Here is a 56,923-nt window from a genome sequence, read left to right as displayed (position 1 = left end):
CAGGTCGTGGCGGTGCCGCACACCCACGCTGAAGATTGGCCCTTCCGGCCACCTCGGGAGCGGCGGACGCCCTAGCCCTGCCCCTGGTCCGTGAGGCGCCATCCGGACGCCGTCTTCGTGAAGCAGAAGCTCCACGTGCGCGTCCCGTTCATCGGCTCCGATTCCTCCGACGCTCGACTCGTCACCGTCGTGTCCACGCAGGACTCCGTCTTGTGGCCAGGGTTGAACGGCACCGATTCCGCCTTGTCCGCGACGGTGTACTTCCGCAGCGTCGGGTTCCGGCACCACGCCCACGTGCTGTCGAGCGTCAACGCCTTCGTCACGTCACACCGCTGCGCCTTCGCCGCAGCCAGGTACACCTTCGTCACCTCGACAGAGGTTGCGGACGACGGCGGCAGGCGGGGCGAACTGCACCCGGTCACCAGCGCGAGCCCCGACGCCAACACAGCGGTCACGAGGAGCGAGCGCTGCACGAGCAGGAGCCGTCCGTGCGGTCTGCTCAAGCGCATCAAGTCCACCCCTCACGGCGCCGCGGACGGTCCGCTGGTCTCGCCCAGCAAAGCGCACCACCGCGATCAGAGCCATGAGCACCCCCACAGCCAGGTCCGCCACTGACGGACTGGAGGCGCGGGGCGGGGCCGCACCGGGCCTCCAGTCCGTCAGGTGGTCACGCGACGATCTGCACCTGCGTGGGCACGTCGGTGACGGCGAACGCGGTGGACGTGCCGCGCACGTCGACGCGGTAGTCGCCACGGAAGCCGCGGACCTGCACCCGACCTCGGTCGTCGGTGCGGAGCACCGTCGGGCCGAGCCACCACTCCTCCTTGACCAAGCGGCGGAGCGCGTCGTAGGACGGCTTCGGGCTGCCGTCGGCGCGGACGAGTCCGATCGGGGCGCCGAGCCAGGCGCCGGCGTCGGTGATGCCCCAGTAGGTGATCGCCTCGACGGAAGGGTGGCCGACCAGGCTCCGGTAGTGCCGTTCGATGTCGTCGGCCTGGCGCGCCTCGCCCTCGGGCGTCGACGGCCACGAAGCGACCTGGTGGTCGTTGAGGTCGACGATGTGCGCGGGCATGAGGTCACCGGAGACGAGCGAGGTCTCGGTCAGGTGCAGCGGCAGGCCGTAGCGGGCGAACCGGTCGACCATCGCGAGCATCGTGTCCTCGCCCCAGTAGCCCTGGTGCATGTGGGTCTGCAGTCCGATGGCGTCGATCTGCACGCCGGCCTCGAGCACGCCCTCGATCAGGCACTCGTACGCACTCGACAGGTCGAAGTCGTTGAGCAGCAGGGTGGCGTGTGGATTGGCGGCGCGGGCCTCCTCGAAGGCCATCCGGATCATCGGGATGCGGCCCTTGGCCCGGGCGAGCGGGGTGATCGCGTTGTCGCCGTTGTCGAACACCGGCATGATGACGACCTCGTTGATGGCGTCCCAGGTGTCGATCGTGCCGGCGAAGGCGGAGACCTCGCGGCGGATGCGCTCGCGCTGGAGCTGTTCGACCTCGTCCAGTGGGAGCCCCAGCAGCCAGTCGGGCTGCACGGTGTGCCAGATGAGCGGGTGCCCCTTGAGGGCGATGCCGCGGTCGCGGAACCACTGCGCCGTCGTCAGGAGTCTGGCGGTGTCCGGGGCTCCGCGCTCGGGCTCGAAGCGGCCCCAGTAGAACGGGAGCGTCGCGGTGTTGAAGACGTCGGTGTAGAGGTCGGCGAGGTGCTCGGTGCCTGCTTCGTCCTGCGCTTCGGCGTTGGCTTCGCCGGTCGCTTCGCCGGTCGCCTCGCCGTTGGCCAGTTCGATGAAGTCGAAGCCGATGTTGCCGAAGGCGAAGGCATGGCCGGTCTGCTCGACGGTGATGTCGGCATCGGGGATGGGATTGCCTTCGGCATCGACGACCGTCAGGGTCGTCTCGCCGAAGCGGTGCTCTGGTGCGTGCGTCATCGCGCGTCCTCCGACGTCGTCGTCCGGGATTTGTTGTGCGCGCAAACATAGCAGCGGGGATCGTCGCCGTCACCCGGAAGACGGCCGGGGGTGAGAGGATGCGTTCGCATCCGCACTGCTGCGGGGCGCACGGCATCAGTGTCGGGCCGGAAATCGATGTCAACCAAGACCGAGTCGGCCTTGCTGTGAGGTGGCCCCCGTGGTCTTGTTGGAAGCAGAACGTGCAGGCGCCCTGCGTCGCGAGCTGGAAGCCGCGCGTGCGGACGGCCACACGCGCACACGGCTGGAACCGTTCCCGAGCCGCGCGGGCGCACGATGGCTGCTCCGGCTCGCGTTCGCCGTCCCGTTCCTCGTTCTCGCAGCCGTCAGCGCCGACCCCACCGTGGCCGACGTCACCGTCAACCGCTCCGTCGTGGACCACGTCGCGACACTGAGCTGGGACCGGGCGGACGTCTCGTGGCTCAGCGAGCTGTACCCGCCGCTGGGCACGATCCTCGTGCGGCTCATCCCCGGTGGCGCCGCCGGACTCGCGGTCGCCGGGGCACTGGTCGCCGGGATCCTGCTGCAGCAGCTGCTCGAGGCCATGGTCCAACGACGCTTCCCGTGGTGGAAGAGCACGGTCTTCCTCGTCGCGATCGGCGCGAACCCGCTCTTCGCGTACACCGCCACGGGCAACTTCGAGGCGCTCCTCGGCATCGCGCTGTTCGGGATCGGCGCGATCAACATGGTCCGCTTCGTCTCCAGCCGGAACACCAAGGCCGGCTTCGAGTCGGGGATCCTCTTCATGCTCGCGGCGTTGGCGGACGCTTCGGGGCTCGTCCTCGTGGTCGCGGCGGCGATCACGGCCCCGCTGCTCTCCGTCGCACGGCGGAGCGAGTCGGGCGCGAGATGGTCGAACGTGCTCATCGTGCTGTTCCCGACCATCGCGGTCTTCGGTGCGGTGATGTTCCTCGAGGCACTGTTCGGACGGAACCCGTTGCTGGTGTTCCAGAACGCCGTCCACTACGACCCTGCGCTCTGGGGGCTGGTCCCGGAGCTCGTCACGACGCTCAACGGGCTGCTCATCCTCGCCCCGGTCGCGAGCGGTTGCGCCCTGGCATTGCTGAGTCGTCGGCCCGGTTCGGTCCTGATCTCGGTGTTCGTCTTCGGGGCGCTGATCATCGGCTACGTGGGTGGTCTCATCCCGGTGAACTCCGCGGGCAACGTGTTCCTCATCATGACGATGATGGGCATCGCCGTGGTCCCCGCCGCCCGGACCACCCGGGTGAGCGGCCTGATCGCCGCCGTGGGCGCCGCGCAGATCGTGATCGCGTGGGCGGCTGCGTTCAACCGGCCGATCACGCTGGAGTGGATGGCCGCCATCGGTGACTCCCTCGGGTGGTGGTGACGAGTGACGACCCCACGCCTCTCCGGGCTCGGCCGGCACACAGCCATGTCCCGACCCGATGAACTCACCGAGCTCGAGGCCTCCGGGATCGACCCGGCGTTGCAGCGCCCCGGATCCGGGCAGCGGTACCTCGCCGAGGACTGGATGCCGGTCCGCGTGCTGCAGGACGGCAGCATCCTCGTCCTCACCTCCAGCCGGGCCGACGACGCCGCACTCGGGGATGCGTTGTCCGAGGAGCTCGGGGCTCCGGTCACGTTCGTCTCCGTCGACAGCTGGACCCTCCGCCGTGCCGTGCTGAGCCAGTTCCACGGGGCCGTGGCCGATGCCGCTGCGAACGAACTCCATGACCGGAACCCGACGCTCTCCGCCCGCGTCGTCTTCTCGCGGTCACAGAAGGCCTCGGGCATCGTCCTCGCCGTGATCGCCTTGGCGTGCGGGATCATCTGGCCGGTCCAGACCGCGATCGCAGCGCTGATCGCAGCCAGCCTCGTGTTCCTCGCCGGGACGGGCTTCAAGTTCGTCGTCGCCACGCAGGGAGCCCGCTACGACGTCGTCGAACGGATCACCGACACCGAGGTCTCTGCCCTGGACGACGCCGACCTCCCCGGCTACACCGTCCTCGTGCCCGTGTTCCGCGAAGCGAACATCGTCGCCCAGCTGATCGACAACCTCGGCGGCCTGGACTACCCCGTGCACAAGCTCGAGGTCATCATCCTGACCGAGGAAGAGGACCAGGAGACACGGGACGCGATCGCCGCGGCGAACCCGCCACCGCACTTCCGCGTCATCACCGTGCCGAAGGGACACCCGCAGACAAAGCCACGTGCGTGCAACGTCGGACTCTACGTCGCGACCGGCGAGTACCTCGTGATCTACGACGCCGAGGACACACCAGACCCCGACCAGCTGAAGAAGGCACTGATCGCGTTCGAGCGCGGTGGCGAGGCCACGGTGTGCGTGCAGGCGGCACTGAACTACTTCAACGCTCGCGAGAACGTCCTCACCCGCATGTTCACGCTGGAGTACTCCTACTGGTTCGACTACATGCTGGCCGGTCTGGACCACGCGTCCCTGCCGATCCCCCTGGGCGGCACGTCGAACCACTTCCGCACGGCATCGCTCATCGAGCTCGGCGGCTGGGACCCCTACAACGTGACCGAGGACGCCGACCTCGGCATCCGGGCGAGCGCCGTCGGGTACCGCGTGGGCGTCATCAACTCCACCACCATGGAGGAGGCCAACACCTCGGTGCCGAACTTCATCCGGCAGCGGTCCCGCTGGATCAAGGGCTACATGCAGACCAGCTTGGTCCACGCCCGTCGGCCGCTCGCACTCGTCCGTGAGATCGGAATCATCCGGTTCGCGGCGTTCGTCCTGCTCATCGCGGGCACCCCGGCGACGTTCCTCTGCGTGTTGCCGTTCTACGCGCTCACCGCCGTCACGTTCTTCCTGCCACGGGAGACCGTCGACGCACTGTTCCCGGTGTGGGTGCTGTGGCTGTGCCTGTTCAACTTCCTGGTCGGCAACGCGATCATGATCTACCTGTCGATGATGGGCCCGTTCAAGCGCGGGACCTTCCACCTGATCCTCTGGTCGCTCCTGAACCCCGTGTACTGGACGCTGCACTCCATCGCCGCCTACAAGGCGCTCTGGCAGCTCCTGACCCGGCCGCACTACTGGGAGAAGACGGAGCACGGGCTGACGACTCAGGGGTCTGCGACGGTGACGTCGCCCGACTCGCCGCGCTGAGCGGGAGGCCCGCCAGGGAAGCGGCTCCGGTTCGCCGGAGGCCCACGAACGGGAGGATGCAGCAGGCCGCCGCCGTAGGGGACACTTGCCACGACATGCGCACTCCGTTCCTCCACGCCCGCCGAGGCCTTCGACGCAACACGGTGATCATCGGCGTCGCCGTCGTGGCCCTCGTGTCACTCACGGCCTGTTCTGATCACCCGACGCCGGAGGAGAACGACAAGGCCCACTCCGACTGGATGCAGCGCGTGCAGGCCCGGTGGGCCGGACAACCTGGCGGACTCGGCAGCGGTGCCGGCACCAACGATTCATCCAGCCGACTCTCCCTCGGCACCGACGGAGCCGGAGACCGTGCGCGGATCCGCGTCTCGATCACCTGCCAGGGTAACGAAACCGTGCAGATGGCCGTGAGGGCCGGACGCATCGGTGCGAACGGGTCGGAGACGGGCAAGCGACTCACGTCACGCTCCGTCCACTGCGGACACGACGAGGACCTGTACGTGGTCACGTCGAGGGCGGCGATCACGATCGGCCCGACCGCGGGAGACGGCAGCGTCGGCTGGTACGCGGCGGCCTACGGCGATCTCGCTGCGCACACGCGCTGAGCAAGCACCGCAACAGCGGAAGCGCTTCCCGCCAAGGGCGCAGGCCGATCCTGCGACCGGGCCGGTTTCCGTCGACACCACACGGCGGCCTGGAGGCGCGTGGCGGCGCCGCCACGCGCCTCCAGGCCGTCTTCCGGTCACGTCGGGAGCGCGCCGGCGCGTCCCTTGAGGATCGCACCTGCAAGGTTGCGCTTCGTATTGATATGCAGCATTCTGAGCGAGTCCACCGTGATCATGGTGACGAATTGGGGAGGAAACACATGAAGAAGACCCTTTCGGTCGCATCCGCAGTCACGACCGTCGCAGTTGCGGCGGGACTCTTGATCGCTGCACCCGCCCATGCTCAGACCACGACGCCGGTCGAGCTGCCGACGAACGTCGTCGTGGACGAGAGCTTCGATCCCACCGGGGAGGTCGTCATCGCCGACGACGGGCGGTCCACCCGTTCGGGGAACTGCAAGGACCGAGCGTTCGCCGTCGTCGCCAAGATGACCCAGTCACTCAACGGCTGCAGCGTCATCGGCTCGAAGGCTTCGACCCAGGTGCAGTACAAGTGGTACAAGCACCAGGGCAACTCGAATCCCTGCATCTGGGGGAAGTCGTTCAACTCGCGGCACGCTCCGACCTGGACGACCCTGAACTGCGGGACCGGGCGCTCGAAGTTCGTCCCCTGGGGCAACGTGGCCGCCACCAAGAAGATGAAGGGCCTCACGGGCACCGGTTGGGCCGGCGTGCAGTGGCAGTGATGCCCCAACGAACGCGGCGACGCAGCATCGAGGCCGTTGCCTCGATCTGCGTCGCCGCGGCCGCTCTGTCCGCGTGCTCGTCAGGCCCCGACGATCGGACGCGACGGGCTGAGTCACCGACGCAGACACCCGCACCCGCACCCGCACTCGGCGTGGCTTCGATGCAGATGATCGCCGATGAGCTCCGCGCAACAGTGCCGTGCGTGCGGGCAGATGCACTACATGACGACCTCGCATTCTGGGACAGAATGCGTGGCTTCGACTGTCTCGACGGGGACTCACCAACCTTCATCCGTGTTTACGCGCATGCGGTGTCGGTGCCGCAGACCCTCGCGGACTGGGACGGCACGTTCGGTGCCGGGCGAGCCGTGACCAGGGGTGAGCACTGGTACGTCATCGGAGCTCCCGCCACCGTCTCTGCCGTGAAGCCTCCGAAGGCAACACCCCGCGTTGCGAACGACGTCGGAGTGCCCGTGCCCCTCACCCCCGAGCAGGACTACATGACGACCTGCGTGCTGTTCGTCTCGAGCGAGGGCCAGCGGTACGTGCAGCATCCGAAGCAGCGCAGCACATCGGCGGATCAGTACAGCGAGCTCTTCCCCGGGGTCACTGCCGAGGTGCACGCGGCGATCGACGACCTCGGCCGGAGCCGCATCCTCGGGATCGCAGATGAGGAACGATGGATTGCGGCACTGTCACCGATGGGCCCACGGCTCAAGCGGCGGTGCGCCACCGCGTACCGCGCGGTCGGCGACACGGTGCGCCCGCTCAGTGGAGACGAGCGGTGAGGGCGTCAGGTACCTGGCCCTCCGTGCGCAGAGCTGCCGCCGCCGCCTTGATGGTCGCCACCACCGGCGCCTCGCTGCTGGCGGTCGACAACCTGCTCGGCTTCATCGGAACGCATCTGATCGCAGCAGGGCCAGTGTTGATGGTCGCTGCGATCTCGGTGTCAGCAGGAGTCGTGGCCGCTGCCGGTGCTGCGCTCGCTCGCGGCGCCGTGCACCTCGTCTTCGCGGCCACCACCGTCGTATTCGTGGCCGCCCTGTCGCCGGCGACCAGCAGCCAGCTGTGGCTCCCCATCGCGGTCGTCCTGCAGGCGCTCGTCCCGTTGGCCTTCGCAGCCGCCGGGCTGCTGGCCCTTCGCGGTTCGCGGAACTCCACCGCGGTGCGGGCCCTCGCGGTGATGCTCGTGGGGTTCGCCGCCGCCTGGATCGTCACCGCGTTCATCCCGGTGGCGCTCGTGGCGTTCCTCCTCGCACAGGCCGGCACGCTGGTCGTCGGGGCTGCCCTCAGCCTGCAGCCGCTTCTTCGCCGCGCCCGGAGTCTTGTGCGTGCGCTGTGGGCGAGTGCGGAGGTCCGCTGAGGAGCCCCGCTGCAGGTCGCTGGGCGATGTGCGTTCGACGCGGTGCGGATACGATCGTGCGCGCATCCTGATCCAACGAGGGCAACGGGGTGTTCGAGGGGGAGAACGTCGTGGTGCGTCAGCAGGGGAACCTGGTCCCCGGATCGCCTGCCAGACGCACGATCGCGGTCGGTCTGGCGATCGCCGTGTCGGCAGCAGCTCTGGTCGGCATCCGTGCAACGGCAGGATCAGCGGACACCGCAGCCTCGGCGGTGACGGTCACGAAGGTCACCGCGTCCACCACCGGCACCGCCGTTCGCACCACGCTCAAGGTCAAGAACACCGCCTCGGTGCGGAAGCCGGCTTCCTCCGCGTGGCTGTACCTGTCCGCCGGCACCAAGAAGTACACGCTCGGCCGGGTCGCGGTGAAGGCACTCGCCGCTGGTTCGAGCACCTCGGTCACCGCAGTCCGCGGGATGCCCTCCCGTGCCCCAGCCGGCAAGTACTCGATCCTCGCCTGCGCCGGTGCGTACTCGGCGAAGCAGTGCCGCACGTCGACCGCGACCGTCACCACCAAGCCGACGAAGCGCGCGCGTCCGGAGACTGGCGTGATGCTCGACGTCGCTCGCGCCTACTACCCCGTGGCGTTGCTCAAGCGGTACATCGACCTCCTCGCCGACGATGGCGGCCGCTTCTTGCACTTGCACCTCACCGATGACCAGAACGTCGGGATCGAGAGCACGGTCCTCGGCCAAACCCTCGCCAACGCTGATCTCGACGACGGCGTGTACACGAGCCGCGTGACCCATCGCCCGTTCCTGAGCGCCGTGCAGGCACGCTCGATCGCCGCCTACGGGGCGAAGCGAGGCGTCGCGATCGTGCCGGAGATCGACACTCCCGGACACATGGCCGCCGCCTTCGCCCTGCTCGAGGCGGAACACGGCACGAAGTGGGTCGACCGCATCCGTTCGGGCGAGAACGAACTCGACACGTCGGCGCCCGAGAGTCTCGCGCTGGCGAAGAAGCTGTACGCCGAGGTGCAGCGGACCTTCCCCTCCAGCCGCACCGTGCACATCGGCGGCGACGAATGGGGCGACGACGTCACCGCCGCCCAACGCGTCGCCTGGATGAACGCGATGGCGGCCACGGTCGGCAACCGCGAGGTCTGGGCCTGGAACGACGGGATCGATCGGGTCGCGGTCGAGCGACTGGATCCGCGCATCCACGTCACGTACTGGAGCTTCGACGGCGACACCGAGGACGCAGCCGAGCGGCGCGAACGCCGAGCACGGCGGGCCAGTGCGGTCGACCTGCAGCAGGCCGGAGTCGACCTGCTCAACTACAACTCGTACTACCTCTACGAGGTGCCGACCGACCTCGACCCGGCCGACAGCGAGTACACCGTCGCCGACCTCCGCGAGAACTGGTCACTCCGGGCGTGGGACGGCGACTCCGGTTCGCTGCTCGCGGCTCCGATGTCGGGCGCCGCCGTCGCGATCTGGGGTGAGGACCTGGAGGATCCACCTGCTGACGCGCTCCTGCGGTGGAGCGCACCGCACGTGACGGCGATGATCGAGACCGCAGCCTCCTGACGGACGCATGTCGTGCCTCCAGGCCGATCGCCGGACCCGCCGGACCCGCCGGACCCGCCGCCTGCCTACCCGAGCGGCTCGACTCCGTAGCTGGTGACCACCGCACGCAACTCGTCCAGGTACGCCTGCGCCTGCACGGTGAGGGGAACCGAGGCGTGCGCGATCCAGCCGATCTCGATGCGTTCGTCGAAGTCGAGTGGGATGGCGACGATCTCGGGGTCGAGGTCGTCGCTGATGAGCCCGGTGGAGATCGTGTACCCGCCGAGGCCGATCATGAGGTTGAAGATCGTCGCCCGGTCCGACACCCGGATCTCCCGCTTGCTCGACATCGTCGACAGGATCTCCTCGGCCAGGTAGAAGGAGTTGTTCGCGCCCTGGTCGAACGTGAGCCGCGGCAGGTCCGCGAGGTCCTCGAGGGTCGCACGCTCCCGCGACGCGAGCGGGTTCCGCTTGGCCACGAAGATGTGGGGCTGTGCGACGAACAGCGGTGTGAACACGACGCCGGCGTCCCGCAGCAGCTTGCCGAGCACCTGCTTGTTGAAGTCGTTGCGGTAGAGGATGCCCACCTCGCTGCGCAGCGTGCGGACGTCCTCGATGATGTCCCAGGTGCGTGTCTCACGCAGCGAGAACTCGTACTCGTCCGCAGCCGCTGCTTCGACCATGCGGACGAAGGCCTCCACCGCGAACGAGTAGTGCTGGGCGGACACCCCGAGCAGCCGACGCGACCGCTGTCCACCGACGTAGCGCTGCTCGAGCAGGGAGACCTGCTCGACGACCTGCCGGGCGTACCCGAGGAACTCGACGCCGTCGACGGTGAGGACGACCCCCCTGGCCGATCGGGTGAAGAGCGGGCGTCCGATCCGCGTCTCGAGGTCCTTCATCGCCGCGGACATCGTCGGCTGCGATACGTAGAGCAGGTCGGCCGCTGCGCTGATCGAGCCCTCCGTCGCGACCTCGATGAAGTACCGGAGCTGCTGCAGGGTGATGTCGTTCGATACCCGGGCCATAGGCCGAGGCTATACCGGTGCATAGCGTCTCGGTATTACCTGATGGCCCATGAATCCCGCGATGATCGAGGCACCCCTTCCCCAGCGCCCGCGGGCGCTCGACGAACAGATTGCCGACCATGGCGAACGACCTCACCTTCAGCATCACCCGGACCCGGTTCGACGAGGACTACTCCCCCGCCGACAGCTCCCGGCTGACCACGAACTTCGCCAACCTGGCGCGCGGCGAGCGCCGTCAGCAGAACCTCCGTGCTGCGCTGGCGATGATCGACGGGCGCGCGAACGAGCTGGCCGCGGCGCACGACCGCTACTGTCTGCAGCTCGACATCGTCTCGGTGGCGCTGGAGTTCTCCGACGGTGGTTCGGACGCGCAGTTCCCGTTGCTCGAGATGCTCGACGTCACGATCGTCGACGAGCACACCGGCGAGCGCCACCGCGGGATCCTCGGCAACAACTTCTCGTCGTACTTGCGCGACTACGACTTCTCGGTGCTGCTGCCGTCGTCGCCGTCACTGCCGTCCGACTTCGGCCAGCTGCACGGGGCGCTCTTCCAGCGCTTCCTGGAGTCCGACGTGTTCGAGTCGCAGTTCGGTGCCGAGCCCGTCGTCTGCATCAGCGTCTCGACGAGCCAGACCTACCGCCGGAACGGGTACGTCCACCCGGCGCTCGGCGCCGAGTACGAGCACGAGCACTCCTCGCTCACCGACGACTACTTCGGCCGGATGGGCATGCGGGTCCGGTACTTCCAGCCCGCCGGGGCGGCTGCCCCGCTCGCGTTCTACACGCGCGGTGACCTGACCGGCGACTACACGGACCTCCAGCTCATCGGCACGATCGCCACCATGGAGACCTTCCAGAAGATCTACCGCCCGGAGGTCTACGCCGCGAACACCCCGGCCGGCAGCACCTACCGCCCCACCCTCGACCACACCGACTTCACGCCCACCCCGGTGACCTACGACCGCGAGGAGCGCAGCCGCCTCGGGATCACGCAGGGCCGCTGGACCGAGGAGCACCTGGTGCGGCCGCACCACGCACTCCTCGCCCGGTGGGCCGCCCCCGCCCTCGCGCGCTGACTTCCTCTGCCCTTCGACTGACTGGACCGTCACCCCCATGCGTTCTCTCCTCCCCACCTCGATCGTCGGCAGCCTGCCGAAACCGTCCTGGCTCGCTGAGCCCGAACGGCTCTGGTCCCCCTGGGAGCTGCAGGGAGCAGCACTGACCGAGGGCAAGCAGGACGCCCTCCGGTCCGCCGTGCACGAGCAGGAGCGCCGTGGCATCGACATCGTCAGCGACGGCGAGCAGACCCGCCAGCACTTCGTGACGACGTTCATCGAGCACCTGGACGGCGTCGACCTCGAGCGCAAGGAGACCGTCCGCATCCGCGACCGCTACGACGCAGCCGTCCCGACCGTCGTCGGTGCCGTCAGCCGTCGGGCGCCGGTCTTCGTTGAGGACGCGAAGTTCCTGCGGGCTCAGACCGATCGCCCCATCAAGTGGGCGCTCCCCGGCCCGATGACGATGATCGACACCCTCTCCGACCAGCACTACAAGAGCCGCGAGAAGCTGGCGTGGGAGTTCGCCACGATCCTCAACCAAGAAGCACGCGAGCTGCAGGACGCCGGCGTCGACATCATCCAGTTCGACGAGCCCGCCTTCACGGTCTTCCACGACGAGGTGCAGGACTGGGGCGTGGCCGCGCTCGAGCGTGCAGCCGAGGGCCTGCGCGCCGAGACCGCCGTGCACATCTGTTACGGCTACGGCATCGAAGCGAACAACAAGTGGAAGGAGACGCTCGGCGCGGAGTGGCGGCAGTACGAGCAGTCCTTCCCGCTCCTGCAGCAGTCCTCGATCGACATCGTGTCGCTCGAGTGCATCCACTCCCACGTTCCCCTCGAGCTCGTCGAGCTGATCCGCGGCAAGAAGGTCATGCTCGGGGCGATCGACGTCGCGACCGAGACCGTGGAGACGCCGGAGGAGGTCGCGGAGGTGCTGCGTCGGGCGCTCGAGTTCGTCGATGCGGACAAGCTCATCCCCAGCTCCAACTGCGGGATGGCGCCCCTGGCGCGGGGTGCGGCGCTGGACAAGCTCGGCGCGCTGTCCGCAGGGGCGGACATCGTGCGGGCCGAGCTCGCCAGCGTCGCCGTACCGGTATCGCGCTAGCGACCTAGCGACCTAGCGACCTAGCGGCCCAGCGGCCCAGCGGCACAGGACGGCTCGCCTCGACAACGGGGCGGGCCGTCCTTCGTGTCGCGTCCGGCAGGCGCGCGGGTCTCGGGCCGGACTGGAGGCGCGGCTCAGTTCCGGTGGTCAGGTCGCGGTCGTCACTCCTGACTGTCGAGGCTCATCTTCTCGAAGTCCCCCGCAACGCACTGCGAGCTGCCGTCGATCGTGTACCCGCGGGGATCCGCGCGGAAGTCGGAGGAGCTCACCGGGCCACCCCTGCCCCGGACACCGAGGATGGGGTCCTCGCCGCCGGTCTGGTAGCGCTCAGTTGTGACCCCGAGCTCCTTCCAGTGCTGTTCCACCGCCTCGACGTCGGCCTTTGGGTCAGCGCTCGCGGAGCGGACCATGGCGTAGACGTACTGGACGCCCCCTTGCCCCAGTCCCCGGCCGCACTTCCCGAGCCCCGGACCGTCGCTGACTTCCCAGCCGTCACCGACCACGTCGGTCGAACCCTCGACGAACGTGACGATGGACTGCTTCGCTTCTTTCGTGTTCATGCCAGACCCTTCGCTGCAACCAGTGAGAACGGCGACAGCGAGCAGCACGGCTCCTATCGCCCGGAGGACGGAGACGGCTTTCGCCCGTCGTGGTTTCATCTGGGAGTTCCTTCCAGATCACTTTGTTTCGGCGAAATCGGCATGATCAGTTCGTCAATCGTTCGGGCTGGCCGGTCGTGGCATACGCCACGTTCTGCAACGACTGCGTGTCTTCATCGAGGTAACCGCCGCCGTACCAGGTGTGCACGCCGTGGTCGCGGACGGGCTTGAGGCCGGGCGCCCCGTCGGCGCCAAAGCTCGTCGCGCCGAACTCCGGAGCAGTCGGATCCTGATGATGGTCCGAGCTGAAGTCACGCCCGACCGCCGCCCATTCGTCGCCACTCCAATGTTCGATGATCGGCTTCACCACTTCTGCTTGTCCGGCGTACACCGCATCGGCGTGGATTTCGTCTGCTTCGCCGATGCTGTCCGGTATTCCAGCCGAAGCGATGGTGGTGAACGAATCCACGTGCACGCCCTCGGTCGTGAGCGCGTAGGACGCGGTCGTGGTGCCGTAGGAGTGTCCGAGGACGTTGACCGTCGGCATGGTACCGGCTCTCGTCGCGTCGAGGCCCTTGATCGAAGCGGCCAGCTTCTCGCCGCCGGCCTTCGCGTAGTCGCTGCCGAACACGGCAGTGCTCGCCGGCGGGACGGGCGGTGCTTCGTACCCCATCCACGCGACGACGGCATTCGTGGTGCCGCGTCCTGCGGGAGCGGCCTTTGCCTGCTCGCTGTAGACGTTCTGAGCGGCATCCGCCCAATCGGTCATGCTGCCCGTGCTCGATCCCATCCCCGGCACCGCCCAGGTCACGTTCGTGGCTTCGTCGAGATCTCCGATGGACACCGCAGCCAGGGGCGGATGGTCTGCGCTGAGTACCGTGAGGCTTCGCTGGCCCTTGCGGCCGTTGGGGTTGAGTGAAGCCTTGATCGATTCGAGTGCGGAAAGGTCTTCGGCGTTCTTGCGCGCTTCCGCGCTGTAGATGCGGTCCGGGCGGCCAAGGTCGTCCAGGAACTTCTTCGCGGAGGCGATCCGGCGGTCGAGTACAGCGACGTTCGCAGCTCCGCGCGCCCAGTACGGCGCCCCTTCGAGATTCCCCAGAGCGGTCAGCACCGAGGTCGGGAGAAGTGCGAGGTCCGCAGCGTCCGCCCTCGTCAGACCGAGATCCGCCCACATCGCCGCGACCTGGGTCGGGGTCAAGTCGTCGGCGAACAGCCGCTGAACATCGCGGACGAGCTCGTCGTCGGTCGCCTTGTCGATCCTGGCGTTCGCCAGCGATCCGCCGCTCCCGGCCTGCTCGAACGCGTCCGCGATGCGGTCGATCCATGCGGCATCGGCTCTGTTCTCCTCGAGGAAGCGATCGAAGCCAGTCACGAAGGTGCACCCCTCGATCGGCACCCAGGAACACGAAGCGGTGAACGCAGTCCATGCACTGGCGAGCGTTGCGGCCTTTGACTCGGCAGCCGCGTCGTTCGCCCGGCTGACGATACTGAAGTCGCGCAGTCGTGCCGGGTCCGCCGAGCTTCGACCGTGTCCCGTGCCACCTCCGGACCGCCTGCGTTCCCGAGGCGCGAACGCCGCATGGATCGACGGTGGTCGGACCGCAACATCCGACGGTTTCGGCGCACGGATCGCGACTGGGGGCAGAGTGGTGGTGGCGAGCAGGGAGGTCGCTGCGGTGTGCTGGCGTTCGCGTTCGGCTTCGTTCCAAGCATCGAGTGCGTTCAGCCGTTCCTCCTCAGCCTGCGCGGAGGACTTGGCGTCGCGCACCTGACTGACGAGGTCATCCAGGACGGACGCCAACTTGCCCCGGTCGGTCGACTCAGTCGAGGCGGACTCGGTGAACCGGTCCGCGTAGGCTCCGGAAAAGTCAGCCGCTGCTTCCTCGACGGCGGACCGACGAGCCCCCGACTGAGCGCGGAGTTCGTCCTTCGCCGACGTGGCCGCTCTGACGACGGCGTCTGCCGCCGCTGCGTCGAACTCGATCTTCCCCATGACGTCCCCCTCAGGCCCACCCCGGTCCGAACGCTGACTCTACCCGAAGCAGCGCCGAAGGGCGTATTTCACACAACGGTGGGACTTCGAGGGCATCGTTGCACACCCCGGCGGCTCTCTTCCGAGTGCAGGAGAGCCCCCGGCCAGGTTGCGTCCTCCGCGTGCGCGGACCTCGACCCCCACCATTGACGCCAGGGGACGGATAACGACACCGCGTCTCGCACCACCCCCAGGGGTGACCGAAGCTTGATATTTTGCCTTCCAGGTGGTTGCTTCGGTAAGTTGATCCGGAGGGCGCTCAGGCTCCTCCGCCTAGGCAAGGGAGCCGATTGCCGTGATGCGCGGCGCACTCAAGCGAACGGGGGAGAACATGTCGGGAAGCCCGCGGGGTGTCCGCTGGAGTGCGGTCGGCATGTTCGTCCTGCTGGCGTACGGTGCGGCATGGGCACTGCTCTGGCCAGCGATCCAGGCGAGTGCGGACCTCTCGGACCCCGTCGGGAACCCTGGTGCGTACATCGCGACCGTGGCGATGATGTTCACACCGGGCCTCGCAGCGCTGCTGGTCGCGGTCACGCTCGAACGTCGCCGCGGGAAAGCGATCCTGGTTGCGCTCGGGCTGGCTGGCTTCTTCACGCGTCGAGGCTGGCGCTTCGCTCTCGCAGGCATCGCCGGAGCTGCTGTGCTGATCTCCGGCAGCTGGGGCCTCGGGATGCTGTTCGGGTGGGTGCAGCTCGACCCCGAACACTCCATGGCGAAAGAACTCATCGTTCGAGTCACGGGCGAGCAACCGCCGATGCCGATGGCGCTCCTGGCGCTGCTGCAACTGCTGAACCTCCCGATCGGGATTGCCATCACCGCGATCGCTGCGACCGGCGAAGAAGTCGGTTGGCGCGGCTGGCTCCTCCCGAAACTGCTGCCGCTCGGCACTGAATGGGCGCTGTGCGTGAGCGGCGCGATCTGGGGTCTCTGGCACGCTCCCGCGATCCTGCTCGGCCTGAACTACGAGGAACGCAATCCCCTCGGGATCATCATGATGATGATCGGCTGTGTCGGCGCGGGCGTGCTGATCGGCTGGCTCCGGCTTGCGAGTGGATCGCTTCTGCCCTGCGTGCTCGCCCATGCGGCACTCAACAGCTTCGCCTCGTACCAGTCCGTCCTCTTCCCGCCTTTCGACGAACGCCTTGTCGGGCCGCTCGCCATCACCGGATGGATCGTCATGGCGCTCTTGATCGCGGCGTGCGTGTTGCGGGCAACTCGACTTCGCCAGCGACACGGGTCACAACTGGGCAGCCCCGAGGTCCGCAACACCGAGCTTTCCCAGTAGCCGGCCGAACGCCCAAGGGAACTGACCGGACCACCGCGGCCGCGGCCCCCGAAGGACAGGTCCTCACCCCGGCCTGGAGGACGGCGTCTGCGAAGCGTCAGACTCGAGGGCGTTGACTACGGTCATGATCACCAAGGGCGTCATCCACCAGGTCGAGAGTGCGACTGTCCGGGATCGCAACGGCGTGTCAGTCGGCAAGGTCGTGCAGGTGTTCCCCTCCGACGAGGACGGCAGTGCGGCCTACGTCTGTGTCGCAACCGGACTGCTCGGGCGTCACCAGGCGCTCGTCCCCGCCGACGACGCCACGTTCGACGGCACGGACGTGCACGTCGGGTACACGAAGGACGCGATCAAGGACGCGCCGTCCCTCGGAGCCGGACGTACCCTGTCCCCCGCCGAGGCGAACGCCGTCCGCGGACACTTCGGGCTGTCCCACACCGGCGCTGCGACCGGGGACATGGGTGACCCCCACGAGAACCTCGACCAGGCCGGGACAGGTCTTGCGGGTGCCGACGACACCGAGGGCGCAGGGACGACACCGCCGGCCTGAACCTCACCGGAGTGAACGGCGCCGAGACCACGGCTTTCGCCCACACCAAGCAAGGCAGCGGCCGGTCCTCTGGCGGGTGCGTGCTCCGTCATTGATGCACGCTCTTGTGAACTTGGCACACGCGGGGTTCTCGGAAGAGCATGCCCGTCTTCGTCCGACCGGCTCCGCAGCCATCGCACACGCGCAGCACCGCGAAGGCACTGCTGCGAACGCCCACGGGGCGGCTGCGCGGTCACGTGTCATCGGAAGTCACCCTCCGACACACATCGACACAACCCTTCTCGCGGGCGTTCGGCGATGTCACAGTCTCGCGATGGCGCACATCTGGTCGGGCTGTCCGCCCACACCGGACGAATCGACACCACACGGCGCCACACCACGCGACAGGTAGCAACCCAGAGCACGAAGGAGTCCTCGTGACCATCAGCAACCAGACCGCCGACAGCACGATCGACGAGGGCGCCGACGACGAGCTCCTCGCCCGTTTCCGTCCGATCTTCGATCGCATCGCTGCCGGCGCCTCTGAGCGCGAACGCGACCACCGCCTCCCGTTCGAGGAGATCCGCGAACTCGCCGCCGCAGGATTCGGCGCCGTCCGCGTCCCCGTCGCCCACGGCGGAGCCGGGGCGACCCTGCCCCAGCTGTTCCGCCTGCTGACCGAACTCGCCGCCGCTGACAGCAACATCCCCCAGGCGCTCCGCGGCCACTTCGCACTCGTGGAGGACCGGCTGGTCGCACGGACCGGGGAACGTGAGGTGTGGCTGGACCGCTTCGGCCGCGGTGAGATCGCCGGTAACTCGTGGACCGAAGTCGGGTCGGTGCAGGTCGGCGACGTGATCACGAAGGTGACCCCGCAGCCGGACGGGACGTTCCGGATCACCGGGCAGAAGTACTACTCGACCGGCAGCATCTTCGCCGACTGGATCGACACCTACGCCGAACGCACGGACACCGGCGAGCGGGTCATCGCGATCATCGACGCGCACCAGCCCGGGGTCACCCACACCGATGACTGGGACGGGTTCGGGCAGCGCACCACCGGCTCCGGCACCAGCACCTTCGACGACGCCGTCGTGCAGGCCGACGCGGTGATCCCCTTCGACGAGCGTTTCAAGTACCAGACGGCGTTCTACCAGGGCGTGCTGTTGAGCGTCCTCGCCGGGTCCGTCCTCGCAGCCGAGCGGGAGATCGCGCGCGAGGTCCGCAACCGCACCCGCGTCTTCTCACACGGCAACGCCGACACGTTCGCGGCAGACCCGCAGATCCTGCAGGTCGTCGGCGAGGTGTCGGCGGCCGGGTTCGCCGCCACCGCCATCGTCGACCGGGCCGCCGCGGCCCTGCAGGGTGCGTACGAGGGAGCCGGGCTCGACACAGCCGAGGACGAGCGCCGCAACGACCGCGCCGAACTCGCGACCGCGCAGGCGCAAGTGGCGCTGACCACGCTGGCGACGACGGCGACCTCGCACCTGTTCGACGCGCTCGCGGCGTCCGGGGTGAGCACGACGAAGAACCTCGACCGGCACTGGCGGAACGCTCGCACCGCCGGCAGCCACAACCCGTGGGTGTTCAAGGCACGGATCATCGGTGACCACGCGGTCAACGGTGCCGAACCGCCCCGCGTCTGGGCGATCGGTGCGACCCGCACCTCGTGACGCTTGTCGAAGCCGGGACGGCTTCCGCGTGACCGCTGCTGCGATGTGCCTGCCCCACCGCCCGCCCGCCGTGCGCGTACAGTCCCTGGCAACGCACGGCTGGCCAACGACCGGGGAACGCGATGCGACTGATCACGGGGATGACACTGGCCGTTGCGCTGGCAGCAGGCGCGCTGATCGGCCTCGCGCCACCAGCGACTGCGGCCGGATCCGGAACGATCACCGTGCAGCTCGCAACGCCGGACGGCACCGCGATCCGGCTGGCGGACGTCGAACTCGCAGCGATCGGCACCGACGTCGTCGTCGGGAACGCCACGACCGACGATGACGGCGCCGCGACGTTCACCGGCATCCCCGCACCGGACACCGTCACGGTGACGACGCGGCAACTCCCGCCGCACGGAACGGAGACCTACGCCCCCGGACTCCGCTCGGGCATCGCCGTCCGCGGCGGCTCGACAGTCGCGGTCACCGTGCCGCTCGTGATCGGTGCCACGGTGCAGGGCGATGTGGTCGGCCCCACTGGACCCGCCGCCGGTCGCCTGATGTACGCCTGGAACGAGGACACCTCGCAGGTGTTCCGGACGACCTCGGACAGCGCGGGCCAGTACCGGTTCGTCGGGTTGAGCACGGGGAAGTACCGCATCGAGGCCTACGCCAGCGGAACGGCGTCGCCCGCCGTCTGGAAGACCCGGGTGTACCAGCAGCGAGGAACGCTCCCGGCGTCCCGAGTCACCTTGTCACGGCACTACGCACACAGCGACTACGACCTGATCGTCTACGCGGCCTCGGCGTCCCGCAGCCCGTCGGCGCAACTGAGCGGCGCGACCGTCACGGTGACGAACGCGACGACCGGTGCGTCGTTCTCGACCCGGTTCTCGACGCTGCTCGACAGCGAGCAGACGGCGCAGTTCCAGATCCCCTCCGGGCAGTACGTGGTGGAACTCCGGACCGTGGCGACGACCGCAACGACGGCGCAGGTGCTGTGGCTCGGACGTCCGGGCGGCGTGTACCGGTACGTGGCCGACCGAGCGCAGGCCGTCCCGGTGAAGGTCGTGTTCGGCGGTCACGACTTCTGGGGCGGCGCCCTCGGGTGATCCGGACCCAGCACCATCCCCAGCCCAGGACTGGCCGGACGCGGTTGGCTGCGTGACTGCACGAGGTCGCGTGAGCAGCAACGGACAGGAGGCGCGGTGCCAGCTGGCACCGCGCCTCCTGTCCCGCACACGGTCGCGGACACGCGACGGTGGCGTCGCCACCTTCTACATGTCGTCGATGAGACGGAGCGTGGAGCCGTCGGGCACCGTCTGGTGTTCGACGTAGTGCATGAACACCGGCGCAGCCTGGTCAGCCGTGAACAGCTCGGCAGGATGCCGAGGCTCGTGCGCAGCCTGCACGTCGATGGTCTCGGTGAGCGGTTCGGTGAGGTCGTGGTCACGGCCGACGACGTAGAAGCGGTACTCCCCGTCGTCCTCGCGACGGCGCAGCTCCACGCTCATCTTCTCGGCGGTGCCACCGGCCTGCAGGTAGGAGTTGCCGTACTGCTCCTCAGTCTTGTCGGGGTTGAACATCCAGTCGGCGTCGTCGGGACACCACCAGAGCCTCCACGCGAAGTGCTCGTCGTTGTCAAGGAGGCCCAGCATGCGGCGAACCTGGTCAGGCATCGGCCGGAAGGTGTCCCGCAGGATGCTGCTGATGTGGCTGTTCGATTCTTCGATGATCATGTGTCACTTCACTCGTTGGTAGTTGACCAAGGTGATCTTGATGCGTTCCCAACCGCAAGCCGGCCGCACCGGCGACGGTGCCCGTCAACTGAGAACGCCCCGCCGGCCGAAGCCAGCGGGGCGTCCCCATGAGTCAGACCAGGATCAGAAGTCCCAGTCCTCGTCCTCAGTGTTCACAGCCTTGCCGATGACGTACGACGAGCCGGACCCCGAGAAGAAGTCGTGGTTCTCGTCCGCGTTCGGCGACAGGGCGGAGAGGATGGCCGGGTTCACGTCCGTGATGTTCTTCGGGAACATCGGCTCGTAGCCCAGGTTCATCAGCGCCTTGTTGGCGTTGTAGTGCAGGAACTTCTTGACGTCCTCGGTCAGACCGACCTCGTCGTAGAGGTCCTGCGTGTACTGCACCTCGTTCTCGTACATCTCGAACAGCAGCGAGAACGTGTAGTCCTTGAGCTCGTCGCGCTCGGCCTGCGTGAGGGTCTCGAGGCCCTTCTGGTACTTGTACCCGATGTAGTACCCGTGGACGGCTTCGTCACGGATGATCAGGCGGATCAGGTCGGCGGTGTTCGTGAGTTTCGCGCGCGACGACCAGTGCATCGGCAGGTAGAAGCCCGAGTAGAACAGGAACGACTCGAGCAGCGTCGAGGCGACCTTGCGCTTCAGCGGGTTGTCGCCCTGGTAGTAGTCCATCACGATGGACGCCTTCTTCTGCAGGTTCGGGTTCTCCTCGGACCAGCGGAAGGCCTCGTCGATCTCACGCGTCGACGCGAGGGTCGAGAAGATCGACGAGTAGGACTTGGCGTGCACCGACTCCATGAACGCGATGTTCGTGTAGACGGCTTCCTCGTGCGGGGTGATCGCGTCGGGGATGAGCGACACGGCGCCGACGGTGCCCTGGATGGTGTCGAGCAGCGTCAGACCGGTGAACACACGCATGGTCAGGGTCTGCTCGGCCGGCGTCAGCGTGTTCCACGACTGCACGTCGTTCGACAGCGGCACCTTCTCGGGCAGCCAGAAGTTGTTGACGAGACGGTTCCAGACCTCGACGTCCTTGTCGTCCTGGATGCGGTTCCAGTTGATGGCCTGGACCCGATCAATGAGCTTCAGCTTCTCGACCAACGTGTGTTCCTTACAGAGATGGTGACTAAGTGACGGACTGGAGGCGCGGTGCGGGTTGGCACCGCGCCTCCAGGGAGCAGAGCGGCAGCTCTACAGCATGCAGCTGACGCAGCCCTCGACCTCCGTGCCCTCCAGCGCGAGCTGGCGGAGACGGATGTAATAGATCGTCTTGATGCCCTTGCGCCATGCGTAGATCTGCGCCTTGTTGATGTCACGCGTGGTGGCGGTGTCCTTGAAGAACAGCGTCAGGGACAGGCCCTGGTCCACGTGCTGCGTCGCCGCGGCGTACGTGTCGATGATCTTCTCGGCACCGATCTCGTACGCGTCCTGGTAGTAGTCCAGGTTGTCGTTCGTCATGAACGGCGCCGGGTAGTAGACGCGGCCGAGCTTGCCTTCCTTGCGGATCTCGATCTTCGACGCGATTGGGTGGATCGACGACGTCGAGTGGTTGATGTACGAGATCGAACCGGTCGGCGGGACGGCCTGCAGGTTCTGGTTGTAGATGCCGTGCTCCTGGACGGACGCCTTCAGCGCCTTCCAGTCGTCCTGCGTCGGGATCGTGATGTTCGCGTTGTCGAACAGCGAAGCAACACGAGCAGTCGCGGGCGTCCACGTCTGGTCGGTGTACTTGTCGAAGAACTCACCCGACGCGTACTTCGAGTCGCGGAAGCCGTCGAAGGTCTCGCCAGTCTCGATCGCGATCTTGTTCGACGCACGAAGGGCGTGGAACAGCACCGTGTAGAAGTAGATGTTCGTGAAGTCGATGCCCTCTTCGGAGCCGTAGTAGACGCGCTCACGAGCGAGGTAGCCGTGCAGGTTCATCTGGCCGAGGCCGATGGCGTGCGACTTGTCGTTGCCGTCCTCGACGGAACGCACCGAGGTGATGTGCGACATCTGCGAGACCGAGGTCAGGCCGCGGATGGCGGTCTCGATGGTCTTGCCGAAGTCGGGCGAGTCCATCGTCAGCGCGATGTTCAGGGAGCCGAGGTTGCAGGAGATGTCCTTGCCGATCTCCTTGTAGGACAGGTCCTCGTTGAAGGTCGTCGGGGTGTTGACCTGCAGGATCTCCGAGCACAGGTTGGACATGTTGATCCGACCCTTGATCGGGTTGGCCTTGTTCACCGTGTCCTCGAACACGATGTACGGGTAGCCCGACTCGAACTGGATCTCGGCAATGGTCGTGAAGAAGTCACGCGCCTTGATCTTCGTCTTCTTGATGCGCGAGTCGTCGACCATCGCGCGGTAGTTCTCGGAGATCGGGACGTCGCCGAAGGGGACGCCGTAGACCTTCTCGACGTCGTACGGCGAGAACAGGTACATGTCCTCGTTGTTCTTCGCGAGCTCGAACGTGATGTCCGGCACGACGACGCCGAGCGACAGCGTCTTGATGCGGATCTTCTCGTCGGCGTTCTCGCGCTTGGTGTCGAGGAACTTCATGATGTCCGGGTGGTGGGCGCTGAGGTAGACCGCGCCGGCACCCTGACGCGCACCGAGCTGGTTCGCGTAGGAGAAGGAGTCTTCCAGCAGCTTCATCACGGGGATGATGCCCGAGGACTGGTTCTCGATCTGCTTGATCGGGGCGCCGGCCTCGCGGATGTTGGAGAGGAGCAGGGCCACGCCGCCGCCGCGCTTCGAGAGCTGCAGCGACGAGTTGATGCCGCGCGAGATCGACTCCATGTTGTCCTCGATGCGGAGCAGGAAGCAGGAGACGAGCTCGCCGCGCTGTGCCTTCGCCGTGTTGAGGAACGTGGGGGTCGCGGGCTGGAAGCGGCCAGCGACGATCTCTTCGACCAGGTCGATGGCGAGCTGCTCGTTGCCCTGGGCCAGGCCGAGGGCGGTCATGACGACGCGGTCCTCGAAGCGCTCCAGGTACCGCTTGCCGTCGAACGTCTTGAGCGTGTAGCTCGTGTAGTACTTGAACGCGCCGAGGAACGTCTGGAACCGGAACTTCTTCGAGTACGCCAGGTCGTTGAGTCGCTGGATGAAGTCCAGCGAGTACATGTCGATCGTGGCTTTTTCGTAGTACTCGTTCTCGACCAGGTAGTCGAGCCGCTCCTTCAGGTTGTGGAAGAAGACGGTGTTCTGGTTGACGTGCTGCAGGAAGAACTGCTTGGCGGCCTCACGATCCTTGTCGAACTGGATGTTCCCGTCCGCGTCGTAGAGGTTGAGCATCGCGTTGAGGGAGTGGTAGTCCATCCCCGTCTGCGGCGACGTCAGATCGACGTCTGCAACTGCTGCGTCCAAAATGCATCCAATCCTGAGTTGACCGCCGACACGTCGTCAGGGGTCCCGAAGAGTTCGAATCTGTAGAGAAGGGGGACGTTGCACTTCTGCGCGATGACGTCCCCTGCGAGGCCGTACGCCTCGCCGAAGTTCGTGTTGCCGCCCACCACCACGCCGCGGATCAGCGAGCGGTTGTGGGCGTCGTTGAGGAACTTGATGACCTGCTTGGGGACTGCACCCTCGCCGTTGCCGCCACCGTAGGTGGGCAGGACCAGGACGTAGGGCTCGTCGACGTGCAGGAACGGTTCGCTCGGGTAGAGCGGGATCCGGTCCGCGTCGCGGCCGAGCTTCTCGACGAAGCGCGCGGTGTACCCGGACACGCTCGAGAAGTAGACCAATCGGCTCATGGTGCGCTCCTCTGGAGAAGGTGCGGACAGCAGATCGTGCAGTAGGTGTGTTCCCCGGCCCCGAAGGGGCCGGGGAACACACCTAGAAAGTCACGCCAGTTCGGCGCTGAGCGTCGCGATCTTGTCGGGGCGGAAGCCCGACCAGTGGTCATCGTCCGTGACGACGACGGGGGCCTGCATGTAGCCCAGGCTCTTGACGTGCTCGAGGGCTGCCTCGTCGGTGGAGACGTCGTGCACTTCGTACTCGATGCCCTTGTTGTCGAGGGCCCGGTACGTCGCGGTGCACTGGACGCAGGACGGCTTGGTGTAGACGGTGACGGCCATGTTCTCCCCTGGTTTCTGGGCCTGATTCCAGGTCCGAAGTTCGTGTGCTGTGCTGCGGATGACGTTACTACATCGCCACTACATCTTGTGCTCGCGGAGTCAAGCGACCACAAGAGGAAGTGTTACACGCCTGTAGTTCTCCACAACACCATCCACAGTCCGTGGATTCCCGAGGCCCGGTTTTCCGCCACTCTGTCACCCGCCACCGACACTCCCCACAGGCGAGGCGCGTGGTTGTGCACGTGTGTGCAGAACGATGAAATTGGGAGAGCCGTCGGCGTGTCTTCGAGCGGCGTGCTCCGACACGACGGCCACCTCCCCAGGACGGGGGACACCCCCGTCCGGCCGGTCCGTACACTCGTCTCGTGAGTACGTACGGGCCCCTCCTGAAGACCCCTGGCGTGGGTCGTGTCATCGCCGCACAGCTCACCGCACGGTTCCCGTTCGGCATGCTGTCGCTGGCCTACCTGCTGCACGTCGAGCACGTGTTCGACTCCTACGGCGCCGCCGGTCTGGTGCTCGCGACGACGAGCATCGGGCAGGCGTTGGCCGGACCCCTGACGAGCCGGTGGATGGGCAGCTGGGGCATGCGCCCCGTCCTCATCCTGACGAGCATCGTCGCGCTGATCAGCATGGTGGTCATCGCGTTCGTGGTCATGCCGCTCTGGGGCTACGTGGTGGTCGGGTTCCTCGGCGGCCTGGCGGTCCCGCCCGTGCAGCCGGCGGTGCGCACCATCTACCCGAAGATGGTGACGTCGGCGCAGCTCACACCCCTCTTCTCCCTCGACGCCAGCGCGCAGGAGCTCATCTGGGTCGCCGGCCCGGTCATCACCACCTTCGTCGCCACCCAGGTCGGCACGGTCGAGGCGATCGTCGTCGCGATGGTCTTCCTGGTCGTCGGCGGCGCGTGGTTCATCGCCTCCCCCGAGCTCGGCCGCGTCCGCATCCCCCGTTCCAAGCGCGCCTTCGGTGTCGTGCTGAAGCGCCCCGCCGTCGTCGTCGCCACCCTGACCGGTCTGCTCCTGATCGGGGCATGCGCCGCGGTCGAGGCGAGCGTCACCAGCGTCTTCGGCGAGGGCAGCCCGAACGCCGGCATCGTCCTCGCGGTGTTCGCGGTCGGTTCGCTCGCCGGCGGCCTGGCGTTCGGCCACCGCCCGATCTCCCGCAACACCCTGTGGACGCGCATGGCCGTCGTCTTCGTCGGCCTCACCCTGGCCCTCGGCGGCACGGGCTTCTGGTGGCTCTGCCTGGCCCTGGTCATCGCGGGTGTGGGCATCGCGCCGGCCCTCGCGGTGATGTTCGGTTCGGTCTCCGCCACCGTCAAGTTCTCCGACACCGCCGAGGCCTACGGCTGGATGGGCACCGGCCAGCTGATCGGTGCCGCCGGCGGTTCGGCGATCGCCGGCTTCCTGATCGACGGCAGCGGCCCCGTCGGCGGCTTCACCGTCGGCGCCGTGATGGCCGGCCTGGGCGTGCTGCTCCCCCTGGCGATGCGCAGCTGGCTGCCCGACCTGCGCGGCCGTGACGCCAGCCCCCTCCCCGACACCGAGCCGGTGCACCTGCCGACGTGAGCGGGCGGCGGCGGGTGTCGGTGGGCGCGCGGCGGCGGGCGGTTTCGGGCGTACCTGGTCGAATCGGGCGTACCTGGTCGGAAGTTCTGACCAGGTACGCCCGATTCCACTCGCCATCGCGGCCGCTATGGGAAGGAACGTGCGTCCGGCGTACGGGTCGCGTTCTCCACAGATGGCCTGGAGGCCCGGCGCACGCCCGCCAGGCACCGGCAGGATGGGTGCATGGTCACCTCAGTTCCCCTGCGCGACGGCCGCTCGATCCCCGCGATCGGCTTCGGCGTCTACAAGGTCGACGATGCCGAAGCGGAGACGGCGGTCGGCCTCGCGCTGGACGTCGGCTACCGGCACGTCGACACCGCCGAGATGTACGGCAACGAGACCGGCGTCGGCAAGGCGATCCGGGCCTCCGGGCTGGACCGTGACGACGTCTTCGTGACGACCAAGGTGTGGAACGACCACCAGGGGCGCGACGCGACCCTGCGGGCATTCGACGGCAGCCTCGAGCGGCTGGGGCTCGACGCCGTCGACCTCTACCTGATCCACTGGCCGGCCGCCGCGAACGACCGCTACGTCGAGACCTGGCGCGCTCTGGTGGAACTGCGTGAGTCAGGGCGGGCACGGAGCATCGGTGTCTCGAACTTCCAGGTGCCGCACCTGCAGCGGCTCATCGACGAGACCGGCGAGGTGCCGTCACTGAACCAGGTCGAACGGCACCCGTGGCTGCCGCAGCGCGAACTCATCGCGTTCCACGAGCAGCACGACATCGTGACCGGGGCGTGGTCGCCGCTCGGTCGTGGGCGCCTGATCGACGAGCCGGTGCTGACCGGCATCGCGGATGCGCACGGCGTGAGCGTGGCGCAGGTACTCGTGCGGTGGAACGTGCAGCAGGGCGTGGTCGTGCTGCCGAAGTCGGTCACGCCGTCCCGGATCCGCTCGAACCTCGACGTCGACGGCTTCGTGCTGACCGACGACGAGCTCGCAGCGATCGCGACGCTCGAGTCCGGGCAGCGGACGGGCTCCCACCCGGACTCGGTGTCGTAGCCGGGCGGGGTACGCACTGTTCAGCCACAGCGAGTGATGGGCCGTACTGTCGAGGGGTGATCGATCCTCAACAGACCGCCCGTGAACACCTGCGCCCCGATGAGCACCTGTACTGGGCCGGCACGAGCGATCCGGCCAGGCTCCTCTCGGGCCGCGACGGCTTCCTCATCCCGTTCTCGCTGCTCTGGTGCGGATTCGTGGCGTTCTGGACCGTCTCGGCCGTGACCAGCGGAGCACCGCCCTTCTTCTTGGTCGTCGGGTCGCTGCTCACACTGATGGGCCTGCACCTGCTCGTCGGACGGTTCCTCGTGAAGCGGTACCGCAAGCGGACGACCGTCTACGCCGTGACCGATCGCCGGGCCCTCGTGATCACCCCTCGCGGCACGCGGGAGGTCCCGATCGGCCGCACCGATCGCACTGTGAGCTGGACCGGCGACCGACGGCGCTGCAACGTCGAGTGGGACGCGACGGGAGGCGGACCGGGATCGATGCTCTTCGGGTGGGGAACGAACGCGAAGGTCTACGCGAACACCGGTCTCGACGGCTTCTTCGGGCCACAGCCGATGGCGTTCTGGGACGTCACCGATGGCGAGGCTCTCGTGCGCGAACTCGACCGGACGTCGAGCTAGCCCCGGCGGTCCTCCTCGGACTGCCACGGCAGGTGCAGGTCACCCGGTTCGGGCTCGACATCGCCGGCGTCGTCCGCGCCGCCCGTCCCGGGGGCCGCGATGACCTTGGACGGGTCGATACCGTCCGCACGCAGGTCGGCGTCGTCGCGTTGCTTCGTCTGGGACGCGTCCATCTCGCGCTCGCTCGACGGGCTGTACGACGTGTCCGCTGCTCGCTGCTCGCGTCCGCTGACCCCGTCGACGTCGTCGCTGTGCGCGGCGTCGCTGTGCGCGGCGTCGCGGAGCGCGTCGTTGCGTGCGCGGTCGTCGGACGGTTCGGGGCCGGGGGCATTCGGGATGCTGTCGCTCATGGGGTTTCCTCCTGCAGCGGACGGTAGTCCTCGGCCCCGTGTAACGAGTCTGGCTCGGTCCGCTCCCCGCACTCGATGACGTCCCTGGCCCCCGGTACGCTGCCGACGAGGGGGAACGATGGGACGAACACGGACCGCGACGACCGCGGTGATCGGCTCGGCACTGGTGGGGCTGCTGCTCGCCGGGTGCACGGCGTTCGGCGGCGACGGCGCGATCCCGACGCCGACGCGACGGGCGTCACTCGACCGAACGGACCGAAGCCAGAGAGCGGACCCGACTCCGACCGCACAACAGGTCAGCACGCCGCAGGTCCTGGCGGCCGGCACGGTCGCCGCCGAGACCGATGTCGTCTCGGCGAGCGGTGACACCCGGATCCACGTTCGGGTCGTCGCGAACGAGAGCGGCACCTTCGACGCCGAGTTGTCCGGCTACCACACGACGAACCCGCAGTGGATGAGCTTGGAGTTCCGCGGTGGTGACGCTGACGGTGGCGGCGACGCCAGGGGGTACCGCGCCGGAGTCGTCATCTGGGACCCGGAGACCGGTGCACCGGACTCGGTCGGACTGTCCGAGGCTGGGTCCACTCCGGACTTCCTGCACAGCGTCGCGCTCGTGCCGGCGCCGTCTGATGACGGGGACGATTCCGGACGCACCGGCATCGGCTCCGTGCTTGCAGTTGCTCCGTTGCGCTGGACGATCCCCGACCCGTACCCGCACCTTCAGGTCGACGTGGGCGCAGCGCGGCCCGGGGCAAACGGATGGGTGCACGAGCGTGACAGCGTGCCGGTGTCCTACCAGGTGTCGAGCGACGACGCGCAGGTGACCGTCGCCGAACGCTTGGGCATCACCGTCGCGCAACTCCGCTGGCTGAACCCGTCGCTGCAGACGGGAGCGGGCGACCAGCTCATCACGGACACCGATCTCAACCTGGATTCCGCAGCGCGCTGATCCGGTCGCCGCCCCGCCGCGCAGAGCCCGTCCGTACGGTCGGTTACGGTTGACCAGCACTCGCGAGCACTCGGCACCACCAGGAGGTCCCATCGTGACGATCGTCGCCGCCGCAGACGGCTCAGCCCTCGGCAACCCCGGCCCCGCCGGGTGGGCCTGGTACGTCGACGACGACCGGTGGGCGGCCGGCGGCTGGCCCCGCGCGACGAACAACATCGGCGAGCTCACCGCCGTGCTGCAGCTGCTCCGCGCCACGAAGGACACCGGCGAGCCGCTGCACATCCTGTGCGACAGCCAGTACGCGATCAAGGCGTGCACCGAGTGGCTCGCCGGCTGGAAGCGCAAGGGCTGGCGGAAGGCCGACGGCAAGCCGGTCCTCAACGTCGAGATCATCAAGGAACTCGACGCGGAACTGCAGGGCCGCAAGGTCACGTTCGAGTGGGTCCGCGGCCACGTGGGTCACGAGATGAACGAGGCCGCCGACGTGCGTGCCCGCGGTGCCGCCACCGCGTTCCAGAACGGCACCGACGTGCCGCACGGTCCCGGCTGGCCCAACGTCGAGGTCCCCGAGCCGTCCGCGCTGCCCGACGCCACCCCGCCCGCGACCCTCTTCTGACCCTTCCGCCAGCAGCCCGTCCGGTTATATACTCCTCTGTATAGCGGAGGTGATCGGCATGGCAGTGACGACGATCGATCTCGATCCACGCGTACTCGATGATGCGAAGCAGCTGACCGGTGCCCGGTCCAACCGCGAGGTCGTGCAGAGAGCACTCGAAACCCTCATTGCGGTGCGGCGACAGCCCGCCGCGGTCGAACGCATCATCGCGCGGGACTTCAGCGCCGACCCTTCCGCGGCTGACGAGCTCCATCCCTGATGGCGACGTACATCGTCGACAACTCCGTCTGGTGGAAGGCGCACCGTTCCGCGGGGATCGCACGACGCCTTCGCGAGATCGCGACGCAGGACTTGATCATGACCTGCCCGCCGCAGGTCCTCGAGTACTGCCATTCAGCACGCACCGGGCCCGACCACCAGGGACACCGCGATGACATGGACGCCTTCCTCGAAGCATCAGAACACCCGGACGTCCAGGATGTGACGAGCATCCAGAACGCTCTCTGGAACAACGGCCACGTCCGCGGAGCCGGACCGATCGACGTCCACATCGCTGCCTATGCCGTGCGCAACGGGGCAACCGTCCTCAGCTCGGATCGCGACTACGACCACATCGCCGACGCGGTCGCCGATTTCCGGCACGAGTACCTGCCGGAGCACTGACCGCGGGTCAGTAGGTCCCGTCGCGCCGATCCTGGCGGGTGATCTGCTCCCCCGACGCCGGGTCGACGCCCGAGCGCGTGGTAGTCGTGGTGCGGCGACCGCCGAAGGCCACGGCGAGGCTGATGATGAGCAGCACGACACCGGCTGCCATCAGGATGTAGCCGATCAGGCGGAGGTCGATACCGGCGAGCTGGATGTTCAGCGCGAAGGCGACGATCGCGCCGATGACGATCAGGGCGATGCTGGATCCGATGCGCATGACGCAGTCCTCTCGGGTGGGGGTGGTGCCGGAGACGGTACACGTCCGACAACCCCAGCGCCGGAGCGCCCCGACCCGACGCTCGCGCCGATCAGTCGACGTCCACCTCGGCCCACCCGTCGAACCGCCCGATCTCGGTGACCCGCACGACTGCCTCGCCGACCTCGTCCGAGGCGTCCAGGTCGATCGTCGCTGAGAACCCGAAGTCCTTGTCGCCCTCGGGGTCGGCGAAGATCTGCCGCGCCTTCCAGACCCGGGGTGATGCGGTGGCGCCGCTCTCGTCGAGCACCAGGTACTGCATCGAGCGCGCGTCGGCATCGGTGCCGATGGTGTCGTGCTCCTCGTAGTACTCCTCGAGCACGTTGTCCCACGCGGCCCGGTCGAAGCCCGCGCTCGCGTCGAGTTCCCCGAGCCCGTCGATGTCGTCGGCCGCGGCGAGCAGCACCCGCTGGAACAGGGCGTTGCGCACGAGCACCCGGAACGCCCGCGGGTTGCCGGTGAGCCGTGCGGGCTGCGGCGGCGCGATCTCCTCGTGCTCCTCGGACGCCAGCAGGACGTCACCGTTGAGCAGCGCCTCCCACTCGTCGACGAGCGAGGAGTCGGTCTGCCGCACGACCTCGCCCAGCCACTCGATCAGGTCGTCGAGCTCCTGGGTCCGCTGTTCCTCGGCGATCGTCTGTCGCATGGTCCGGTACGCGTCGGACAGGTAGCGGAGCACGAGCCCCTCGGAGCGGGTGAGCTGGTAGAAGCGCACGAAGTCGCCGAAGGTCATCGCGCGTTCGTACATGTCGCGGACGACGGCCTTCGGGGACAGCTGGAAGTCGAGCACCCAGGGCTGTTCGGCGGCGTACGCCTCGTACGCGGCGGTCAGCAGCTCGTCCAGCGGCTTCGGCCAGGTGACCTCCTCGAGCAGCTCCATCCGCTCCTCGTACTCGATCCCCTCCTGCTTCATCCGGGCGACGGCCTCGCCGCGCTCCTTGAACTGCTGCTGCGACAGGATCGCCCGCGGGTCGTCGAGCGTGGCCTCGACAACCGAGACCATGTCCAGCGCGTACGTGGGAGAAGAAGGGTCGAGCAACTCGAACGCGGCGAGCGCGAACGGTGACAGCGGCTGGTTGAGCGCGAAGTTCGGCGCGATGTCGACGGTCAGGCGGTAGGCGCCGTCGACCTTCTCGATCACCCGCGCGTTGATGAGGGTCCGGGCGATGACGAGTGCCCGCCGGGCCATCGCGAGCTGCCGCGAGCGCGGTTCGTGGTTGTCGTAGACCAGCGACCGGACCTCCGCGAAGGCGTCCCCGCCGCGGGCAACGACGGACAGCACCATCGCGTGCGTGATCCGCATGCGCGAGACCATCGGCTCCGGCTCGGCGGCGATCAGCCGCTCGAACGACGCCTGCCCCCAGGACACGAAGCCCTCGGGCGCCTTCTTCCGCTTGATCTTGTTCTTCTTCTTCGGGTCGTCGCCGGCCTTGGCGACGGCGCGGGCGTTCTCGATGTCGTGCTCGGGTGCCTCGGCGACGACGTCGCCCTCGGTGTCGTACCCGGCACGTCCGGCCCGGCCGGCGATCTGGTGGAACTCCCGCGCGGACAGCTGGCGCATCTTCGTGCCGTCGAACTTCGTCAGCCCGGTGAACAGCACGGACCGGATCGGCACGTTGATCCCGACACCCAGGGTGTCGGTGCCGCAGATGACGGGCAGCAGGCCGCGCTGGGCGAGCTGCTCGACGAGTCGTCGGTACTTCGGGAGCATGCCGGCGTGGTGCACGCCGATGCCCGCCCGGATCAGGCGCGACAGGGTCTGTCCGAACCCGGCGCTGAACCGGAAGCCGGCGATGGCGTCCGCGATCTGGTCCCGGCGTTCGCGCGAGGCGACCTTCGCCGACATCAGCGACTGCGCCCGTTCGAGTGCGGCGGCCTGGGCGAAGTGCACGATGTAGATCGGCGCCTTGCCCTCCTCGAGGAGCCGCTCGACCGTCTCCTGCACGGGCGTCATCACGTACTGGTACTCGAGCGGCACCGGCCGCGAGACACCGGTCACGCGGGCGGTGGGCCGACCGGTCCGGCGGGACAGGTCGTCGGCGATGGTCGTGACGTCGCCGAGGGTCGCCGACATGAGCAGGAACTGCGCCCGCTCGAGCACGAGCAGCGGCACCTGCCATGCCCAGCCTCGGTCGGGGTCGCCGTAGAAGTGGAACTCGTCCATCACGACGACGTCGACGTCGGCGTCCGGTCCCTGTCGCAGCGCCAGGTTCGCCAGGATCTCGGCGGTGCAGCAGACGATCGGGGCGTCCGCGTTGACGCTCGAGTCGCCGGTGACCATGCCGACGTTCTGTGCACCGAACAGCTCGACGAGCTGGAAGAACTTCTCGGACACCAGCGCCTTGATCGGTGCCGTGTAGTAGCTCCGCTTGCCCTCGGCGAGCGCGGCGAAGTGCGCGCCGGCCGCAACGAGCGACTTCCCGGTGCCGGTCGGCGTGCTCAGCACGACGTTCGCGCCGGACACGAGCTCGATGACCGCTTCGTCCTGCGCCGGGTACAGCGGTCGGCCGCCCTCCGCGGCCCAGGCTGCGAAGGCCTCGTAGACCTCGTCGGGGTCGACGACGCCGTCCACCGCCGCCGGGATCGCGGCGACGAGCGGGGGCACGGTGGTGACGTCGGTCATGTGCCCATCCTCCCAGGTGCGCATGTGCCGGACGGGAGGCCCGTGGCGGCGCCGCCACGGGCCTCCCGTCCGCCCCGGCGCCGACTCAGGCCCATTTCGATACGTGCGCATAGACTCGCGACATGCGCGAACTCGGCTTCCTCTCCTTCGTCCCGAACCACGGCGGCACCGACGGCGCCGCCGGCGCCCTGGAGGACGGCCTGCGCCTGTTCGAGACCGCCGAGTCGCTCGGCTACGGGACGGGCTGGGTGCGCGGACGGCACTTCGAGCCGTACCTGACGAGCCCGATGACCTTCTTCGCGGCAGCCGCGCAGCGCACCAGCACCATCGCGTTCGGCACCGCCGTGCTCGGCATGCGCTACGAGGACCCGGTGCGCCTGGCCGAGGACGCCAGCACCGTCGACCTGCTCAGCGGTGGCCGGGTGCAGCTCGGCATCAGCACGGGCATCGCCGGGTACGGCCCGATCCTCGACCCGGTGTTCGGCACGGTCGACCGCAGCTTCCGCGACGAGGCCGAGGCCCGCGCCGCACGGCTGCTCGAGGTGCTGCAGGGCGAGCCCCTCGGCAGCGCCGGCAAGGGCTACGAGAGCATCCCCGCCGGGGCCGACCTGACCCTGCAGCCGCTCAGCCCGGGCCTGCGCGACCGCGTGTGGTGGGGCGGCGGCAGCATGGGCACGGCGGTCCGCACGGCCGAGAAGGGCCTCCTGCTGCACTGCTCGACCCTGAACACCGAGGACACCGGCGCCCCGTTCGCCCAGGCGCAGGCCGATCAGATCGCCGCCTACCGCGAGCGGTTCGTCGAGTTGCACCCGCAGCGCGAGTCCAAGGTCGCCGTGGGCCGGATCGTGGTGCCGCTCCTCGACGACCACGACCGCGAGGTGCACGAGGAGTTCCTGACCGGGTACGCCTCCGGGATGGACGACGAGGGTCGACCGCTCTCGGGCACCCCGCCGTTCCGGTTCAGCAAGGTCGTGTCCGGCGAACCGGCGGCCATCGTCGACGCCCTGCTCGCCGACCCGGCGGTCACCGCCACCGACGAACTGGTCATCACCCTGCCGGCGAACGGCGACCGTGCGGCGCACGAGCGGATCCTGCGCATCGTGGCCGAGGAGATCGCCCCGGCGCTGCGGGCCTGATCGCTGCGGTCCCGCCCCGCACCACCACCGAGAGTCAAGGGCATCCGGCAGGGCTCTGATCGAGTTGGTGAGGCCCGAGAGTCCTGCCGGATGACCATCTCGTCCCTGATCCGCACGAGATGGTGCACCCATCGTTCCACCTACCGAGCGGTTTGTCACACCGTTCCGCGCACCTGGGACGTATGAAGTTGACCAACTGTCACTCGTTTTTCCGGACCGGGACGAAGTGCGGCAACCGGTTCACCGGTGCGCATCGGGGCCGGAACGACGAATGCGTCCCCGCGCGGACGCGGGGACGCATTCTGGGACGCACCGGGGAGGCCAGGGCAACAACGGCCGGATCAGGAGACCGAGTCGCTCACCCAGCGACCCCGTAGTCGGTGCGTGCGCGGACGGTAACCAGCCGACTCGCGCACATAGATGCTACTGAATGGAGTTGCGAGCTGCGCGGAAACCGGACGACTTCGTCACTCCAGTTCGAGGGACGTGGTTCCGGCGTCGTCGACGACCGAGGCGCCGACGTGCAGCGTGAACGTCCCCGACTCGTACTGCCACGAGCCGTCCCAGTGGGCGAAGGCACGCGCCGGGACCTCGATCGAGACCTCCGTCGAGGCGCCTGCCGCGAGCCGGACCGGGGCGAACCCGACCAGCCAGCGCACCGGGCGGTCCACCGCCGACTCCGTACGGGACGCGTAGACCTGCACGACGTGCTTGCCGGCCCGGTCGCCCGTGTTCGCGACGGTCGCCGTGACGATGACGGCGTCGCCCTCGCGCACGGTCGGGGTCGCGGAGACGCCCTCGATCGACCACGTGGTGTAGCCCAGGCCGTGCCCGAACGGGTACGCCGGCTCGGTGCCGGCGCGGAGCCAGGCCCGGTAACCGACGTGGACGCCCTCGTCGTAGGCGACCTTCCCGTCCACCGGGGTGACGTCGAGCACCGGGACGTCGGCCATCGCGACCGGCCACGTGGTGGGCAGGCGGCCGCCGGGCTCCTGCGCCCCGGTCAGTACATCGGCCAGGGCGTTGCCGTACTCCTGCCCGCCGAACCAGGTCAGCAGCACCGCGGCGACGTCGTTCCGCCACGGCATCTCGACCGGCGACCCGGCGTTCACGACGACGACCGTGTTCGGGTTCGCCGCGGCGACCGCGCGCACCAGGTCGTCCTGGTGACCGGGGAGTGCCAGCGAGGATCGGTCGTAGCCCTCGGACTCGACCTTGGAGTTCGTCCCGACCACGACGACGGCGACGTCCGCACCACGGGCGGCGTCCACCGCGGCCTCGATCAGCACGGCGGGGTCGTCGTCCGACGGCTCGGTGCCGAACTGGTACGCCAGCACCCCGCCGAGCGTCTCGTCCTGCACGATGTCGTACTCGATGCGGATCGCGACCTGCTGTCCCGCTGTCACCTCGACCGGCACCGACCGCGCCGGCGGGTTGAGGAACGCGGCACCGAGCTGGTCGCCCTCGAACGGCACGTCCTCGTCGAGCAGCAGTTCGCCGTCGATCCACATGCGTGACCGTCCAGCCGCGCCGATGCCGAACCGCACGGTCCCGGTCGACTCGGCCGTGTAGGTGGTGGTGATGTCGAGCCGGTCAGCCTCACGGGTCGGGGCGTCGCCGCCGAACCAGAACAGTGCCGTCGCGCGGCGGTCCTCGACGAACAGCTCCTCGCCGTCCTTGACGAAGGCGACCCGGGCGCCGGGCTCCCCGGTGCCGGGGTTCGTGATGGTGGACAGCGGGAACTCCGCGATGCCCTCCTGCACGACGGCGCCGATCGCGTAGTCCACGCTCGCGCCAGGGAACGCCGAGCGGATGCCGTCCAGCGGCGACACGACCTGCGACGGCACGACCGTGGCCGAGCCACCGCCCTGCGTGCGGGCCTGGTCAGCGTTGTGCCCGATCACCGCGATGCGCGACACCGCGGGGGCGTCGAGCGGCAGGACACCGGTGTTGCGGACCAGGACGGTGCCCTCGGCCTCGGCCTCGCGCACGAACGCGATGCCGTCCTCGACGTGCACGGGAGACGTGGCGACGGGCTCGAAGCCCTCGAGCGCGCCGACGCGTGCGGCCAGGGTCAGGATCCGGCGGACCTTGCGGTCGATCGCCACCATCGGCACCTCGCCGGACTGCACGGCGGCGAGCAGCGGGCCCTCGCTCCACCACGGGTTCGGCCCGGGCATCGCGACGTCCTGCGACGCCTTCGCCGAGTCCACGGAACGCACCCCGGTCCAGTCGGACACGACGATGCCGTCGAAGCCCCACTCCGAGTTGAGCGGGGTCTCGAGCAGGTCGTTCTCCGACGCCGTCACGCCGTTGATCGCGTTGTACGACGACATGATCGCCCAGGCGTGCGCCTCGGTCACGGCCTTCTCGAACGCCAGCAGGTACAGCTCGCGCAGCGCGCGGTCCGACACCTCGGTCGACGCGGTGAAGCGGTCGGTCTCGTAGTCGTTCGCGATGTAGTGCTTCGGGGTGGCGGCGACACCGTTCTCCTGCACGCCGTCGACGTACGACGCGGCCAGGTCCCCGGTGAGCACCGGATCCTCACTGAACGCCTCGAAGTGCCGGCCGCCGAGCGGGGACCGGTGCAGGTTGATGGTCGGGCCGAGCACGACGTCGACGCCCTTGCGGCGGGCCTCCACCGCGGCGGCGGCGCCGTAGCGCTTCGCGATCGCACGGTCCCACGATGCACTCAGCGCGGTCGCCGACGGCAGGTTCAGGGACGGGTCACGCTCGTCCCACACCTCGCCGCGCACGCCCGATGGTCCGTCGGACATCAGGATCCGGCGCAGCCCGATCTTCTCGATGGGCCAGGTGGTCCAGAAGTCACGTCCGGTGAGCAGCTGCACCTTCTCGTCGGTGGTCAGCTGGCCGAGGAGCGCATCGATGCGCTCGGTCAGCGGCGTCGACGGACTGGAGGCGGTGCTCGCGTCGTTCACGGTGGTCACGGTGGTCGGTCCTCTCGTTCAGGGCCGCGGGGCGCCGCCTGGACGGCCGGGGCCTCGTCGCCCACACCCACCATCCACCGGGTTCGCCGCCCGCGCTGGCAGCTCCTGCACCGTACCACCGAAAACCAACCGTTGCTTGGTTTTCTCGGGTCTCCTGCGGGCGGTACAGTCTGGCCATGGCACGACGGGGTTCGTACGCAAAGGGCATCGCGAAGCGCGAGGAGATCCTCACGGTCGCGCTGGACCTCGTGGCGTCCCAGGGCTTCCGGCGGACGAGCATCAAGGACATCGCCGACGCCGTGGAGCTGACCCAGGCCGGCCTGCTGCACTACTTCGACTCCAAGGACGAGCTCTGGGTCGAGATCCTCCGCCGGCGCGACGAGCTCGACCTCGCGCACGACTGGCAGGCCGCGGACCCGGCGGCCCTGCTCGCGGCGATCGTGCGGCACAACGCCGAGGTCCCGGGTCTGGTGCAGATGTTCGTCAACCTGTCCGCCGCCGCTGCCACCGACGCCGAGCACCCGGCGCACGAGTACTTCCGCGAGCGCTACGAACGCAGCCGCCGCGTGCTGTCCGCCGACTTCCGCACCATGCAGCAGGACGGTCGACTTCGTACCGACATCGACCCCGACGAGCTCACCAGCGTGCTGCTCGCGGTGTCCGACGGCATGCAGATCCAGTGGCTCTTCGACCCCACCCGCGACATGGCCGAGCACGTCGAGCTCGTCGCCCGCCTCGCGATCGCCCAGGTCGCCCCCACCGCCTGACGGGCTCCCCCGCCCCGCCCGAACCAGGTTCCGGACACAGCACCGCGCGATCCCGTGGTGTGGTGTCCGGAACCTGGTTCCGCAGTGGGGTACGGACAGGGCCTGGTCGCGTCAGGTGCGGCGGGGCAGGATGGTCGATGCCCGCCAGGGTGTGTTCCGACGACGATGTGGAGTGACGCGATGACGCGTGTAGTGGTGACCGGTGGCAGCGGCAAGCTCGGACGAGCGGTGGTGCGCGACCTCGATGCGCACGGGTACGACGTGGTCCTGCTCGACCGCGTCCCCTCCCCCGACAAGCCCGAGCGTGTCCCGTTCGTGCGGATCGACCTGACCGACCACGGCCAGGTCCTGAACGCCCTGCTCGGCATCGACGACCGGTACGACCACGTCGACGCCGTCGTGCACCTCGCGGCGGTGCCGGCCCCGGGGCAGGTGCCCGATGTGGCCCTCATCACGAACAACGTGACCTCGTCGATCAACGTCTTCCACGCCGCACGTGCCGCGAAGATCAAGAACGTCGTGTGGGCGTCGAGCGAGACCCTGCTCGGCATCCCGATGGGCGAGCACCACCCGCCCTACCTGCCGGTCGACGAGGAGTTCGCCGTCCGGCCGCAGTCGTCGTACTCCCTCGGCAAGGCGGTGGAAGAGGAGATGGCCCGCCACTTCACGCGCTGGGACCCGGAGCTGAAGATGATCGGTCTGCGCTTCTCGAACGTGATGGACGAGACCGACTACCCGGCGTTCCCGTGGGACGCCACCCCCGAGGCGAAGACGTTCAACCTGTGGTCGTACATCGACTCCCGCGACGGGGCCCAGGCCGTCCGCCGGGCACTCGAGGCCGACCTCACCGGGTTCGAGGCGTTCGTCATCGCCAGCCCCGACACGGTGATGGACACCCCGACCATCGAGCTCGTCGAGCGCTTCGTGCCGGACATCGAGCGCCGTGCGGACATCGACGGCGTCAGCTCGCTGCTGTCGTCGGAGAAGGCCCGCGAACTCCTCGGCTACACGCCCGAGCACAGCTGGCGCGACCACCGCGCCTGATCGTCAGGCGGCGGGGACGAGCAGCCCGTCGAGCACCAGGTCGCGCGCCGCCGGCAGCAGGTCGGCGGCGAGCGCCTGCTCGTCCACGGCGGTGATCTGCGCGAGTGCGCCGATGATCGCCGCGACGGACAGGTCGCCGTCGCAGGCGCCCACGAACGCCGCGAGTGCGGTGTCCGCGTCCACCCGGCGCCCGAGCCCGCCGCCCTGCACCAGGGTCATCACGGTGGGATCGTCGTTGCCCGGCCAGTAGAACCGCTCCTCGGTGACGTCGCCGGCCACCGACAGGTGGGCGGCGGCGAGCGCGGCATCGTCGTGCGCGGCGAGCCAGGCGGCTGCGTCGAGGACGCGTGCGACCGTCGCGCCGAGGCCCGCGGGGTTGGAGCCGAGCGTCTCGGGGACCCGCTCGAACCGGCGGAGGCCGGACGTGCCTCCGGGCAGGGGTCGACGCACCACGACGTAGCCGAAGCCGACGCCGGTGACGCGACGGTCCGCGAAGTCGTCGAGCCAGGCGCCCATCAGGGTGTCGAACTCGGCCGTGCCGGGCTTCGTCCCGCCGTCGCGGATCCAGGTCTCCGCGTAGGACGTCGGGTCCTGCCGCTCGCGCTCGATCACCCACGCGTCGAGGTCGGTTTCGGCGAACCAGGCGCGCACGCGGTCCAGGCCGTCGACACCCCAGTGGTACTCCCAGTTGCCGAGGAGCTGAGCGGTGCCGCCGGGCTCCAGGTGGTCGGACAGGCCGCGGAGCACCGTCTCGACCAGGGCGTCGCCGACCATGCCGCCGTCGCGGTACTCGTACGACGGGACGCCCTCGCGACGGGGCGTGATGACGAAGGGCGGGTTCGAGACGATCCGGTCGAAGCGCTCTCCCGCGACCGGCTCGAACAGTGAGCCGAACCGGAAGTCGATGCCGTCGATGCCGTTCAACTGGGCGTTGAACCGGGCGATGTCGAGGGCACGGCGCGAGATGTCGGTGGCGACAACGTGGTCGGCGAAGCGCCGCGCGTGCATGGCCTGGATGCCGCACCCGGTGCCCAGGTCGAGCACACGCTCGACCGGGACGGGCACCTGCAGGCCGCTCAGCGTGGTGGTGGCGCCGCCGATGCCGAGCACGTGTTCCTCGCTGATCGCGTGCCCGAGGGCGAGCTCGCCGAGGTCGGAGACGATCCACCAGCTGCCGGCGCCGAGGTCGTCGACGAAGGCGTAGGGGCGCAGGTCGACGGTGGAGTGCACGAGCGCGTCGGCGCTGTCGCCTTCGCCTTCGCCTTCGCTGCGCAGCAGGCCCGCGGCGATGACGGCGTCGAGCCCGGCGGTCGGGAACGCCACACCGGCCTCGGACCGCGTCACCGGCAGGCCGAGCACGAACAGCGTCGCCAGGGTGCCGAGCGGCGTGGTCTCGCGGGCGGCGAGCGCACGGAGCGCGGCGACCCGCGAACCCCGGTGCAGCGATGCGGCGGCCTCGGCACCCCACAGGGAGTCGAGCCGGTCGACGGTGAAGCCGGCCGCTGTCAGGTCCGCGGCGAGCGCCGTGGTGACGGCGGGGTCCGCGGAGATCGACGGCAGCGTGCGCACCGTGTCCACGCCGGTGCCCGCGCCGGCGCTCACGAGGCGATCCCCTCGCGCAGCAGCGCCGCGGGGACCTGCCACTCGAGCACCAGGTCGAGGAGCCCGGGGAACCGCTGCTGCACGTCCTCGACGCGGACGCGGCTGACGCGGGTCAGGCCCTCGAGGTGCTGCTCGAGCAGACCGGCCTCGCGCAGGACCCGGAAGTGGTGGGTCAGCGTGGACTTCGGCCGGTCGATGCCGACCCAGCCGCAGCTGCGCTCACCCCCGGCCGCGTCGACCAGGTAGCGGTGCAGGATCGCGAGCCGGATCGGGTCGCTCAGGGCGTCCATCACGACCGGGAGGTCCATCTCGGCCACGGACGGCTGCGGCAGCCGTTCAGGAGCATCGACGTGCGCGGGCATGGACGGGACGCTACCACCGTTCGGCTTGCTGTACGACTTGCGTCGTACTGTTCGAGTGCGGTACGAATGCAGTCGTACTACACGGAGATGGAAAGGGGTGCGCATGCACCAGTCAGCTCGTTCGGTCGCCGGGTTCTGGATCCTGGCGGCGATGCTCCTGGTCTCGGTCGCGTCGTCGGCCGTGCCGTCGCCGATCTACCCGGTCTACGCAGCCGAGTGGCACCTCACCCCACTCATGCTCACCGGGGTCTTCGCCATCTACGTCGCCGGCCTGCTCGCGAGCCTGCTCGTGGCCGGTCGCCTGTCCGACCACGTCGGCCGCAAGCCCGTGCTGGTCGTCGGCGGCCTGGGCGTCGCACTGTCGCTCGGCCTGTTCGCGATGGCGGACGGGGTCGTCGCGCTCATCGTCGACCGGATCGTGCAGGGTGTCTCGGTCGGGCTGCTCATCGGAGCCCTCGGCGCGGCCCTCATCGACAACTCCCTCGAACGCCACCCGACCATGGCCGGCGTGCTGAACGGCGTCATCCCGCCGATCGCCCTGGCCACCGGCGCGATGTCGAGCGGCGCGCTCGTGCAGTGGGGTCCGGCGCCGGAGCAGCTCGTCTACCTGCTGTTCGGCGCGCTCCTCGTGCTCCTGGTGCTCGCGCTGTTCGTCGTCCCCGAGCAGGTGCAGCGTCGCCCCGGCGCGCTCCGCTCCCTGCGCCCGACGATCAGCGTGCCGCGGTCCTCACGCCGGCTGTTCCGCGGCGTCGCCGGGTCGCTCGTCGCCAGCTGGGCCCTCGGCGGTATGTTCCTGTCGATCGTGCCCTCGGCGCTCGGCACGGTGTTCGGCATCACGAACCACTTCGCCGCCGGTGCGCTCATCGCCGTGGTCACCGGCGTCGGCGCGCTGACCGGCCTGGCGATCCAGCGGATGGACACCCGTCGCGCGGTCCTGCTCGGACTCGTGGCCCTCGTACTCGGCTCGATCGTCACCGTGTCGTTCGTGTTCGCGCACTCCCTGCCGGGCATGGTCGTCGGCAGCGCCATCGCCGGTGTCGGCTTCGGCGCCGGATTCCAGGCACCGCTGCGGATGCTGCTCGCCACCGCTGCCCCGACCCACCGCGCCGGGCTGCTCTCCACGATCTACGTCGTCAGCTACCTGGCGTTCGGGGTGCCCTCGGTCATCGGCGGCCTGCTCGAGCCCTCGGTCGGTCTCGTCCCGGTCATCGCCGGGTACGGCGGCTTCATCGTGCTCGCCGCGGTCGTCGCCCTCGTGCTGCAGCTGTCGTCGAAGGACGCCGCCGAGGTCGAGGAGCGCGCGGCCGAGGTCATCGAGCGCACCGCCACCGGCTCGATCCGGGTCGCGGCCGAGTAGGCCCGGGTCGCGGCCGAGTAGGCACGGTGCGGCGATGCTCATTCAGTGCGAGGTTGATTGCTCGGTGCGAGCCTGCGGCGCCGCACGGAGCCATCAACCTCGCACGCGGTGACCAGCACCGCACGGTGCCGACGGCGCCAGCGCCCGTCCGCGGCGCTAGTGGCCCGGTCGCGCCGAGTTCGTCCCGCGAGCGCGCGCACGCACCCCGACGGTCCGCGCCGCCCCGGTGTGCGCAGCATCGACGTCGGCCTTGCCCCGGTCCGCAGCATCGCGCAGACGCTTCGGCCCGTGCCGCTTGGCCCAGTCCCAGAAGCGGTGCAGCTGCGCCTTGAGCCACGTGATGATCTTGTGGAAGAAGTGGAACTCGCTCGCCAGCACCGTGAGGCCGATGAACACCACGAGCCACCCCGGGCCCGGCAGCGGCACCAGGATCAGCCCGACGATGACGACCAGCCCGCCCACCAGACCGACCAGCACCTTGTAGAGCAGGTGCACGTGCGGCCGCGCGTGGATCCAGGTGCGCAGGCGGTGGAACCACTGGAAGCGCTGGCGCGGCGGGCCGTCGGCCCGGGCCTCGCCGGGTCGGTCGTTCGGGTCGCCGTCCATGCCGAAAACGTAGGGCGCGCGGCTGGGAATCAGCGGCGCGCGGGGTGGACGCAGGGTGCGCATGCCGGGAGGCGCGTGGCGGGGCCGCACCGCGCCTCCAGGCCGTCGGGCGGCACCGATCGCCTGCCCCTCACGCGTGCGTGACGCACGTCGCCGCCCACGGGACGGCGGCCAGCCGGGCCTCCGGGATCGGCTCGCCGCCGACCGTGCAGCGCCCGTAGGTGCCGTCGTCGAGTCGTGCGAGCGCTGCGTCCACCTGACGGACCCGCAGCTGCGCGCCGTCGCGGACCGCACCGAGCGAGCCGCGTTCCCAGGCCAGGGTCGCGCCCTCCGGGTCGTGCTCGTCGTCGGAGTTGGCATCCTGCCGGGCGTCGCTGACGTCACGCATGCTCCGCTCGACCTCGAGCAGCAGCCGTTCGTTGCGGGCGCGTTCGGCCTCGAGTGCGGGGCGGGGGTCCTCCATCCCGGCCACGGTAGTCGCGGCGGAATGGCCCCGCCTCCGGATGCGTTCGCATGGACATGACGAAGATCGGGTTCCTGTCGTTCGGACACTGGCGTGACGTGCCGGGGTCGAAGGTGCGCAGCGGGCGGGAGGCCCTGGTGCAGGCGATCGACCTCGCGGTCGCAGCCGAGGAAGCCGGCGTCGACGGCGCCTACTTCCGCGTCCACCACTTCGCGCCGCAGCAGGCCGCACCGTTCCCGCTGCTCTCCGCCATCGCCGCGAAGACCAGCCGGATCGAGATCGGCACAGGCGTCATCGACATGCGCTACGAGAACCCGCTCTACATGGCGGAAGAAGCCGCGGCCACCGACCTGATCTCCGGCGGCCGACTGCAGCTCGGCGTCTCCCGGGGATCACCCGAGACCGCCCTGGCCGGCTACCAGCAGTTCGGCTACGTGCCCGACGCCTCCGACGAGAACGGCGGCGACATGGCCCGAGCGCACACGAACGTGTTCCGCCGTGCGATCGCCGGCGAGCCGATGGCCAACGCCAACCCGCAGATGACCGGTTCGGTCGGGTCCCTGCCGATCTCCCCGCTGTCCGACTCACTCGGCGACCGGATCTGGTGGGGCGCCGGCACACGTGTCACCGCCGAGTGGACCGCTGAGCAGGGCATGAACCTGATGTCCTCGACCCTGCTGACGGAGGACACCGGCGTGCCCTTCGACCAGCTGCAGGCCGAGCAGATCGAGCGCTTCCGCCGGGTGTGGTCCGAGTCGGGCTGGGACCGCGAACCGCGCGTCTCGGTCTCGCGGAGCATCATCCCGATCATCGACGACGAGTCGCGCCACTACTTCGGCGTCCGCGCGCAGGTCGAGGGGCAGGACCAGGTCGGGCACCTCGACGGCGGGCTGGCCCGGTTCGGCCGGTCCTACATCGGTGAGCCCGAGCAGCTCGTCGCGGAGCTCACAGCCGACCAGGCCGTCCGTGCTGCCGACACCGTGCTCGTCACCGTGCCGAACCAGCTGGGCGTGGACTTCAACGCCCGGCTGCTCGCCGCCGTGAAGGACGTGTTCACCGAGGTCGACGCGGAGCCGGTCCCCGCCTGACCGGAAGACCTCAGCTGCTCGGCCAGAGCAGCCGGAACCGCTCGCACACGACCGGCATGTCCGGCGCGAACCCCCGCGGGTTCTCCGAGTGTGCACGCCAGAACGCCTCGTGCACGGTCCGCCAGTGTTCGAGCGTCCGGTCGCCTTCCCCCTCGGCCCAGGCGTGGTCGGCGTCGACCTGGTCGAACGGCACCACCCGGACCGCCGTCGTCTCGATGACGGCACGGGGCGCACCCGAGCCGTCGGTGACGATGCTCACCTCGTCGGCCGCGGGCAGTGGATCGCCGGTCGCCTCGTAGTCCCAGAGCGACGACGCCGTGCCGACCTTGACCCCGTCGAGCACGAGCTGCAGGAGCGCGTCCGCCTGCTCCGGGGTCGCGCCGAAGGACCACGCCTCCGGCACCTCCGTCGGAAGGCTCGGACGCTCGCTGCGTCGCACGGTCCAGAAGTCGTCGAACGTCGAGGGCACGCCCCGACCGTAGTGCACCGGTCCGGTCCCCCCTTGTGCTGACACCCGGCTGGGGACTGGGGCGAGGCCGACCGCGCTCCTAGGCTCGGGATCGTCGATCCACCCCGCACCTCGAGGAGCAACCGTGACGCTGCCGGCCGCAGGCTGGTTCCCGGACCCGCAGGACGCCCGTCGTCTGCGCTGGTGGGACGGTCGCACCTGGGGAGCGGCCACACGGGTCCCCGCGGCCGCTGCTGACCCGGTCACGCCGATCGTCGTCGCGCCGGTGGGGCCGTCGTTCTCGGTGCAGACCGCGGCGATCTGGACGGACGCGTGGGCATCGGGCACCGCCGGCGACCGTCGGCTCTGCGTGTTCACGGTGCTCGCGGTGCTGCTCGCCGTGGTCTCGGTCGTCGCGAACCCCTGGGGCCTGGCGGGACTGCTCGCCGTGGCGTGCGGGGTCATCGGCATCGTCCGTCCCGGGGCCGTCGGTGCCTGGGCGGTCCTGGCGCGGAGCGCTTCGGCGAGCGCCCTCGTCGTCGCGGTGACGACGACGGTCATCGCCGCGTCGGCCCAGTTCCACCTGTTCTGAGCGCGTAGCCCGCCGCCCGTCGCGATCCACGGCACTTCGTGAGCAGAAACGGTCGAGTGGGACGGCGCGACCCGACCATTTCTGCTCACGAAACGCGCCCGTCGCGCACCCGCAGGGCCCGCGCACCCGCACGGCCCGCGTAGACCACCTACCGCCGCGCCCGCGGGTGCGCCGTCTGGTACACGTCCCGCAGCATGTCCGCCGTGACCATCGTGTAGATCTGCGTCGTGGCGACACTCGCGTGTCCGAGCAGCTCCTGCACCACGCGCACATCAGCACCGCCCTCGAGCAGGTGCGTCGCGAACGAGTGCCGGAACGTGTGCGGTGACACGTGCGCCTCCAGGTCGGCGGCAGCAGCGGCGGCCTGGATCACGAGCCAGGCACTCTGCCGCGACAACCGCGCTCCACGGGCACCGAGGAACAGTGCCGGCGTCGACGGCCCTCGTGCCGCGAACACCGGCCGTGCCCGCACCAGGTACGCGTCGATCGCTGCACGGGCGAAGCTGCCGAGCGGCACGATGCGCTGCTTGTTGCCCTTGCCCGTGACCTTCACGACGGAGAGCTCGCCGTCGCCGTCCGACAGCGTCGTCACGTCGTCGACCGACAGCCCCACCGCCTCGGAGATCCGCGCACCGGTGGCGTAGAGCAGCTCGAGCAGGGCCTTGTCCCGCAGCTGGACGGGGTCGTCGGCGTCGACAGACACCGCCCCGAGCAGCCGTTCCATGTCCTCGACGGGGATCGCCTTCGGGAGCCGCATCGGAGCCTTCGGCGGCCGGACGGCGGTGCCGGGGTCGAGCGGCAACCAGCCCTCTCCCGCGGCGAAGGCGGTGAACGAACGGACCGAACTGAGCATCCGCGCGATCGACCGTGGCGCCAACGGTCCCGATGGTCGCGTGGCGAGGTGCTCGACAAACCCCGAGACGTCCGCCCGCGCCAACCGTGCCACGTCCTGCAGCACCGAGGAGCCCCCGGCCCGGTCCGCACCGTCCGACTCGACGACCGGTGCGGCCTCGAGCCACTCCGCGAACACGGCGAGGTCCCGCCGGTACGCCGACAACGTGTGCTGCGAGAGTCCCCGCTCGATCGCGACGTGCCGCAGGTACGTCTCCGCGGCACGGTCGAGGGGCATCACCTCAGCAGGCTAACCGGCGCGGGGCCACCCACACGTCAGTGCAACGCCTCGTCCGGCGCGCCCACGCGGAACCCGGTGAACGTCACGGTCAGCCCGGCCCGCGTCGGCCCGGCGCACAGCAGCCCCGCGGACACGACGGCGTCCGGGTCGAGGTACGCGACTCGGACGAGTCGGGGCTCCTCACCCTCGGCCCACGCCCGGATCGTCACGGCGTCACCATCGCGGCTCGCGCGGACGGTCACCACCCGGTTCACCCACTCCGGCACGGGCGACACCGACCAGTCCGAGAACCCGCGCGTCACCACGGCGCCGAGCTGCGGGGTTCCGTCCGAGAACTCCACGCCGGCCTTGATCCAGGCCTGTTCGTCGACGCGCAGGAACACCCCGGCCTGGTCGAACTGCTCGGTGTAGTCGAGCACGAACGACGCCTCGACCGAGAAGGGCCCGTCCGTCGGCTGCAGCAGCGCGTGCTCGGAGTCGTGCACGAACCCGTACGAGGTGGTCCGCCAGGCGTCACTGCCCTCGACCGCGGTGACGCGGAACACGTCGCCGTCGAACTCGGCGGCCTCCGGCTCGTGCGTCCACGTCCCGGTGCCGACCAGCTCGCGCAGACCGTCGCCCGCGGACCCGGTCACTTGCCGCGCTGTTCGATGGCCTCGACGGCGAGCGTCGCGACGACGAGGGCCGAGTTGTTGAGCCGACCGCCCAGGATCCCCTCGAGCAGCTCCGCCCGCGGGACCCAGCGCGTCACGATGTCGGCCTCTTCCGCCTCGCGCTCGAACGCGGACTCGGTCGACCGGACGCCGCGCGCCCGGTAGATCTGGATGAACTCGTCGCTGCCACCCGACGAGGTGTTGTACCGGACCAGGGGCTCCCACGTGTCGGCCTCGAGGTCGGCCTCCTCGCCCAGCTCGCGCTTCGCAGCCGTCAGGTGGTCCTCGCCCTCCATGTCGAGCAGACCGGCGGGCAGCTCCCAGTCGCGCAGCCGCACCGGGTGCCGGTACTGCTGGATGACCAGGACGCGGCCCTCGTCGTCCTCGGCGTACACGGCGACGGCGCCCGTGTGGTCGATGTACTCGCGGACCATCGAGTCGCCGTTGTACGCGACCGTGTCGCGGCGCACGTCCCAGACGGCGCCCTCGTACACGACGGTGGATTCGGTGACCTCGAAGGAGGCGGACTCGTCAGCGATCGGTGCGTCTGTCACGGCTCCATCCAAGCACGCGCGCGCCGGACGCCCCGTCGGAACCAGGTTCCGGACACAGCACCGCGTCGTTCCGTGGTTCCGTGTCCGGAACCAGGTGCCGTGGACGCGCTCCGGACGGACTGGAGGCGCGGTGCCAGCTGGCACCGCGCCTCCCGTCCGATCGTGGAGACCGGCGCTTACGCGACCTGCTCCTCGGTCTGCGGGTCGAACAGGCTGGACGCCTCGTGGCGCTCGATCGTGGCCGCGACGAGCCCCGCGAACAGCGGGTGCGCATCGGTCGGACGCGAGCGGAGCTCCGGGTGCGCCTGGGTGGCGATGTAGAACGGGTGCACGTCGCGCGGGAGCTCGACGTACTCCACCAGCGTGCCGTCGGGCGACGTGCCCGAGAAGACGAGGCCGGCGTCCGCGATCTGCTCGCGGTACTTGTTGTTCACCTCGTAGCGGTGACGGTGGCGCTCGGAGGCCTCGGGCGCTCCGTACAGCTCCGCCGCCAGCGAGCCCTGCGTGAACGACGCCGGGTACAGGCCCAGGCGCATCGTGCCGCCCAGGTCGCCACCGGCGATGATTTCGACCTGCTCCGCCATCGTCGCGATGACCGGGGTGGAGGTCTCCGGGTCGAACTCGGTGCTCGACGCGTCGGTCAGACCGACCTCGTGGCGGGCGTACTCGATGACCATGCACTGCAGGCCGAGGCACAGGCCGAGCGTCGGGATGCCCTGCTCGCGCGCGAACTTCAGCGCGCCGAGCTTGCCCTCGATGCCGCGCACGCCGAACCCACCGGGGATGCAGATGCCGTCGACGTCACCGAGCTGCTTCGCCGCGCCCTCGGGCGTGGTGCAGTCGTCGGACACGACCCACTTCAGCGTCACCTTGGCGTCGTGCGCGAAGCCGCCGGCACGGAGCGCCTCGGTGACGGACAGGTAGGCGTCCGGCAGGTCGATGTACTTGCCGACCAGCGCGATCGTGACGGCCTTCTTCGGCTCGTGCACGGCCTTCAGCACCGGGGTCCACGCGGTCCAGTCGACGGGACCGGCGTCGAGCTTGAGCGCCTCGACGATGACCTGGTCGAGGCCCTGGTTGTTCAGCAGCGTCGGCAGGTCGTAGATCGAGGGGACGTCCACGGCGTTCACCACGGCGTCCTCGTCGACGTCGCACATCAGCGCGATCTTGCGCTTGTTCGACTCCGACACCGGCCGGTCGCTGCGCAGCACGAGCGCGTCGGGTTGGATGCCGATCGAGCGCAGAGCGGCGACGGAGTGCTGCGTCGGCTTGGTCTTCTGCTCACCCGAGGCGTTCATGAACGGCACCAGGGAGACGTGCACGAAGAACACGTTGTTGCGGCCGAGCTCGTGCCGCACCTGTCGGGCGGACTCGATGAACGGCTGCGACTCGATGTCGCCGACGGTGCCACCGACCTCGGTGATGATGACGTCGGGCTGCGGGTCGTTCTGCGCCTGCTCGCGCATCCGGCGCTTGATCTCGTCGGTGATGTGCGGGATGACCTGCACCGTGTCGCCGAGGTACTCGCCGCGACGTTCCTTGGCGATCACCGTCGAGTACACCTGACCGGTCGTGACGTTCGCGGCCTGCGACAGGTTGATGTCGAGGAAGCGCTCGTAGTGCCCGATGTCGAGGTCCGTCTCCGCACCGTCGTCGGTCACGAAGACCTCGCCGTGCTGGAACGGGTTCATGGTGCCCGGGTCCACGTTGAGGTACGGGTCGAGCTTCTGCATGACGACCTTGAGGCCGCGAGCCGTGAGCAGGTTGCCGAGGCTGGCCGCCGTCAGGCCCTTGCCGAGAGACGAGACGACCCCGCCGGTCACGAAGATCTGCTTCGTCACCTTCGGGGTCGAGTTCGAAGAATTGGTACCGCCGCTGAGAGTGTCCGCCACGGGATTCCATCGTACGTCAGAACTGCCGGGAGGCGCGACCTCGGTTCGCCGTGGGCGTTGCGCGGGTGGGTGGTTGGGTCCTCGGGCCGTGGCCGGATCGGCGGGCGGCACCCGCCTGCTTGGTCGTCAGGCTCGCTGGCCGGCGACGTCGAGTAGCTCGCGGGCGTGCTCGATGCCGCTGGCGCTGTCGCCGAGCCCGGAGAGCAGCCGTGCCATCTCCTGCAGACGGTCCTCCCCCTCGAGCCGGCGCACGCTCGACGAGGTCACGGCACCGCTGGCGTCCTTCACGACGTTGAGGTGGTTGTTCGCGAAGGCCGCGACCTGGGCCAGGTGCGTGACGACGATGACCTGCGTGCGCTCGGCGAGCTTCGCCAGCCGTCGGCCGATCTCGATCGCCGCCGCCCCACCGACACCGGCGTCGACCTCGTCGAAGACGAACGTCGGCACCGTGGTGCTGCCGGCCATGACGACCTCGATCGCGAGCATCACGCGGGACAGCTCACCGCCGGACGCCCCCTTGCCGATCGGCCGGGGGTCGGTGCCCGAGTGCGGCTGGAGCAGGATCGTCACCTGGTCACGGCCGTGGCGGCGGTACTCGCCGGCGTCGGTGACCTCGACCACCAGGGTCGCGCCACCCATCGCGAGGGTCTTCAGCTCAGCGGTCACGCGCTTCGCCAGGTCGGTCGCCGCCTTGGTGCGCGCCGTCGTGAGCGCGGCGGCGGCGGACTCGAGCGCCTGCTCGTCCTGCTCGACCGACTGCTGCAATGCCGCGATCCGGTCGTCGTCGCCGTCGAGCTCGAGCAGCCGGTCGCTCGCGCGCTGTCCGTAGGCGATGACGTCGTCCACCGTCTCGCCGTACTTGCGGGTGAGGCCGGCCAGCAGGGCTCGGCGTTCGTTGATGAGTTCGAGGTCGTGCCCGGCCTCGGGTTCCAGGGAACCGAGGTAGCTCGAGATGCTCGCCGAGGCCTCGGCCGCCTGGATCCCGAGCTCCGTGAGCTGCTCGAGCACCGGCTGCAGGGCACTGTCCGAGGACGCGACGCGCTCCACGGCACGGCGTGCGGACTCGACCAGGCCGACGACGTCGGAGACGCCGTCGAGGGACTCGCTGGACAACGCCTCGTGTGCCAGGGCCGCGGACAACCGGAGCTCCTCGAGGTTGCCCAACCGTTCGGCGCGCTCGGCCAGTTCGACGTCCTCGCCGGGCTGCGGGTCGGCGGCCTCGATCTCGTCGGAGGCCGCGCGGATCCGCTCGGCCTCGGCCACCCGGTCGTCCCGGTCGCGGACCAGGACCTCGAGTTCACCGACGTGCTGCTGCCAGGCGTCGTACGCGGCGACGTACCGGGCGAGGGCCTTCTCGAGCGAGGCTCCCCCGAACCCGTCGAGGGCAGCCCGCTGCGCCGTGGCCGAGGTGAGGCGGATCTGGTCCGACTGCCCGTGCACGGTGACGAGCTGGTCGGCGAGCTCGCCGAGCACCGCCACGGGCGCACTCCGACCGCCCACCGTGGCACGGCTGCGCCCCTCGGCGGAGACCGTGCGGGTGAGGATGAGTTCGCCGTCCTCGACGGTGCCGCCGGCGTCCTCGACGCGTTCGGCGACGGCGTCCTGCTCGGGGACGTGCCAGCGGCCTTCGACGACGGCGCTCGACGCACCGCGGCGCACCGAGCCGGCATCGGCCCGCGCACCGAGCAGCAGTCCGAGCGCGGTGACGATCATCGTCTTGCCCGCACCGGTCTCCCCGGTGACGACGGTGAAGCCCGGCCCGAGTTCGAGCGTGGTCTCACCGATGACACCGAGGTCGCGGATCGCGATCTCCTCGATCAACGGTCGTCCTCCGTCGTTCGCTGCGCCACGGCCGACCGGGCGGAAGCGATGCTGCGCCCATCCACGCCGATCATCGGTCGTCCTCCGTGCTCATCGGGTGTTCTCCGGACTCATCGGTCGTCCTCGTCGCTCTGGGGGCCGCGCCACCCGGCGACGGGCAGCTGGAACTTCGCGACCAGGCGGTCGGTGAACGGAGCGTCCTTGAGTCGGGCGACCCGCACCGGGTCGGGCGAACGTCGGACCTCGACTCGGGCGCCCGGGGGCAGGTCGTGGGTCCGTCGGCCGTCGCACCAGAGGACACCGACGCCGCTCGTGCGCCGCAGGACCTCGATCGCGAGCGTGCAGTCCGGCCCGACGACGATCGGACGGGCGAACAGGGCGTGGGCGCTCAGCGGCACCATGAGGAGCGCGTCGACGTCCGGCCACACGATGGGGCCACCGCCGGAGAACGAGTACGCCGTGGAGCCGGTCGGGGTCGACACGACCACGCCGTCGCAGCCGAAGGACGACAGCGGGCGGCCGTCGACCTCGGTGACGACCTCGAGCATCCGCTCCCGCGAGGCCTTCTCGATCGTGGCCTCGTTCAGCGCCCAGCTCGAGTAGACGATCTGGTTGCCGACGACCACGTCGACCTGCAGGGTGACGCGTTCCTCGACGTTGTACTCGCCGGACAGCGCGCGCTCGACCGTCTCGGACAGACCGTCGCGCTCGCTCTCGGCCAGGAACCCGACGTGCCCGAGGTTCACCCCGATCAGTGGAGCGCCGGTGTTCCGCACGAGTTCGGCCGCGCGGAGGATCGTGCCGTCGCCACCGAGCACGATGACGATCTCGAGCTGGTTCGGCTGGACGTCGACGCCGAGGATGTCGACCTTGCCGACCGACGCCTCGGCACGACGGATGTCGGCGTACTCGTCGAAGGGCATGACGGGCGTGAGACCGGCTGCGTGCAGGAGGTCGCAGACCTCGACCGCAGCGTCGATCGAGTCACGGCGACCCGTGTGGGACACGAGCAGGATGTGCCGTTCGTCACTCATGAAGACCCTTCCGTGAGTTCGGTCGCCCGGACTCTCCATTCTGTCGGATTGCCCCCGACACCGCGCTGGAAGCGGGCCAGGTACTCGTGGTTGCCGTGTGTCCCGACGATCGGGGACGCGGCGAGCCCACTGGTGCCGAGGCCCAGGTCCCACGCCGCCCACAGCACGTTCATGAGCGCGTCGTTCCGGAGCCCGGCGTCGTGCACGATGCCCTCGCGGACACCGCCACGACCCACTTCGAACTGGGGCTTCACCAGGAGCACGAACTCGTCCGCGGGGACGGCTTCGGCCAGCGCCGGCAGCACGAGTCGGAGCGAGATGAAGGACAGGTCCCCCACCACCAGGCTCGTCTCGCCGGCGGCGCCGTCGAGCGCCAGGTAGTCGGCGCGCGTGAGGTTCCGCGCGTTCGTCCCCTCGACCACGGCGACGCGTTCGTCGAGCGCGATGGTCGGGTGCAGCTGTCCGTGCCCCACGTCGAGCGCGATGACACGGCGCGCGCCGCGTGCGAGCAGCACCTGGGTGAACCCACCGGTGCTCGCGCCCACGTCGAGCACGACCCGACCGGAAGCGTCGACGTCGAATGCGTCGAGCGCACCGACGAGCTTCCGGGCCGCCCGCGAGACCCACTCGTCCGCGGCGTCGACCTCGATGTCCGCGTCGGATGCGATCGGCGTCGACGGCTTCAGGACGGCACGGCCACCCACGAGCACCCGGCCGTCCTGGATCAGCTTGCGGGCGACGGTGCGCGACCGTGCGAGCCCGCGTGCAGCGAGGAGGGCGTCGAGGCGGACCGGGGTCGCGTCGTGCACGGCTCCGTCCGGCTCAGGCACTCGCGGAGCCGCCGCTCTCGAGCCGCGTCCGCAGCTCGTCGTGCAGGGCGGAGAAGGCGTCGGCGCGTTCGGCGAGCGGCAGGGCCTCGGCCTCGGCGGTGCGCGCGGCGAAGGCGTCCTGCTGCTCGGGTTCGGCGGACGGCTGCTCGGGGTTCGGCACGTCCGACACGCTACTCGCCGCCGTACAGCTGCGGGTCCACGTCGAGGCCGTAGATGGCCAACCCGGACTCCCAGATGAGCGTCGAGCCGGCCCGGAGCCGATCGATGTCCGTCCCGGCGTCGAGCACCCGGACGACGTGCCCGCGCATCGCCACCGTCGCAGTACCGACGGTCACGTACCGGGTGCCGTCCTCGTCCTCGCGCCGCACCGTCTCCGGGTACGGCTGGGACAGCCCCCGGAGGTCTTCGAGCACGTAGGTGGGACGCGAGCGCTGGTCGGCCGCGAGCACCTGCTTCGCCTTGTCGATGCCGGTGAGCACGAGCACGCTCGGGATCCCGACGTCGTTCGCACCCTTGATGTCGGTGTCCAACCGGTCCCCGATGAACAGGGTCCGACCGCCGCCGAAGCGCTCGACCGCCGTGTCGAAGATCGGCCGCTCGGGCTTGCCGGCGACCACGGGCATCCGGCCGACCGCCTGGTGCACGGCGGACACGAGCGTGCCGTTGCCGGGCGCGATGCCCCGCTCGACCGGGATCGACCAGTCCATGTTCGTGGCCACCCACGGCACGTCCGGGTCGGCCAGGGCGAAGGAGGCCTCGGCCAGTTCCTTCCAGCCGAGGTCCGGTGAGAAGCCCTGGATGACCGCTGCCGGGGAGTCCTCGGCACTCGAGGTGACCGTGAACCCGGCTTCCTCGACGATGCTGGACAGGCCGAGCCCGCCGGTGACCAGGACGGTCGCTCCGGCCGGCACCAGGGTCGCGAGCAGCTGGACGCCGGCCTGCGACGAGGTGACGACGTCGCCCTCGGACACCTCGAGCCCGTAGCGCTCGAGGTGTTCAGCGACGTCGACCGGCCGGCGCGATGCGTTGTTCGTGATGTAGCCGACCCGCGCCGTGAGCGACGCCCGGGTCAGCGCCTCGACCGCGTGCGGGATGGCGTTGCGGCCCCGGTAGACGACGCCGTCGAGGTCGGTGAGGACCACGTCGACGCCGTCGGTCAAGGCCGCCGAGTGCTCAGCCGGCTGCGGAGCCGTCGACGTCGCGGGGGTTGTCGTCGTCGATCTCGCCGGGCTCGTCGGCTGCGGAGGTGTCGTCGTCGAGGGCGTCGAGGGCGGGTTCGTCGTCGACGTCGTCGGCAGATTCGTCGTCGCCGTCGAGTTCGTCGGTCGCGACGTCGTCGGCTCCGAGGTCATCGGCGGCGTCGTCCCCGGCGTCTCCGTGTTCTTCGACTTCGAGCGTTTCCTCGACCACATCAACTGTCTCCCAAGCGTTGTCGTCCGCGATTTCGGCGAGGGCCGCTGCCGCGCGGTCCACACGGGCCCACCACTCGTCGGCCTCGTCCTGTCGACCGAGCTCCTCGAGCGTGGCCGCGTAAGCACTGTAGAGCGCCGGGGACCACGTGTAGGCGGTGGACGGGTCGAGCTGTGGAATCTCCAGCTCGCCGAGGGCGGCTGTGGGATTCCCGAGGTCGAGACGAGCGCCGGACATGGCGATCGCGAGCTCGACCTGCACCGGGGTCTCGAGGGCCGAGCGCTCGACCGAACGACCGAGCTCGAGTGCCCGCTCCGGACGGCCCAGGCCACGCTCGCAGTCCACCATCATCGGGAGCTGGTCGTTGCGACCGGAGATCCGACGGTAGGTGCGGAGCTCCCGGAGCGCGGTGGCGAAGTCGCCGAGGCGGTAAGCGGTGATCGCGGCCGTCTCGCGGACGACACCGACACGACCGGCACGACGAGCAGCGCTCAGGGCGTGCTGGTTGGCCGTCTCGGGGTCGTCGTCGACGAAGAGTGCGGCGGCCACGAGGTGACGGGCAACCCAGTCGGCGTTGTCCTTACTGAGGGTCTTCAGCTCCATCCGGGCGGCGGGGTCGAGGTCGCGCGCCTGGATCTCCTCGGGGATCTCCGGGTCGTCGTGGCGCGGACGGATCGACTTCGTGCCGTAGGGGTCGCGGTCCTCCCAGTCGTCGCGCGCGGCCTCACCGAAACGGGCGCCGGCGTGACGGCTGCCGTCACCGAAACGACGACGGTCTTCGCCGCCGTCGCGAGCCGGGCGATCCGACGAACTCCCGCGGAACGGACGGTCGGATGAACCACCACGGGCCGGACGGTCGGACGAACCACCACGGGCCGGACGGTCGGACGAACCACCACGGTACGGACGGTCTCCGTCACGAGCGGGACGATCGGAGCCCCCGCGGTACGGGCGGTCCCCGTCACGAGCGGGACGATCGGAGCCCCCGCGGTACGGGCGGTCGCCATCGCGACGCGGACGGTCTGAACCGCCCTGGAAGGGTCGGTCCCCGTCACGGCGCGGCCGATCCGACGACCCGCCACGGTACGGACGGTCGCCATCACGAGCGGGACGGTCCGAGCCCCCGCGGTACGGGCGATCGCCATCACGACGCGGACGGTCTGAACCACCCTGGAACGGGCGGTCACCGTCACGGCGCGGACGGTCAGAGCTCCCACCACGGAACGGACGAACACCGTCACGAGCCGGGCGGTCCGAGCCTCCACGGTAGGGACGATCGCCGTCGCGTCGCGGCCGATCGGCACCGCGCGGACCATCGCCACGCGGCGGCCGGCCAGAGTCACCACGGTCGCCCTGCCACGACGGACGGTCGTTCCGGTCGCCGGACCGGAACGGACGATCCCCATCGCGACGCGGAGCGCTGTCCCGGCGGGGTGCACCGTCACGGAACGGACGGTCTCCACCCTGCGGACGATCACGACGGTCGCCTTCGCGGCGCTCGAACTCACGAGGACCGGACGACCAACGACCATCGCTCTGGCCGTCCCGACGCGGAGCGCCGCCGCGACGCGGGAACCGGTCGCCGTCCCGCCGGGGTCGATCTCCGCGGTCCCCGTCGTTCCGCCGCTGATCGTCGTCGTTCGCCACCGTTGCTCCTCATCGCGTGCCCGGTGCAGTGCCTCGGGCGTTCGTCCGCTGTGTCGTTGTGTTGGGTGCCGCGTCAGTTTCCCGACGTCGGCTTCCAGTCCATCACGAACCGGAGCCGGCGTCGAGTGAACGGCGGCAGAAACAGAAATGGCCACCGGCCCCGACCCAGAACGAGGGTTTCCCCTGCGAATTCTCGATGGAGGGCCGATGGCCACATCTTTCATACGTTAAGTCCGGCGGCGTCCTACTCTCCCACAAGGTCCCCCTTGCAGTACCATCGGCGCTGAGAGGCTTAGCTTCCGGGTTCGGAATGTGACCGGGCGTTTCCCTCTCGCTATGACCACCGGAACACTCTCGACCAGAT

56 protein-coding genes and 1 rRNA gene are annotated in these 56,923 nt (G+C 69.4%); 27 read left to right on the top strand and 30 right to left on the bottom strand.

Features of this window, described 5'->3' with window-relative positions:
- The first annotated feature begins 117 nt into the window (after nt 1-117).
- Nucleotides 118-615 carry a hypothetical protein gene (locus HP445_RS04715; RefSeq protein ID WP_128780718.1) on the top strand — a complete coding sequence of 166 codons (498 nt, stop codon included), beginning with the start codon at nt 118-120 and terminating at the stop codon, nt 613-615.
- Between the two features lie 52 nt (nt 616-667).
- On the opposite strand, the gene HP445_RS04710 is transcribed toward HP445_RS04715, so the two are convergent.
- Nucleotides 668-1,927 (bottom strand): endo-1,4-beta-xylanase, encoded by a 1,260-nt coding sequence (locus tag HP445_RS04710; protein WP_128780717.1) that lies wholly within the window; start codon nt 1,925-1,927, stop codon nt 668-670.
- 199 nt (nt 1,928-2,126) lie between these two features.
- Here HP445_RS04710 and HP445_RS04705 point away from each other — a divergent pair, with 199 nt between their 5' ends.
- The 7 genes from HP445_RS04705 to HP445_RS04675 all read left to right on the top strand — a co-directional run bounded on the left by HP445_RS04705 (nt 2,127) and on the right by HP445_RS04675 (nt 9,348).
- Nucleotides 2,127-3,314 carry a hypothetical protein gene (locus tag HP445_RS04705; protein ID WP_111030669.1) on the top strand — a complete coding sequence of 396 codons (1,188 nt, stop codon included), beginning with the start codon at nt 2,127-2,129 and terminating at the stop codon, nt 3,312-3,314.
- A 45-nt stretch (nt 3,315-3,359) separates the two neighbouring features.
- Nucleotides 3,360-5,063, top strand: a complete 1,704-nt coding sequence (locus HP445_RS04700) for a glycosyltransferase (protein ID WP_217499715.1) — start codon at nt 3,360-3,362, stop codon at nt 5,061-5,063.
- Nucleotides 5,064-5,119: 56 nt separating this feature from the next.
- Nucleotides 5,120-5,668, top strand: a complete 549-nt coding sequence (locus HP445_RS04695) for a hypothetical protein (protein WP_128780715.1) — start codon at nt 5,120-5,122, stop codon at nt 5,666-5,668.
- A gap of 260 nt (nt 5,669-5,928) precedes the next feature.
- The gene (locus HP445_RS04690) at nt 5,929-6,414 is read left to right on the top strand and encodes a hypothetical protein (protein ID WP_111032710.1); all 486 of its coding nucleotides are present in this window, start codon (nt 5,929-5,931) and stop codon (nt 6,412-6,414) included.
- Nucleotides 6,415-6,575: 161 nt separating this feature from the next.
- Nucleotides 6,576-7,202, top strand: a complete 627-nt coding sequence (locus tag HP445_RS04685; protein ID WP_128780714.1) for a hypothetical protein — start codon at nt 6,576-6,578, stop codon at nt 7,200-7,202.
- 23 nt (nt 7,203-7,225) lie between these two features.
- Entirely contained in the window at nt 7,226-7,777 is a 552-nt protein-coding gene (locus tag HP445_RS04680) for a hypothetical protein (RefSeq protein WP_128780713.1), read from the top strand.
- An 89-nt stretch (nt 7,778-7,866) separates the two neighbouring features.
- Entirely contained in the window at nt 7,867-9,348 is a 1,482-nt protein-coding gene (locus HP445_RS04675; RefSeq protein ID WP_128780712.1) for a family 20 glycosylhydrolase, read from the top strand.
- Nucleotides 9,349-9,413: 65 nt separating this feature from the next.
- Here HP445_RS04675 and HP445_RS04670 read toward each other — a convergent pair whose 3' ends face one another.
- The gene (locus HP445_RS04670) at nt 9,414-10,355 is read right to left on the bottom strand and encodes a LysR family transcriptional regulator (protein ID WP_128780711.1); all 942 of its coding nucleotides are present in this window, start codon (nt 10,353-10,355) and stop codon (nt 9,414-9,416) included.
- Between the two features lie 119 nt (nt 10,356-10,474).
- Between HP445_RS04670 and HP445_RS04665 the strand changes: the two genes are divergently transcribed.
- Together HP445_RS04665 and HP445_RS04660 are read left to right on the top strand one after the other, a co-directional pair.
- Entirely contained in the window at nt 10,475-11,431 is a 957-nt protein-coding gene (locus HP445_RS04665) for a putative oxygenase MesX (protein WP_128780710.1), read from the top strand.
- A gap of 37 nt (nt 11,432-11,468) precedes the next feature.
- Nucleotides 11,469-12,518: a methionine synthase gene (locus HP445_RS04660; RefSeq protein WP_128780709.1), complete on the top strand. Its 1,050-nt coding sequence runs from the start codon at nt 11,469-11,471 to the stop codon at nt 12,516-12,518.
- A gap of 161 nt (nt 12,519-12,679) precedes the next feature.
- Here the strand turns inward: HP445_RS04660 and HP445_RS04655 are convergent, their stop codons facing one another.
- Nucleotides 12,680-13,078 carry a hypothetical protein gene (locus HP445_RS04655; RefSeq protein WP_128780708.1) on the bottom strand — a complete coding sequence of 133 codons (399 nt, stop codon included), beginning with the start codon at nt 13,076-13,078 and terminating at the stop codon, nt 12,680-12,682.
- A 145-nt stretch (nt 13,079-13,223) separates the two neighbouring features.
- Complete coding sequence (locus tag HP445_RS04650; RefSeq protein ID WP_128780707.1) at nt 13,224-15,110, bottom strand: alpha/beta hydrolase; 1,887 nt, start codon at nt 15,108-15,110, stop codon at nt 13,224-13,226.
- A 337-nt stretch (nt 15,111-15,447) separates the two neighbouring features.
- Here HP445_RS04650 and HP445_RS04645 point away from each other — a divergent pair, with 337 nt between their 5' ends.
- The 4 genes from HP445_RS04645 (at nt 15,448) to HP445_RS18860 (ending at nt 19,733) form a co-directional block, all read left to right on the top strand.
- Nucleotides 15,448-16,434 carry a CPBP family intramembrane glutamic endopeptidase gene (locus tag HP445_RS04645; RefSeq protein WP_128780706.1) on the top strand — a complete coding sequence of 329 codons (987 nt, stop codon included), beginning with the start codon at nt 15,448-15,450 and terminating at the stop codon, nt 16,432-16,434.
- Between the two features lie 124 nt (nt 16,435-16,558).
- Entirely contained in the window at nt 16,559-16,984 is a 426-nt protein-coding gene (locus HP445_RS04640) for a hypothetical protein (RefSeq protein WP_128780705.1), read from the top strand.
- Nucleotides 16,985-17,400: 416 nt separating this feature from the next.
- Nucleotides 17,401-18,636, top strand: coding sequence for an acyl-CoA dehydrogenase family protein (locus HP445_RS04635; protein ID WP_128780704.1), 1,236 nt, complete (start codon nt 17,401-17,403; stop codon nt 18,634-18,636).
- A gap of 224 nt (nt 18,637-18,860) precedes the next feature.
- Nucleotides 18,861-19,733 (top strand): carboxypeptidase-like regulatory domain-containing protein, encoded by an 873-nt coding sequence (locus tag HP445_RS18860; protein ID WP_164941187.1) that lies wholly within the window; start codon nt 18,861-18,863, stop codon nt 19,731-19,733.
- Between the two features lie 165 nt (nt 19,734-19,898).
- Here HP445_RS18860 and HP445_RS04625 read toward each other — a convergent pair whose 3' ends face one another.
- From HP445_RS04625 to nrdH, 5 genes are all read right to left on the bottom strand, one after another.
- Nucleotides 19,899-20,360, bottom strand: coding sequence for a hypothetical protein (locus HP445_RS04625; RefSeq protein ID WP_128780702.1), 462 nt, complete (start codon nt 20,358-20,360; stop codon nt 19,899-19,901).
- 144 nt (nt 20,361-20,504) lie between these two features.
- The gene (gene nrdF, locus HP445_RS04620) at nt 20,505-21,479 is read right to left on the bottom strand and encodes a class 1b ribonucleoside-diphosphate reductase subunit beta (protein ID WP_017886894.1); all 975 of its coding nucleotides are present in this window, start codon (nt 21,477-21,479) and stop codon (nt 20,505-20,507) included.
- A 90-nt stretch (nt 21,480-21,569) separates the two neighbouring features.
- Entirely contained in the window at nt 21,570-23,675 is a 2,106-nt protein-coding gene (nrdE, locus tag HP445_RS04615; protein ID WP_110864196.1) for a class 1b ribonucleoside-diphosphate reductase subunit alpha, read from the bottom strand.
- A gap of 17 nt (nt 23,676-23,692) precedes the next feature.
- Nucleotides 23,693-24,109, bottom strand: coding sequence for a class Ib ribonucleoside-diphosphate reductase assembly flavoprotein NrdI (gene nrdI, locus HP445_RS04610; protein WP_027465945.1), 417 nt, complete (start codon nt 24,107-24,109; stop codon nt 23,693-23,695).
- Between the two features lie 90 nt (nt 24,110-24,199).
- The gene (gene nrdH, locus HP445_RS04605; RefSeq protein ID WP_017886897.1) at nt 24,200-24,433 is read right to left on the bottom strand and encodes a glutaredoxin-like protein NrdH; all 234 of its coding nucleotides are present in this window, start codon (nt 24,431-24,433) and stop codon (nt 24,200-24,202) included.
- Nucleotides 24,434-24,798: 365 nt separating this feature from the next.
- On the opposite strand from nrdH, the gene HP445_RS04600 reads away from it, so the two are divergent.
- From HP445_RS04600 to HP445_RS04590, 3 genes are all read left to right on the top strand, one after another.
- A complete protein-coding gene (locus tag HP445_RS04600) occupies nt 24,799-26,004 on the top strand; it encodes an MFS transporter (RefSeq protein ID WP_071405882.1) in 1,206 nt (401 codons plus the stop codon).
- Between the two features lie 222 nt (nt 26,005-26,226).
- Nucleotides 26,227-27,045, top strand: a complete 819-nt coding sequence (locus HP445_RS04595; protein ID WP_128780701.1) for an aldo/keto reductase — start codon at nt 26,227-26,229, stop codon at nt 27,043-27,045.
- 56 nt (nt 27,046-27,101) lie between these two features.
- Nucleotides 27,102-27,674, top strand: coding sequence for a hypothetical protein (locus HP445_RS04590; protein ID WP_128780700.1), 573 nt, complete (start codon nt 27,102-27,104; stop codon nt 27,672-27,674).
- Here HP445_RS04590 and HP445_RS04585 read toward each other — a convergent pair.
- Nucleotides 27,671-28,024 (bottom strand): hypothetical protein, encoded by a 354-nt coding sequence (locus tag HP445_RS04585; RefSeq protein ID WP_128780699.1) that lies wholly within the window; start codon nt 28,022-28,024, stop codon nt 27,671-27,673. The two genes, HP445_RS04590 and HP445_RS04585, sit on opposite strands and share 4 nt — an antisense overlap.
- Before the next feature lie 118 nt (nt 28,025-28,142).
- On the opposite strand from HP445_RS04585, the gene HP445_RS04580 reads away from it, so the two are divergent.
- From HP445_RS04580 to HP445_RS04565, 4 genes are all read left to right on the top strand, one after another.
- Nucleotides 28,143-28,973 carry a hypothetical protein gene (locus HP445_RS04580; RefSeq protein ID WP_128780698.1) on the top strand — a complete coding sequence of 277 codons (831 nt, stop codon included), beginning with the start codon at nt 28,143-28,145 and terminating at the stop codon, nt 28,971-28,973.
- 94 nt (nt 28,974-29,067) lie between these two features.
- On the top strand, nt 29,068-29,589 hold the full coding sequence (locus HP445_RS04575; protein ID WP_017886904.1) for a ribonuclease H family protein: 522 nt from the start codon (nt 29,068-29,070) through the stop codon (nt 29,587-29,589).
- A gap of 58 nt (nt 29,590-29,647) precedes the next feature.
- Nucleotides 29,648-29,848, top strand: a complete 201-nt coding sequence (locus HP445_RS04570; RefSeq protein ID WP_111232839.1) for a type II toxin-antitoxin system VapB family antitoxin — start codon at nt 29,648-29,650, stop codon at nt 29,846-29,848.
- On the top strand, nt 29,848-30,252 hold the full coding sequence (locus HP445_RS04565) for a PIN domain-containing protein (RefSeq protein ID WP_027465940.1): 405 nt from the start codon (nt 29,848-29,850) through the stop codon (nt 30,250-30,252). Before HP445_RS04570 ends, HP445_RS04565 begins: the two co-directional genes overlap by 1 nt.
- Nucleotides 30,253-30,259: 7 nt before the next feature.
- On the opposite strand, the gene HP445_RS04560 is transcribed toward HP445_RS04565, so the two are convergent.
- Together HP445_RS04560 and HP445_RS04555 are read right to left on the bottom strand one after the other, a co-directional pair.
- Entirely contained in the window at nt 30,260-30,511 is a 252-nt protein-coding gene (locus tag HP445_RS04560; RefSeq protein WP_027465939.1) for a DUF6458 family protein, read from the bottom strand.
- Between the two features lie 91 nt (nt 30,512-30,602).
- Complete coding sequence (locus HP445_RS04555) at nt 30,603-33,173, bottom strand: DEAD/DEAH box helicase (RefSeq protein WP_128780697.1); 2,571 nt, start codon at nt 33,171-33,173, stop codon at nt 30,603-30,605.
- A gap of 122 nt (nt 33,174-33,295) precedes the next feature.
- Between HP445_RS04555 and HP445_RS04550 the strand changes: the two genes are divergently transcribed.
- Complete coding sequence (locus HP445_RS04550; protein ID WP_128780696.1) at nt 33,296-34,309, top strand: LLM class flavin-dependent oxidoreductase; 1,014 nt, start codon at nt 33,296-33,298, stop codon at nt 34,307-34,309.
- Nucleotides 34,310-34,776: 467 nt separating this feature from the next.
- Here the strand turns inward: HP445_RS04550 and HP445_RS04545 are convergent, their stop codons facing one another.
- Nucleotides 34,777-37,257, bottom strand: a complete 2,481-nt coding sequence (locus HP445_RS04545; protein WP_128780695.1) for a beta-glucosidase H — start codon at nt 37,255-37,257, stop codon at nt 34,777-34,779.
- 176 nt (nt 37,258-37,433) lie between these two features.
- On the opposite strand from HP445_RS04545, the gene HP445_RS04540 reads away from it, so the two are divergent.
- Nucleotides 37,434-38,024 (top strand): TetR/AcrR family transcriptional regulator, encoded by a 591-nt coding sequence (locus tag HP445_RS04540; RefSeq protein WP_110864205.1) that lies wholly within the window; start codon nt 37,434-37,436, stop codon nt 38,022-38,024.
- 180 nt (nt 38,025-38,204) lie between these two features.
- Nucleotides 38,205-39,068 (top strand): NAD-dependent epimerase/dehydratase family protein, encoded by an 864-nt coding sequence (locus HP445_RS04535; RefSeq protein ID WP_071245140.1) that lies wholly within the window; start codon nt 38,205-38,207, stop codon nt 39,066-39,068.
- A 3-nt stretch (nt 39,069-39,071) separates the two neighbouring features.
- Here the strand turns inward: HP445_RS04535 and HP445_RS04530 are convergent, their stop codons facing one another.
- Together HP445_RS04530 and HP445_RS04525 are read right to left on the bottom strand one after the other, a co-directional pair.
- A complete protein-coding gene (locus HP445_RS04530; protein ID WP_241660415.1) occupies nt 39,072-40,670 on the bottom strand; it encodes a DUF7059 domain-containing protein in 1,599 nt (532 codons plus the stop codon).
- Nucleotides 40,667-41,032, bottom strand: coding sequence for an ArsR/SmtB family transcription factor (locus tag HP445_RS04525; protein WP_111095917.1), 366 nt, complete (start codon nt 41,030-41,032; stop codon nt 40,667-40,669). The genes HP445_RS04530 and HP445_RS04525 overlap by 4 nt, the downstream gene beginning before the upstream one ends.
- Before the next feature lie 103 nt (nt 41,033-41,135).
- Here HP445_RS04525 and HP445_RS04520 point away from each other — a divergent pair, with 103 nt between their 5' ends.
- Nucleotides 41,136-42,389, top strand: a complete 1,254-nt coding sequence (locus tag HP445_RS04520) for an MFS transporter (RefSeq protein ID WP_128780694.1) — start codon at nt 41,136-41,138, stop codon at nt 42,387-42,389.
- A gap of 156 nt (nt 42,390-42,545) precedes the next feature.
- Here HP445_RS04520 and HP445_RS04515 read toward each other — a convergent pair whose 3' ends face one another.
- A complete protein-coding gene (locus tag HP445_RS04515) occupies nt 42,546-42,995 on the bottom strand; it encodes a TIGR02611 family protein (protein WP_128780693.1) in 450 nt (149 codons plus the stop codon).
- Nucleotides 42,996-43,125: 130 nt separating this feature from the next.
- Complete coding sequence (locus HP445_RS04510; protein ID WP_128780692.1) at nt 43,126-43,458, bottom strand: TraR/DksA family transcriptional regulator; 333 nt, start codon at nt 43,456-43,458, stop codon at nt 43,126-43,128.
- 50 nt (nt 43,459-43,508) lie between these two features.
- On the opposite strand from HP445_RS04510, the gene HP445_RS04505 reads away from it, so the two are divergent.
- The gene (locus tag HP445_RS04505; protein WP_128780691.1) at nt 43,509-44,546 is read left to right on the top strand and encodes an LLM class flavin-dependent oxidoreductase; all 1,038 of its coding nucleotides are present in this window, start codon (nt 43,509-43,511) and stop codon (nt 44,544-44,546) included.
- Nucleotides 44,547-44,556: 10 nt separating this feature from the next.
- Here the strand turns inward: HP445_RS04505 and HP445_RS04500 are convergent, their stop codons facing one another.
- Nucleotides 44,557-45,015, bottom strand: a complete 459-nt coding sequence (locus HP445_RS04500; protein ID WP_206647614.1) for an ASCH domain-containing protein — start codon at nt 45,013-45,015, stop codon at nt 44,557-44,559.
- Nucleotides 45,016-45,139: 124 nt separating this feature from the next.
- Between HP445_RS04500 and HP445_RS04495 the strand changes: the two genes are divergently transcribed.
- On the top strand, nt 45,140-45,586 hold the full coding sequence (locus HP445_RS04495; RefSeq protein WP_164941186.1) for a DUF2510 domain-containing protein: 447 nt from the start codon (nt 45,140-45,142) through the stop codon (nt 45,584-45,586).
- A 148-nt stretch (nt 45,587-45,734) separates the two neighbouring features.
- On the opposite strand, the gene HP445_RS04490 is transcribed toward HP445_RS04495, so the two are convergent.
- The 12 genes from HP445_RS04490 to rrf form a co-directional block, all read right to left on the bottom strand.
- Nucleotides 45,735-46,715 carry a site-specific tyrosine recombinase XerD gene (locus HP445_RS04490; protein WP_128780688.1) on the bottom strand — a complete coding sequence of 327 codons (981 nt, stop codon included), beginning with the start codon at nt 46,713-46,715 and terminating at the stop codon, nt 45,735-45,737.
- Nucleotides 46,716-46,753: 38 nt separating this feature from the next.
- Nucleotides 46,754-47,353: a DUF1349 domain-containing protein gene (locus HP445_RS04485; RefSeq protein WP_128780687.1), complete on the bottom strand. Its 600-nt coding sequence runs from the start codon at nt 47,351-47,353 to the stop codon at nt 46,754-46,756.
- The gene (locus HP445_RS04480; protein ID WP_071245128.1) at nt 47,350-47,925 is read right to left on the bottom strand and encodes an NUDIX domain-containing protein; all 576 of its coding nucleotides are present in this window, start codon (nt 47,923-47,925) and stop codon (nt 47,350-47,352) included. The genes HP445_RS04485 and HP445_RS04480 overlap by 4 nt, the downstream gene beginning before the upstream one ends.
- 176 nt (nt 47,926-48,101) lie before the next feature.
- Nucleotides 48,102-49,817: a CTP synthase gene (gene pyrG / locus HP445_RS04475; RefSeq protein WP_128780686.1), complete on the bottom strand. Its 1,716-nt coding sequence runs from the start codon at nt 49,815-49,817 to the stop codon at nt 48,102-48,104.
- 126 nt (nt 49,818-49,943) lie between these two features.
- Complete coding sequence (gene recN / locus HP445_RS04470; protein ID WP_128780685.1) at nt 49,944-51,638, bottom strand: DNA repair protein RecN; 1,695 nt, start codon at nt 51,636-51,638, stop codon at nt 49,944-49,946.
- Nucleotides 51,639-51,748: 110 nt separating this feature from the next.
- On the bottom strand, nt 51,749-52,672 hold the full coding sequence (locus HP445_RS04465) for an NAD kinase (RefSeq protein WP_071245131.1): 924 nt from the start codon (nt 52,670-52,672) through the stop codon (nt 51,749-51,751).
- Entirely contained in the window at nt 52,669-53,502 is an 834-nt protein-coding gene (locus HP445_RS04460) for a TlyA family RNA methyltransferase (protein ID WP_128780684.1), read from the bottom strand. The genes HP445_RS04465 and HP445_RS04460 overlap by 4 nt, the downstream gene beginning before the upstream one ends.
- The gene (locus tag HP445_RS04455; protein WP_164941184.1) at nt 53,495-53,662 is read right to left on the bottom strand and encodes a hypothetical protein; all 168 of its coding nucleotides are present in this window, start codon (nt 53,660-53,662) and stop codon (nt 53,495-53,497) included. Before HP445_RS04455 ends, HP445_RS04460 begins: the two co-directional genes overlap by 8 nt.
- Nucleotides 53,663-53,672: 10 nt before the next feature.
- Nucleotides 53,673-54,662, bottom strand: a complete 990-nt coding sequence (locus HP445_RS04450; RefSeq protein ID WP_128780683.1) for an HAD-IIA family hydrolase — start codon at nt 54,660-54,662, stop codon at nt 53,673-53,675.
- A gap of 13 nt (nt 54,663-54,675) precedes the next feature.
- Entirely contained in the window at nt 54,676-55,515 is an 840-nt protein-coding gene (locus HP445_RS04445) for a tetratricopeptide repeat protein (protein ID WP_128780682.1), read from the bottom strand.
- Nucleotides 55,506-56,774, bottom strand: coding sequence for a hypothetical protein (locus HP445_RS04440; protein ID WP_128780681.1), 1,269 nt, complete (start codon nt 56,772-56,774; stop codon nt 55,506-55,508). The genes HP445_RS04445 and HP445_RS04440 overlap by 10 nt, the downstream gene beginning before the upstream one ends.
- A 16-nt stretch (nt 56,775-56,790) precedes the next feature.
- Nucleotides 56,791-56,907, bottom strand: a 5S ribosomal RNA gene (gene rrf / locus HP445_RS04435).
- Nucleotides 56,908-56,923 lie beyond the last annotated feature (16 nt).

The sequence above is a fragment of the Curtobacterium flaccumfaciens genome (genome assembly GCF_013359815.1).
Taxonomy (GTDB): domain Bacteria; phylum Actinomycetota; class Actinomycetes; order Actinomycetales; family Microbacteriaceae; genus Curtobacterium; species Curtobacterium flaccumfaciens.
The sequence above is the reverse complement of the archived record's forward strand: the minus strand, read 5'-3'. Positions and strand labels throughout refer to the sequence as shown.

Bases quoted from the DNA above. Each gene is read 5' to 3' on its own strand.
- HP445_RS04510 (WP_128780692.1), bottom strand. From the start codon at position 43,458: ATGGAGGACCCCCGCCCCGCACTCGAGGCCGAACGCGCCCGCAACGAA.
- HP445_RS04560 (WP_027465939.1), bottom strand. From the start codon at position 30,511: ATGCGCATCGGATCCAGCATCGCCCTGATCGTCATCGGCGCGATCGTC.
- HP445_RS04700 (WP_217499715.1), top strand. From the start codon at position 3,360: ATGTCCCGACCCGATGAACTCACCGAGCTCGAGGCCTCCGGGATCGAC.
- HP445_RS04580 (WP_128780698.1), top strand. From the start codon at position 28,143: ATGGGACGAACACGGACCGCGACGACCGCGGTGATCGGCTCGGCACTG.
- HP445_RS04535 (WP_071245140.1), top strand. From the start codon at position 38,205: ATGACGCGTGTAGTGGTGACCGGTGGCAGCGGCAAGCTCGGACGAGCG.
- HP445_RS04565 (WP_027465940.1), top strand. From the start codon at position 29,848: ATGGCGACGTACATCGTCGACAACTCCGTCTGGTGGAAGGCGCACCGT.
- HP445_RS04515 (WP_128780693.1), bottom strand. From the start codon at position 42,995: ATGGACGGCGACCCGAACGACCGACCCGGCGAGGCCCGGGCCGACGGC.
- HP445_RS04660 (WP_128780709.1), top strand. From the start codon at position 11,469: ATGCGTTCTCTCCTCCCCACCTCGATCGTCGGCAGCCTGCCGAAACCG.
- HP445_RS04555 (WP_128780697.1), bottom strand. From the start codon at position 33,173: ATGACCGACGTCACCACCGTGCCCCCGCTCGTCGCCGCGATCCCGGCG.
- HP445_RS04690 (WP_111032710.1), top strand. From the start codon at position 5,929: ATGAAGAAGACCCTTTCGGTCGCATCCGCAGTCACGACCGTCGCAGTT.
- HP445_RS04490 (WP_128780688.1), bottom strand. From the start codon at position 46,715: ATGCCCCTCGACCGTGCCGCGGAGACGTACCTGCGGCACGTCGCGATC.
- nrdE (WP_110864196.1), bottom strand. From the start codon at position 23,675: ATGGACTACCACTCCCTCAACGCGATGCTCAACCTCTACGACGCGGAC.
- HP445_RS04525 (WP_111095917.1), bottom strand. From the start codon at position 41,032: ATGCCCGCGCACGTCGATGCTCCTGAACGGCTGCCGCAGCCGTCCGTG.
- HP445_RS04585 (WP_128780699.1), bottom strand. From the start codon at position 28,024: ATGAGCGACAGCATCCCGAATGCCCCCGGCCCCGAACCGTCCGACGAC.
- HP445_RS04445 (WP_128780682.1), bottom strand. From the start codon at position 55,515: ATGGAGCTGAAGACCCTCAGTAAGGACAACGCCGACTGGGTTGCCCGT.
- HP445_RS04570 (WP_111232839.1), top strand. From the start codon at position 29,648: ATGGCAGTGACGACGATCGATCTCGATCCACGCGTACTCGATGATGCG.
- HP445_RS04710 (WP_128780717.1), bottom strand. From the start codon at position 1,927: ATGACGCACGCACCAGAGCACCGCTTCGGCGAGACGACCCTGACGGTC.
- HP445_RS04695 (WP_128780715.1), top strand. From the start codon at position 5,120: ATGCAGCAGGCCGCCGCCGTAGGGGACACTTGCCACGACATGCGCACT.
- HP445_RS04550 (WP_128780696.1), top strand. From the start codon at position 33,296: ATGCGCGAACTCGGCTTCCTCTCCTTCGTCCCGAACCACGGCGGCACC.
- HP445_RS04625 (WP_128780702.1), bottom strand. From the start codon at position 20,360: ATGATCATCGAAGAATCGAACAGCCACATCAGCAGCATCCTGCGGGAC.
- HP445_RS04685 (WP_128780714.1), top strand. From the start codon at position 6,576: ATGCAGATGATCGCCGATGAGCTCCGCGCAACAGTGCCGTGCGTGCGG.
- HP445_RS04650 (WP_128780707.1), bottom strand. From the start codon at position 15,110: ATGGGGAAGATCGAGTTCGACGCAGCGGCGGCAGACGCCGTCGTCAGA.
- HP445_RS04655 (WP_128780708.1), bottom strand. From the start codon at position 13,078: ATGAACACGAAAGAAGCGAAGCAGTCCATCGTCACGTTCGTCGAGGGT.
- nrdH (WP_017886897.1), bottom strand. From the start codon at position 24,433: ATGGCCGTCACCGTCTACACCAAGCCGTCCTGCGTCCAGTGCACCGCG.
- HP445_RS04595 (WP_128780701.1), top strand. From the start codon at position 26,227: ATGGTCACCTCAGTTCCCCTGCGCGACGGCCGCTCGATCCCCGCGATC.
- HP445_RS04540 (WP_110864205.1), top strand. From the start codon at position 37,434: ATGGCACGACGGGGTTCGTACGCAAAGGGCATCGCGAAGCGCGAGGAG.
- HP445_RS04665 (WP_128780710.1), top strand. From the start codon at position 10,475: ATGGCGAACGACCTCACCTTCAGCATCACCCGGACCCGGTTCGACGAG.
- HP445_RS04645 (WP_128780706.1), top strand. From the start codon at position 15,448: ATGCGCGGCGCACTCAAGCGAACGGGGGAGAACATGTCGGGAAGCCCG.
- HP445_RS04640 (WP_128780705.1), top strand. From the start codon at position 16,559: ATGATCACCAAGGGCGTCATCCACCAGGTCGAGAGTGCGACTGTCCGG.
- nrdI (WP_027465945.1), bottom strand. From the start codon at position 24,109: ATGAGCCGATTGGTCTACTTCTCGAGCGTGTCCGGGTACACCGCGCGC.
- HP445_RS04670 (WP_128780711.1), bottom strand. From the start codon at position 10,355: ATGGCCCGGGTATCGAACGACATCACCCTGCAGCAGCTCCGGTACTTC.
- HP445_RS04465 (WP_071245131.1), bottom strand. From the start codon at position 52,672: ATGAGTGACGAACGGCACATCCTGCTCGTGTCCCACACGGGTCGCCGT.
- HP445_RS04505 (WP_128780691.1), top strand. From the start codon at position 43,509: ATGGACATGACGAAGATCGGGTTCCTGTCGTTCGGACACTGGCGTGAC.
- HP445_RS04520 (WP_128780694.1), top strand. From the start codon at position 41,136: ATGCACCAGTCAGCTCGTTCGGTCGCCGGGTTCTGGATCCTGGCGGCG.